Raw genomic sequence first — 57,671 nt, 5'->3', positions numbered from 1 at the left:
TGCTCTTCGGCTACACCAGGCCAAAGCACGAGCGTTCCTGAGATTTTATCTCGTTCCATTACTTCTTTCAGTGCCAAGACTGCCGTAATATTGAGAGCTTGACCAGAATTATGGCCTTCACCATGCCCTGGAGCACCTTCAACGATTGGGTCTTTGTAGGCCACCCCCGGTTTTTGTGATGCCTTCGGAATACAATCAATATCGCTACCAATGGCAATTACAGGCTTACCCGAACCCCATTTAGCAATCCAAGCGGTGGGCATTCCTGCTACACCTCGCTCAACTGTGAAGCCATTTTTTTCGAGCAGATTAGTTAAATACTTTGAAGTTTCGTATTCTTGGAAACCTAACTCGCCAAAGCTAAAAATTTGGTCGTTTACTTCTTGCGTAAACTTTTGTCGGTCATCAATTTTCTTGATAACCTCTTGTTTCAATAATTCGAGTTTGTCAGGAACTGGAGCAGCAACGGCTTTCTTCTTTTGCGAAAAAGCTAAGTTGCTCACAATCAACATGGTAGTGATGAAGATGTAAGTTTTTTTCATGATTTGGTTTAGTTTAGGTAAATTTGGTACTTCAAGAAAAAATTAAGGAAGACTTCGCTTGAGGCGAAGTCTTCCTTATTGATGCGAGTTACTTCGGAAACTTCGATTTATCTAAGCCTGGAATAATTTTTAGGGCGTTTTTGTAGTAAACTTTCTTCAAAACCTCATCCGAAAGTCCCATTCCATACATACGCCAGTAGGCGTGATATTTTTTGTGGTATGGAAAATATTCATCTTCACTTTCTAATACTCTGAAATAAGTTTGGTATTCGTCAGGAACCCACGAATCTTTTCCGAAAAGAATACGGTCTTGGCGTTTTTCAAAGAATTTCTTAGCCATACGTGGTTGGCGTCCTAACTCAGCAATTACCGCCCCGATTTCGGCATACATATTAGGGAACGTATCCATTAGGCTATCGAGTTTCGCCAAATTATTCGGATACCAACCCATGTGGGCATTGATAAACGTTGTTTTTGGATGTTTTCTGAATACATTGTGCTGCTGCTCAATGAGTTGCTCCCACGAATAGTCTTTTCCCGCGGCAGCATCACGCTTACGTCCAGGATGCGTTTTTAGTTCGAGCCAGCGTTCGTTTTGAGCATTGAGTGGGTCCCAGAAAGAAGCAGGGTCGGCGGTATGAATCAAAACAGGAATACCCAATTCGCCAGCTTTTGCCCAAATCGGGTCGATGCGAGCATCATCAACTGGCACGAGTTTTCCGTTGTCTTTTACGCTAAAACCAAGACTTTTATAAATTTTCAAGCCTTTTGCTCCACGTAGTTTTACGTCTTCTTCGAGCGTTTTTACGGCTTTGGCTGTCCAATCTGGTTCGTTAATTTTCGAAAAATCAATATTCGTGAAAACCGCAAAACGAGTGGGATAGTTGGTTTTTACAGCACTAATCATATCAACTAAACCAGCAGTACTTTTGGCTTCATCTTGGTTAAAACCTCGGCCACTCAAGTTTACCATCAATCCCATATTCATTTTGTCCATTTCGGTGATGAGCTTGGTAAGATTTTCTTTCGAGTTCATTTCCCATTGATGATTATGCACATCTATGAATGGAAATTTGGCACGTGTGATGGGTTTTCCAGGAACAACAAGCGTTGATTTTGGCTCGTATTCTTCGAATGTTACTGTGCCAGCATTATCACCAATTTTGATTTGTTGGGCTTGTAGAGAACTGATAGTCAGCATTGCACCGACTGTAAAAGCAAGTTTTTTCATTAAATAATGGTAGATTTTTCACACACATCAGACCTGAGGTGCAGAGGTTTGTGTAAAGATTATATAAATGTTTCATGCAATTTAATGAAAAACCGCTAAACTCATATAGTCAGTCAGGTGTTTTCGACAATCTACTTGAAATTGGCGATGTAATGACAAAAAAGGCGGGCTTTTATATACAAAAAGGAAGTATTCGCTTGAAGTGAATGCCGCCCAGCGAAGACTTCCTTAGAAAACACGTCAGACAAGTGGCACAGACGTTTGTAATTACTTATAAATCAATGCAATAGCATGAGCATCTAAACCTTCTTTTCGGCCAACAAAACCCATTTCTTCGGTGGTTGTGGCTTTGATTGAGATACAGTTTTCAGGTAAGCCCGTCACTTCCGAAATAGCTTTTATCATTTCTGGAATATATTTGCCGATTTTTGGTTCTTGCAAACAAACCGTTGAGTCAATATTTCCGATTTTATAACCTTCTTTTTCAAGCATTTCCACCACGATTTTTAATAAAATCTTACTGTCAATGCCTTTCCAACGTGGGTCAGTATTTTTGAAATGCTTACCAATATCTCCCATGGCTGCTGCCCCCAAAAGTGCATCGCACATGGCATGCAACAGTACATCAGCATCCGAATGCCCAACCGAACCCACTGTGTGCGGAATCTTTACACCACCCAACCATAAATCATAACCTTCACCGAGTTGGTGTACATCATAACCTTGCCCTATTCTTATATTCATAAATTACAGATTTCTTTTAGGCAAAAGTAAGGATAAACTTTTGCTTTCGGAAAGATGTTTTAACTTTGTGATTCGTACATTTTCGTACGAAGAATAAAAATAATCATTTTCATTCTAAATTTTTAATCGTGCTTTGCACTTTGCGTTCTGATGATTAACTACCAACATTTTACTTTAAAAAACGGCTTAGAAGTTTACGTCCACGAAGACCATACAACCCCAATGGCGGCATTTAACATTTTATATAATGTCGGCTCACGTGACGAAGATGAAAATAAAACAGGTTTTGCTCACCTTTTTGAGCATTTAATGTTTGGTGGCTCAAAAAATATCCCGTCTTACGATGAACCCCTGCAAAAAGTAGGTGGCGAAAACAATGCTTTTACCTCGCCCGATATTACTAATTATTATATCACGCTTCCCGCTCAGAATATCGAAACAGCCTTTTGGCTCGAATCTGACCGCATGATGAGCCTTTCGTTCGACCCAAAAGTGCTTGAAGTACAACGAAAAGTAGTAATCGAAGAGTTTAAACAACGCTATCTGAATCAACCTTATGGTGATGTTTGGCTAAAATTACGCCCCTTGATTTACGAAAAACATCCTTACCGTTGGGCAACGATTGGTAAAGAAATCAGCCACATCGAAGAAGCCACCATGGACGATGTGAAACACTTTTTCTATAAATATTATTTACCAAACAACGCTATTTTAGTGGTTGCGGGTGATGTAACAGTTGAGCAAGTAAAAGACTTATGTAAGAAATGGTTTGAACCGATTCCGGCAGGCGAGAAATATGTGCGAAATCTGCCACAGGAAGCTCCACAAACAGCCCCAAAATTCTTAGAAACTTCGGCAAAAGTGCCTTTAAATGCTATTTATAAAGCATATAATATGCCTGGAAGATTCGATGAGGAGTTTTATGATGCTGATTTATTGAGTGATATTTTAGGTCGTGGAAAATCATCGAGACTTTACACAACATTAGTTAAAGAAAAGCAACTGTTCAATAATGTTTCGGGCTATGTAACAGCCTCACTCGACCCAGGCTTATTGATGATTCAAGGAAACCTCAACGAAGGTGTAAATATTGAAGAAGCAGATGCAGCAATTGAAGAAGTTGTTGCCGAATTACGAGATAATACGCTGTCAGAAAACGAATTGAAGAAAGTAAAAAACCAAGCAGAATCGACTTTAGCTTTTGCCGAAGTAGAATTATTGAACCGTGCCATGAATCTGGCTTTTGCAGCAAACGCAGGTAATCCCGATTGGTGTAATGACGATGCCGAAAAGATTGCGAAAGTAAGCCCACAGAGTTTACAAGCAATGGCCAATAGACTATTCAGAAAGGAGAATTGCTCAACGATGTATTATAGAGCTGAAAAGTAATTTTGAATGACGAATTGCTCGAATGACGAGTTACGAATTATATGAACAATTCGTCATTCGAGCAATTCGTCATTTTTTCAATGCCCTTTCACCTCTACACCTTCTTCGTGTTTGTGCTTAAATAAGATAGCGAAAAGTATAGCTACAACTAATGAATAAATAGCAAATGTAAGCCAAATACCAGTCCAAGTTTTTGTACCATCGGCCAATGTGAAATATTTCTGAATCACGAATCCGCTAATCAAACTTCCCGAAACCGCTCCAAAACCATTGACCATCATCATAAATAAACCTTGAGCCGATGAACGGATTTTGGGGTCAGTATAAGTTTCGATAAACAACGAACCCGAAATATTGAAGAAATCGAAGGCCATTCCATAAACAATACACGACATAATAATCATCCAAAGTCCATCACTTGGGTTTCCGTAGGCAAAAAGCCCGAAACGTAATACCCACGCAACCATACTGATAAGCATTACTTGTTTAATTCCGAAACGTTTCAAAAAGAATGGAATCGCCAAGATAAAAAGTGTCTCAGAAATCTGCGAGATTGACATAATAATGGCAGGATATTTTACGGCAATCGAATCTTTGTAAATATCAACATTTGCAAAATCATGCAAGAAAGTATCGCCATAAGCGTTAGTTAATTGCAAAGATGCACCCAAAAACATCGCAAAAATGAAGAAAATCGCAATTTTTGGGTCTTTAAATAACTTGAAAGCATTCAAGCCCAATATCTCAACAAAACTTCTTTTATCAGGAGAACCAGCCAAAGGCGGGCATTTGGGTAAAGTGAGCGAGTAAATTGCCAATACAACCGCCGAAGCGGCTGCAATATAAAATTGATTGGCTGAAGTTTCGTTGTGAGTAAGGCTAATTACCCACAAAGCCACTACAAAACCGACCGTTCCCCAAACCCTAATTGGTGGAAAATCCTTTACGAGGTCAGTTGTATTATTGTTCTTTAGAATCGTGTAAGCAATTGAGTTAGAGAGAGCCAAAGTAGGCATATAGAAAATCACGCAAAGTAAAATTGCCCAAAAGAAATCATTCGGATTATCGACTTGTGGGATATAAACCAATACCAAAGCTCCGAGCAAATGCAAAATAGCATAAAGTCGTTCGGCATTGATGTATTTATCGGCAATAATACCTGCCAAAGTTGGCATAAACAATGAGGCAATTCCCATCGTTGAAAAAATAGCTCCAAATTCAGCCCCTGACCAACCTTTATTTTGAAACCAGTATGCTCCAATCGTAATGAGCCAACACGCCCAAATAAAAAACTGGAGAAAATTCATGACAATTAGTCTGTTCTTGATGCCCATAATCAAAGATTTGGTAATTAGTTTAGGTTATTTTAGTGATGTTAGTGTTATGTTTGGCAGAAAACGCCATTTTTATGCTAAAGTAAATAAAAAATCTGATTTTTATTTCTGTTGAATATCAACAAAGGCATTTAATGATGAAACGGCATTCCCTCTGAAACCACCACGAATCGGATTTATCAACTCTGCTTGTGCCGAAGAAGCCAACGCAATGTAGTGAAAATCGACAATTCGGCCTTCGGTTGGGTCGAAACCTCGCCAACCTGCCCCTGGTAAATAAACTTCTACCCACGCATGAAGTTCATGGGCTTGTAACTCGCTGCCGTAGCAATAGCCACTCACAAACCGAGCTGCCAAACCCATTGCTTTACAAGCTGCAATCATCAAAACGGCGTAATCTCGGCAAGTGCCTTTTCGAGAAATTAACGTCGTTTCGGGCGAGTTGGCAGCACCTTCGAGGCGTTTTTCATAAACAAAATTATATCGAATATATTTTGAAATTCGAGTCAGAAAATCGGTCGTTTTCCAGTTGGCTTCAGCCGCAATTTGTCGGGCAAACTGGTCGATAAGCGTAGTTACTCCCTCATCGGTCAGATATGGTTGTAACAACTCAGATTCCTTCTCTGGATACTTAAAAGGAAGTGTTTCAGCCCCGAATGGAAAATAGATAAAATGAAAAGGATTAACTTCGTTGGAAACAATTTCAACTTTTGCCCGAAAACTCAGTCTATCAGTTGATGTATCAAAAAACGCCACCGATTGAGCATTACCTTCTACATCAATATTTTTATAAAGGATGTTTGGAGTAGGCAAAATTTCAAGCTGAAAAGACACAATTTCCTGATTGGGAGAAGCTTTTGGCGTAAGATAGATTGTGTGAGGCGTAAGCGAAACAGAAGTTGAATAGCTGTAATAAAGGGTATGTTCTACACTTAGAGTCATCGGAGTTGCATTTCATTTTCTTTGAAAATAAATCTACAAAATAGAACGCAGATTATTATGAAAATTTGTATTTTTTGTAACAAAATCCATAATTATCTGCGTTCGTAGTTTATTCAACTTTACCTTAAATTTCAAGCGATTTCGAGAAAATTGGTTCCATCCAATCGGTTGGAAGCTTTTGTACGGAAGCATTCAGTAAGGCATTCCATTGATATGAAATTTGTTCTAAATCGGCTTTTTCGTAACGCTGTTCATTGATTTTAAAGCTATCTTTTTCGCACAAAATCACATCAATCGGAAAATCAACATCATTGGCACTTACACGGGTAGAATCAAATGCCAAAAAGCCGAGTTTCAGCACTTCCTGCAAAGAAGTATTATACTTCAGATTTCGATATAAAATTGGTTTTCCATAATTCGGCTGCCCAATGATGATGAATGGCGACCCCTCGGTTACTTCTATCCAATTTCCTTCGGGATACAGCATATATAATTTGTGTTCTTCGTCTTTTTCGAGTTGTCCACCAATGACGGCCGACAAATTGAACGACAAACCAGCTTCTCGCAGCGATGCTTTGTCTTCGGCAGCTACACGTTTTACCATATCGCCAAAGGCATTTACGGCTTTGTATAGTTTATCGAATTTGGTATCTTGTTCTTCCAAAACTTCTTTGAAATAGGTAATGGCTTTATCACGCACCGAACGCAAGCCAGAAGTCATGATAAACAACGAATGATGCTGCGATTGATGCACAAAAATTTTCTTATTGCTCGAAACTTCGCTTCCCGATGTGATGCGAGTATCGGCAATGGCCACAATTCCTTTAGCTACTTTTACTCCGAGACAAAAAGTCATTCTTTTTTAATTGATAATTGAGAATTAAAAATTGATAATTTCTATTCTCAGTTGTCCTTAATTCTTTTCGATTTTATGCTTCAACAGCCTTTAAGTCGAAATATGTATTGAAAATTTCGGCTGCTGCTGTATTGTTTTTTATCTGAAACTCATCCAAATAAGGGTGAAGACCTTTCTTGAAAACATCTCCGACCTCCGTGAATTCAATTTCGTGACGCAAACGAGTTATTTCTTTTTCAGCTAAATTTGAATATCCGCTGGTTAGTTCTCGACCCGAAATTTGATACAAGGAAAGTTCCGCCTGACGAATACAATAGAAAATCGAACGAGGAAAACTTTTATCCAAAACCAAGAAATCGACAATGTGCGAAGGATTGATTACTCGGTGCTGCTGACGATACATATTAAAGGCACTCACCGATTTAAGTACCGAAGTCCAAATAAGTAATTCTTGCGGCGACCCCATGGCTTGGTCGTCAGGTAGAAGTGTAAAATAACGCACATCCAAGAAACGAGAAGTTTTATCGGCTCGTTCAAGAAGGCGTCCTAAACGGCCAAAATGAAAGCCTTCGTTGCGAGTTACGGTCGAATCAATGATTCCAAAAAACAACTGACAACCTTCTTTGATTTCCTCAAAAAACTGTAATAATTGCTCAATTTCCCAGTTTTTAGCCGATTGAGTTTCGGAGATTTTTAGATAAAAAATATTTATATGCTCCCACATTTCCTTTGTGATGCTCTCACGAATAGTACGGGCATTTTCACGAGCATTGGCCAAACAACTATAAATTGAGTTCGGATTACGTTTATCAAACGTCATATAATCAATTACAGTATCTCGGTCAGCTACCGAATGATGCTCAAAAAAACCATAGTTATCGGCCGTGGCGATGAGAAGCGGCTCCCACTGGGCAGTCATGATTCCAGGGGCATCGAGGGTTAGATTAAGGTTTACGCTTACGAAACGGGCATAATTTTCGGCTCGCTCAATATAGCGATTAATCCAGTAAATGGAATTGGCGACACGACTCAACATAATTATCTTTGGTTTTATTGACGAAAACCAAAGATAATAAACGTAATTGAAAAAACAAGCAAAATATTAATGGGCAACTATTTTTTGATTTTATAGACAATCATAGCATGAAATAATTATACATTGAAAATAAAATTCACTATAAGTAGGTATTTTTTCGGCGAAATTCCTCGCTTACATTTGCTCAAAATAAAATTTAAAGTAAAGGTCTTGGTTTTAAGACACTATTTTTATAGTATAGCAGAATCAAACTAAGCATTATCAACCTAACCTCACGAAGATGTCCCCATCCTACAGGTTTTGTTTCCTCCACACATTTCCACAAGAATTTTACCCAAAATTAAGCATAGCCGAATTATAAACTAATTTATGATTCACCAAACTTTATGATTAGAGTTCTGATTGCCGACGACCATGTGATTGTAGCCGAAAGTCTGAGTATTTTGATTGATACAATGAATGGCATTGAGGTTGTAGGCACAGCCAATAACGGTTGGCAAGTGCTAACTTTTTTGGAAACCAACGACGTAGATATTGTACTGGCCGATTTGCACATGCCACTCATGAATGGCATTGAAACAACCATCAGAGTTCGAGAAAAATATCCAAAAGTACGAGTGATGCTACTCACGATGTCGGAAGAACCAGCGGTAATTAAAGAAGCATTGGTAGCAGGAGTTGATGGTTATATAATGAAGCGAACTGAGCGAAAAGAGCTCGAACTGGCTCTAAAAACAGTAGCGAACGGGCAGCGGTATTTTAGCGAAACGGTAGTAATGCGATTAGCTCAATTGCCCAATCAGAATACACCAAGTGGAAAAGATGAGGTTTCGGAACATATACCACTTACGCCACGAGAGATTGAAGTAATGCAGCTCATCATACAAGACCTAAGTAATGCAGAAATTGCTGAACGAATTTTTGTAGGTATAACTACAGTAGAAACGCATCGTAGAAATTTGATGAAAAAAGTAGGTGTAAACTCGGCACTGGGGCTGATGCGTTGGGCTATGAAAAATGGATTTTTGAAGTGATTATTTAACAATTAAATTTATAACTATTATGGCAACCCAATTACCCCAACTAACAGTCGAACATAAGGAAATAATTCTATCTAAGATGCAAGGAGAATCTGATAGTAATGGCTCTGAAAAGCTGGTTTGTATTTTAGGTGAAATCATCTTAAAAGAAAAGAACTCTCCAGGATGGTGGATAAAAACCTATAAATTTCTTGATAGCCAACCACTCAACCCTAATAAGATTGAAACTGATGGTGGTGAGTTTTTCTTTCTAGAAGATAAAGTGAAAGATATTTTTAAAATACCAAATACTGATTTTGCCTATTTCTTTATTTCATCAGATGACTTCTTGACATCTAATGCAGGAACTCAGACTCCGTGTACTCGCAATAAAATAGAAATAGCTTCGCAAGGTACAAGTCTTTCTTATATTAAAGCAATCGTTTCTCTAAGATAGGAACTTTAACTTCATAATTATATTGATTGATGGAGAAAGTTCCTCCTATCGAATTTACTCTATTTTTTATACTACTTATTCCCTTTCCTTTAATAACAATTGGGCTTGATGCTGAATCAGAATAATCTTCTACAAACTCCAAGAACAATGTCATTTCACTAACTAATAAACTAATAGAAAAATTGCTTGACTTCGAATGTTTGATGGCATTATTTAGTAGTTCTAAACAAATAGAGTAAATTTCAAATTCAATTTTCGGGTTAAATCTAATATTTGATATATTATTATAAAAACGAAACCTTTTTTCTGTGTTATTATTGACATCACCAAGAATTTGTGTAATTGCAAAGGATAAACCATACTTTTCCAAATCAACGGGTATTAAGTTATGGGATATATTTCTTACTTCTTCGTAAGCCAACTGTAAAACTTCATTAACTCTATTTAAAATTTGTGTCTCACCGATTGTCAAAGTTGAGTTTGTAAATCCCATTAAACCAAATCTCATTGCAGATAGATACCCTCCAAGTGTATCATGGAGTTCATCAGCAACTCTTTTTCGCTCTATTTTTTGACCTCTATAAAGAGCCTCTTCTATTTCTCGATTCTTACGTATTAGATTTTCGTTAGCCAGACTTAATTCTTGGGTTCTTTCGAGAATTTTATCTTCCAAGTCGATATTCATTTTCTCTATCGCTTTGTTTAGTTCTAACAATTCTGACCGTTGGTCATTTATTATCCTATTTTGTACAGAAAGTTTCCTATTAGCCTTGATTACCAGCCCAATCACAACCAATAATACAACTACCCCTATTATTAAAAAAAGCAGGTTTCGTTTTTGGCTTTTTATCTCCTTTTCCCTTTCCTTATCAAGTAGCTTTTGCTTTTCGTTTTCATACTTAAGGTTTAAACTTGATATATTTTTTTGTTTCAAGTCTTCATCTATTTTTTTTCTAATTTCATCTGCTTTTATAAAATACTCGTAGGCTTTTTCTGTCTTATTTTCTTGAAAATATAATTCTTTCAATGCAAGGTTAGCATCATAATCAAGATTAAGTAATTTATTTTTCTCAGCAATATTAGTAGCCTTTATGTAATACTTGATAGCTTCCAATTTTCGGTTTACTTTTTCCAATATCCTACCCATATCAATGTAGGATTCTGCCATAAGATATTGGTTGTTGAATTTTTCATAGTAAAAGATTCCCAACAATTGGTTTTCAATAGCTCGCTTATAATCTTTTTGTTTGGCGTAATAATTTCCCAAATTATTAAAAATGACTCCGATACCAAATTCATCTTTAATCTTTTCAAAAATATTCTTTGCTTTATTAAAATAAATCAAACCTAAACTATCTTGGTTTAATCTACCATAACAAAGACCAATATTATTTAGAGCATAACCAGCGAAGGTCATCATATCAGATTTAATAAAAAGCGGAATAGCTTTATTATGATAATATATCCCTTTGTGATTATCGTTTAATTTTCCGTAGCTGGAACCTAAATCATAATATATTCTTGCCGTCAGTGAGTCTTTTTTTATTTTTTCTGCATAGACAAGAGCTTTTAAGTTAGATTCTATTGCCAAATCATACTGCCCTCTGATATTATACGACATACCGATTCGGTGTAAAGCAGCTCCCGTTCCATAATCCCAATCAATATTTTGGGATTTTTGATAAGCATTTTGGGCAAAATAATAGGTAGAATCAGGGTTTTGATAATCAGCAAACTGTATAAATGAACGGTTCAGTAAGTTTTCAATATTCTTTTTTACATCAAGTTTTATATCCTGTCCATGGCAAACCCCAACAATTAATAATAGACAACAAAATATGCTTTTTTGCTTATTGGTTAAGAATAGCATTCTGTTTGTTCTTTAAAGTGTTAATCGGTTTTGGGTAAAATGTAGTCAACGTACTATTATTAGTAGCAACTCCTAATTCTATTGACAAGATCGCAGCGGGGTGAATGATTAATGTATCAGTTGATGATTTTATAAAATGTGTCTTTTCCCAATTGGTTAAAGTAACCAACATTTCTGAAACCTTTCCTTTACTTGAAGGCATATCTATTACGTATTCAGTTTTATTAACTTTAATAATAGGTGCTACATGGTACTTCCATTTGATATCAAGTTTAGAAGAACAAACGCATTTTCCTTCCACTTTTGACATATAAAAAGCTTTTTTAGTTTCTATCCCCTTTTTATCAAAAAATTGATTAATATACTCAGCAATTACTTGGCAACCGTTAGTGCATAAAAAATCAAAATTGTCTTTCCGCATTTGTGTTATGCACTCGTTGATAAGAGACGTAGTTTGTCCGATTGACAAATTGACCTGCTTACCACTATTTTCATGTTTTCTAAAGTCTGGATGACTCTTAATAAAGTGTTCTATTGATGCTGTACACTCTACCATCTTTTTTGGGTCGCAAACATTATCATCAATGGAAGTCGCTCCTGTCAATTTAATCTCTTCGATAAAATGATTGTTTAAATTTACTTTAATTTTAGCAAAATCTTGTGTCTTGATTATAGAATCCAGCAGCATTAAATTAACTTCGTAGTTTTTACTGTTTTTATACAGAAAAAACTTTTTACTATTGTCCTCCTTATCTTGAACATAATAGCCATTTTTCATAGGCTGGCTCAACTCTGGAGTAATTAAGACTTTTGTTTGCTGTGCTAAAATGGTATTACTTGCAGCTAAAAACAAAATTATTAAATGTTTTTTCTTTATTTTATATTTCATATATTAATCCAAGTGAGTATGTTGTTATGTAAAAAAACCATAGATATATATTTAAAAGAGTTAGGTGTAGATAGTGAAGTTTCACGTATTATTCTATTGAATAATTCCCGAAACTTTTGTTTTAAAGTTTACCTAAAACAAAAGGATGGTTTTTTCCTAAAACAAGTAAAGAATAATTCAACAGAGTCAATAAAGTTATTTCAAAGAGAATCCATTTTTTATACTTTCGTTGAAAAAAATAACATAGCCTCAGTAAGACGGCTACTACCAAATTTTTTAGGGTATGATTCTCTATTTAACATTGCTATTTGGGATCTCATCTCTAACGGTATATCCCTTAAGAAATATCTGCTAAAAAAAGAAATAACTTCTTCAATAACAAGCAAAATTGGTAATATTTTAAAAGAATATAGTGAGATTCAATTATCTAAAGAAATGCCATTTGAGCCTCTCTATAATCCCTTCTTTATTGATATTAGCCAATCTCATAATATTTTAAAAGATAATATTTTTATGGACTATATTTTCAATAATGAGATTTTAATTGAGGGTTATGAAAAAGTAAAAAAAATGTGGTGCATCAATAGCATTGTTCACACGGATATTAAGTTTGAAAATTTTCTAATACATCAGAAAACTTCTCATATTTACTTAACTGATTGGGAAGGTGCTTCGTTAGGGGATATTAACTGGGATATTGCATGCTGTCTGCGAAATATTACATTAGAAATATTATCAAAAGAAAAAATTGTGCTAATCAATAGCTACACACCATTGAACCCAATTTTAGATAATAATATTTTGATGAAGTCATTAAAGGCATTTCTTCAAAGCTGTGAGATGGAATTTGACGAAACAAGAAAAACAAAACTTATATGCTTTTTTGCAGTGGCAACTATTGACAAATTATTGGAAGTCGCTGGTGCTGAAAATCATTTAAACAAAAGAGATACTCAACTGATATTATTAGCTGAAAGTTTACTCAAAACACCCAGTCTGTATTTTAAAATATGGGATTAAATTTGAATACTTCATGAATAATTACTACAAACAAATAGCACAAATCGTAAATGAAATAGAAATATCTTCGTTAGGTAAGGTTTTCATTCAATCACTACCCCTTAAACACGATTATATTATTTCAATGTTTGAAATAGATAAAAAACAACAAAGGGAAAAAAAATTGACGGCTGAAATATATAAATATTTCTATTCAAAAGGTTCAGATGGGGATTTATATTTAAATAACCCAAAGGATTATTTAAATATTCTTCGAAAAGCCAATATCAGTAAAAACAAAATAATAAAAGGCTTTAAAGTTATTTCCGTTAATAGTGATGGCAGTATAATTGCTGAAAACAAAAACCTACGTAAGCTTATTCATAGTGGTCATTTCTTAAATATATCGTCAACTAATTCTGAGACAAAGCCAGGGAATATAATACAAATTTATTCACCGAAAGAAGTAATAGACCCAAACGATAGTTTTTACTATGTTTTAGGAAATACTATTAACTACGATTATCCTCAAACCTTGGTAAGATTTTATTTTAACCTTCATGCAATAAGCAGCACTCTTATTATTAGGGAACTTTCAGATAAATTAAATAAACATAAAGTTTTTTTTCACTTTAAATGCCTTAAAAACCCTAATTTATATAATCGACCAGATGCAGGTGTATTGTATTTAAACAAGTATGATTTATCCGTTAGTTGGACAGTAATCAAACCTATTTTCAATACATTGAAAAATAAACTAAAAACCGCAGTCCCATTATTCACCCTAAAACTGTATGATGGTATCGGCTTCGCCGAAAATCCTCCAAACCCCAATGAAAGTTTTGGAATGAGTCGTTGTAGGTTGATTGCGGAGGGAATCGGGCAGGCACACGAAAATAAACTTCCCAAATCAGAATGGGTTAATTATATCATTACCCACATAGAGAGCCAAGGCTATGACCTTGAGAAATTCTACTTAAACCCAAACTCAAGATTTCCTTATGACTTTAATTAAGACATTCTATAGACAAAATCAAACTTTTCTCAACAATCTACTGTCCAGACAGTAGATAAAATCATGGCAAAGCAGTATTGAACGGTAGCGTAACTTAGCGGAGATTTGTATCGTTACTCCGATGCTCAAAACTACTGCTTGCTATGAACCCTAAAGTAAAACTTTTCCTTGCTGATAGCTATCAACTTTTCGCCGAAGGATTGTCGATGATGTTGGCACTATCCGATAATTTTCAAATTGTCGGTATTGCCAATAATAATCGAGATCTGATCAATTCTCTTCAAAAATCTACCTGTGATATTCTTATTATTGACGCTAATTTTTTCTTTCAAGGAGATTTAACACTTCAAAAAAGACTAAAAGATATTTATACTGGTAAAATATTGATTCTGCACGATTCAATAGCGGCTTCTTGTCTAAAAAAAATCTCATTTATTGCCGACTGCTTTGTCTCTAAATGTAGTAATCAACACTACTTACTTGAATGCATCAAAAAGGTCAATAATGGAATGAAGGTCAAACTCGCTAAAGAATCTCTCTTTAGTAGCCTCAGCACTGAATACCAGCACGAACTCGTGGCCCGCTACTCACTCACAACCCGTGAGTTAGAAGTAATTAGGCTCATAGCTCTCGAATTCTTATCAGCCGAAATCGCTGAAAAGCTGTGTGTGAGTGAATTTACGGTTGATACTTATCGAAAAAATATCACTCGAAAACTCAATGCTCGCAATGTTGTGAGTATCGTCAATTTTGCTCATCGCTGGCAACTTGTTTAATTACTCTTCGCTCAAACTCCTAAATATATAGCCTTAATGACTCCTCTCAAAACTCCCGAAAACAACGAGATAACTTATCTCGAAGCAGACATTAATTATACAATTTTCCATCTAAAAAATGGAAAAAAGATGATATCATCCTTTACACTCAAAAAGTACGAAACTGATGTTCAATTAAATGGTTTTTTGCGTGTACATAAATCTTTTTTGTTGAATCCTCAATTTATCAAGCATTTTGACCAAAAAGGGAAAAAAGGCACAATTCAACTTACAAATGGCAAAATCTTAGAGGTCTCACGCAGAAAACTGACTATGGTGAAAAAACAAATACACCTCGACCAAAACAAAAGCTTATGATTTACGTCCTATTCTGATTCATTCATCGTTTTTTCTTAACTTGCTCGCTCAACCCGAGCAAGTTATTTTATGCAAACCATCATCACGAACGCCACCGTTCACACAGGAACGGAAGTACTTCAGAATCACTCAATTATTATCGAAAATGGTAGAATTTCAACGTCTGACCACAGGCGGGTGGCGTTCCACTCTGACGCAAAAACCATAGACTTGGCAGGCGAACATATATCAGCGGGATTTGTTGACACGCACATTAATGGAGGTGAAAAGTTTTATTTTACTCAACACGCCAACGAAGAAACCATAGAAGATATTCATGAGTCAAGCCTCAAACTTGGTACTACGCACGTACTGCCTACGCTCATTACTTCACCACTCGAAAATATCTTGAAAGGAATCGAAGCAACTCGCAGTTTTTTACTCAAAAATTCAACGGGCGGCGAACCGCACTCAGGCGTGCTTGGAATGCACCTCGAAGGTCCATTTCTGAATCTTGCCAAACGTGGAGCTCATTTGGCTCGATATATCAAAAAACCAAGTAATAACGAGTTAGAAGAAATCATAAAATACGGCAAAGGAATTATCAAATTAATGACCATAGCCGCCGAAAACTTTACGCCCGAACAAATTGATATGCTGCTCGAAAGCGGCATAAAAATCTCGCTTGGGCATTCAAACGCTACTTACAAACAAGCAAAACAAGCTTATAATCAAGGAATTACACTTTGTACGCATCTCTACAACGCCATGACACAAATGGGCCACCGTGAACCTGGGGTTGTGGGTGCAACTTTTGATAGCCCAGAAGTTTATGCTCCAATTATCTTAGATGGTTTTCATTGTGATTATGCCGCCGCTCGAATTGCCTATAAAATCAAACAAGATAAACTTTTCTTGATTTCGGATGCTCTTTTTGTAGGTGAAAAGGTAAAACAATTTCAATGGGAAGAGTTTGATGCTTATCTCGAAAACGGACAGTACCGAAACTCAGAAGGGAATCTGGCAGGAGCAGCCGTCTCGATGGCCGATTGTGTCAGAAATGCCGTTGAAAAAGTAGGAATTTCGCTCGAAGAAGCCATCAAAATGGCAACTATTCGCCCTGCAAAAGCTTTGGGTATTGATGCCGAAATCGGACAAATTGCCGAAGGCTTTCCTGCTAAATTTGTTGTTTTTGACGAAAAATTGACTAACTTCACCCCATTGATTTTATAATTCATCTTTTCAAAACTAAATTTCACTACCATGAACAACTTATTTAGAGGATTAATCGCTGGCTACGGAGCAAAAAAACTCGGCGGAGGCTGCTTCGGCACAATCATCGTTTTCGTAATTATTTGGGTAATTTTGGGTCAGTGTAGTTAAAAATAAAGATTTTATGAAAGCCATTTAAGCACTAAATACAGCTTAAATGGCTTTTGTGTTTCCAAAAAATCGTACAACAATTTTCCAAATTGTTTCGCACACATTGACAATTTGGAAAATTGTCGTACAAGCTCTCAAACCATTTCTTCCGAAAAACCGTTATTCAGAAGAAGCTCATTTTTCATTTTCAATTCTACATTATCCATTAAATACATGACATTCGATAAGAATATTTTAAAAATAAAAACACTTGGCGAATTAAAAGCCAGCGGCTACTGCCCAAAATCCATCAAACAAGAACTTCGTGATAATTTAGTTGAGAAACTTAAAAATAAAGAGTCGGTTTTTCCAGGAATTTGGGGATACGAAGACACCGTTATTCCCGATGTTGAAAAAGCGATTCTTTCGATGCACCACATCAACTTACTGGGTTTACGTGGGCAAGCAAAAACTCGTATTGCTCGCCTGATGGTCAATCTTTTAGATGAATATGTGCCAATTGTGGAAGGTTCTGAACTCAACGACGACCCACTCGAACCACTTTCACGATTTGCCAAAGATTTAATTGCCGAAAAAGGTGACGCAACCCCTGTCGCATGGCTGCACCGTGACGAACGTTACAATGAAAAATTGGCAACGCCTGATGTTTCGATTGCCGACTTAATCGGTGATGTTGACCCTATCAAAGCGGCTACATTACGCTTGCCTTATTCTGACGAACGTGTGATTCACTTTGGTATGATTCCACGCTCACACCGCTGTATTTTTGTGATTAACGAATTACCCGACTTACAGGCTCGTATTCAGGTTTCGTTGTTTAATATTTTGCAAGAAGGCGATATTCAGATTCGTGGTTTTAAACTTCGTATGCCGCTTGATATTCAATTTGTATTCACGGCAAACCCCGAAGATTATACCAATCGTGGAAGTATCGTAACGCCACTCAAAGACCGTATTGATAGCCAGATTGTGACTCACTACCCGAAATCTATCGAAATTGGGCGTAAAATTACCGAACAAGAAGCTATCATTAAAGATGGTCAGAAGAAAATCGTTGTGAATGATATTCTGAAGGATTTGGTTGAGCAAATCGCAGTTGAAGCTCGCCAAAGCGAATATGTCGATGCCAAAAGTGGGGTTTCGGCTCGTATGACAATTTCTGCTTATGAAAATTTATTAAGTTCAGCAGAAAGACGTTCATTAATTAACGGTGAGAAAAACGTAAACGCAAGGGTATCAGATATTTACGGAGCAATTGCTGCCATCAACGGAAAAATCGAATTGGTTTATGAAGGAGAAGTAGAAGGCCCAGTTTATGTGGCTCAAAGCCTCATCGGGAAAGCTATGCGAACGGAATTTTTGAAATATTTCCCGAATCCAGAAGCTGTAAAGAAAAAGAAATCGGGTAAAAATCCGTTTCAACAAGTTTCAAATTGGTTTGGCGAAGGCAATATAATTGATTTCACGAATGACCTCACCGACCGAGAATATCGTGCAAGATTGAAAACAATTGAAGGCTTGGAGGAATTGGTAGAAGGCTACCACGAACGTTTGGGCGAAGATGACAAACTTTTTATGATGGAATTTGCTCTTCATGGTTTGGCTGAATACTCTCTTATCAGCAAGCAAAACTTGGACACAGGTCTGCAATTCAAAGATTTATTGGATAGTATGTTCGACCCCAATAAGATGAATTTCGGCGATGACGACGAAGATGATTTTAGATAAGAATCTTGAATAAACGTATAATGAATAAGGGCAAATCTTGATTTAGATTTGCCCTTTTCTATTATGAATTATAAACTTCTTTTCGATGTCCTATCCTTACAATTTCAACAATTTTTATTGTGTCTTCTATTGAATATAAAATACGATAATCACCAACTCTTGTTCGATAACGATTTTCTTCTCCTTTCAATTTTTTACAGTTAGAAGGCCTTGGTTCGGTCGCAAGTGCTTGAATTTCAGGTACTATCCGAGCAATTAATTGATTAGACAACCTTTTTAGCTCTTTAACTGCTGATTTTGTAAAGATAATCTTATACATAGCATTAGCCTTTATACCTGCCTTCTGTTTTTAATTCATCTAAGATAGACTCAAGAGAAACAGTTTCTTCATTTTTTCGTTCTTCAAAAACCAAAAAATCGAAAAAATCTTCTAAGCTTTTTCCATGCTTACGAAGGTTGATAACAACATCAGTCCGCTCTCCTTTATCATCCGTAATATATCTTACTCCTGTCATTGTGGTATTGATTTTTGACAAATATAATCAAATTATTAACCTCACCCCAACTTCGCCAAAGCTTCTTCTAAAGCTTTGATTTTAGTTTCGGCATCGGCTAATTTTTGGCGTTCTTTTTCGATGATTTCTGGTTTTGCATTTTGTACAAAACGCTCATTCGACAATTTCGCTTCAGTCGATTTTTTGAAACCAATGATATAATCTAAATCTTTTTGTAGAGCTGCTTTTTCTTCTTCTACATCCAAATTTTTGCCTAAATCAATCGTTAGTTCATCGCCTTTGATAACGAAACTCATACCATCCGCTTTATCGCTAACGTATTGAATAGCAGAGATATTCGCCATTTTCTTGATTAAGCCCGATAAAGTTTCGTAACGTGCTTGATTCTCGGTTTTAACTGCCAATGGTAACGCTTCTTTTGGTGAAATTTGCTTTGAGTTTCGAGTATTACGAACCGTCGAAACGATTTCATATAATAATTCAAAATCAGCTAAAAGGCTTTCGTTTACTTCGCCACCTTTCGGGAATGCTGCCAAACAAATTGAATCGTTTGTACCTCTTTCCTTAATCGACTGCCACAATTCTTCCGAAATAAATGGCATCCAAGGATGAATCAAACGCATCAATTCATCGAAAATTTCGAGCGTTGCATCATAAGTTTCTTGGTCGATTGGTAAGCCTTTTCCGTCAACGTAAGCTGGCTTAATCATTTCCAAATACAACGAACAGAAATCATCCCAAATGAGGTTGTAAGTACTCATCAAGGCATCCGACATTCTGAATTTATTGTAATGGTCGAGCGTCTCGGCAACTACTTTATTCATTTTAGTTTTAAACCAAGATACTGCCAGTCTATTGCTCGCTGGTGCAACTTCTGAACTTGTCTCCCATCCTTTGATTAAGCGGAAGGCATTCCAGATTTTATTGCTAAAATTACGTCCTTGCTCGCATAGTTTTTCATCAAAAGGCAAATCATTTCCTGCGGGCGAACTAAACAACATTCCTGTACGAACACCATCTGCACCGTATTTTTCAATCAATTCGATTGGGTCAGGTGAGTTACCCAATGATTTCGACATTTTACGGCCTTGTTTGTCTCTTACGATACCCGTCAAATATACATTTTTGAATGGATATGTACCTTTATATTCATATCCCGCAATAATCATACGTGCTACCCAGAAGAACAAAATCTCAGGGGCAGTTACTAAATCATTGGTCGGGTAATAATAGTTAATATCTTCATTATCAGGGTCTTTAAAACCATCAAAAACCGAAATTGGCCATAACCACGAGCTAAACCAAGTATCCAAAACATCTTCGTCTTGCGTAAGGTCGGTTTCGCTCAACGCAAATAATTGATATTTATCACGGGCAATTTTCAAAGCCGCTTTTTTATCTTTTGCTACGATACAAGTGCCATCTGGCATATAAAACGCAGGAATACGATGTCCCCACCAAAGTTGGCGACTGATACACCAATCTCTTACGTTTGCCATCCAATGGTTATAGGTATTCTTGAATTTCGGTGGAATCAACTGAATCGAATCATTCATTACGTTTTCCAAAGCTGGCTCCGAAACTCGTTTCATTTTCAAGAACCATTGCAACGAAATCTTCGGTTCGATAATCGCACCTGTACGCTCAGACGTTCCAACTGTCGATTTGTAATCTTCTTCTTTTACTAAATTGCCCGATTCGGCCAATAATTTAGCAATTTTCTTACGAGCCACAAATCTATCTTCACCTACCAAAATCAAGGCTTTTTCGTTTAATTTGCCTTCGTCGGTCAAAATATCAATGATTTCTAAACCATGTTTTTGTCCGAGAGCGTAGTCGTTTTGGTCGTGAGCAGGTGTTACTTTCAAACAACCCGTTCCGAATTCCATCGTTACGTATTCGTCGGCAATAATCGAAATTTCACGGTTGATTAACGGAATCCTTACTTTTTTACCAATCAAATCTTGGAAACGCTCATCGGCAGGATTTACACAGATTGCAGCATCGGCCATGATGGTTTCGGGGCGAGTTGTGGCAATCGTTACACTTCCCTCCTCTCCATCGTATCTAATATAATACAATTTCTGCTGAACATCTTTCATGATAACCTCTTCGTCCGAAACCGTTGTTTTGGCTTGCGGGTCCCAGTTTACCATGCGGTGTCCACGATAAATATCTCCTTTGTTATATAAATCAACAAAAACATCAATTACGGCATCATACAAACTTGGCTCCATCGTGAAGCGAGTTCTGTCCCAATCGCACGACGCACCGAGTTTACGGAGTTGTTGTAAGATAATGCCACCGTATTTTTCAGTCCATTCCCAGCAATATTTTAAGAATTCTTCACGAGTAAGGTCAGCTTTATTGATTCCTTGCTCTTTCAGCATCGCCACAACCTTGGCTTCGGTAGCGATAGAAGCATGGTCAGTTCCTGGCACCCAACAAGCCTCTTTGCCTTCCATACGTGCTTTGCGAGTCAATACATCTTGAATCGTATTGTTGAGCATGTGGCCCATGTGCAAGACACCCGTGACGTTTGGCGGAGGAATCACGATAGTATAAGGCTCTTTATCGGGATTTGGTTTCGACTTAAAGTATTGATTATCAATCCAATACTTATACCATTTGTCTTCTATCTCTTTCGGATTGTACGTTTTGCTGATTTCTGCCATTATTCTTTGAGTCAACAGTCGATAGACGACGGACGACGGTTTTTGTTTATGATGGTGCAAAAATAGCGAATCTTGGGCATAAAAAAACCTTATAGGTTTGAAAAAACCTATAAGGTCTGTGAACGAATTAAAAATCAATTAGCATCAAAAATCTTTCCTGAACCTGAAATTCGTTGGCTGATGCGTGGATTTCCTCTAAACCATACACTTCCGCTTCCCGAAATAGTTACACCAAGTTTACTCAGTGCGGTGGTTTCACAACGTCCCGAACCACTTATCACGATGTCCGAATTATCAGCGTGCATTCCAAACGACTCAATTTTTCCACTTCCTGACACATCATAAATACCATTATAAGTATCTCCTTCCATGAAAATCAGTCCAGAACCACTCAAATCGGCTACTAAATCATTTTTCACATCTAAGGCTACATCAATCAAGCCGCTGCCCGACAAACGTAGATTCATGTTTTTCGAGAAAATCTTGTTATCGCTGATTACACGGCCACTTCCCGAAACAAAAATAGCGTTGATGTCAGGTACTTGTACATAGATTTTCACGTTGTGGCTGCTACGAAGACGGCCGTTATCATCTAAAATCAAGGTATTTCCGCTTACTCGGCTATAAACTAAATCAATGATATTACTTTCGGCAGTAATTTCAATGTCTTTCGTATTTCCTTGACGAACAATAACTTCGGCAGGAAAATACAATTCGATTTTATTGAAATATGCCATTCGACGGTATTCGGTCTGAACAATGCCACTTCCTTCGATGATGTTGTAGGTATTACAAGATGACAACCCAAATACTCCCAAAAGGATTGTGAAGATTACGATAATTGAACGTTTCATGATGATGATTCTATGTTAGCTTTTTATAAAAATTGTTGTCTTTGATGATAAGATGCTATAAGTTTGTAAGGAGTTGCTCGTTGATTTGTTAATGACAAGTTAACAGCATTTTTCCCTCATAATAATCAACCTTATTTATAAAATGAAGACACTTTGGGGTGTAGATTTAGGCGGTACGAAAATCGAAGGCGTGGTGATGAATGCCGAAAACAATGAAATTTTAGTAAGAAAAAGAATTCCGACCGAAGCCAGCAAAGGTTACGAACATATCATAAGTCAAGTCGTAAGATTGATTGATTCAATCAAAGAAGAAATAAACATCGCTCCAACTGCTATTGGTTTTAGTACACCAGGCACAACCGACCCAACTACGCAGACCATGAAAAACTGCAATACGACGTCGATGAATGGAAAGCCCATGAAAGCCGACCTTGCAAAAGCTCTCGGAGTGCCTGTTGAGTTGGCTAATGATGCCAATTGTTTTGCTCTGGCCGAGGCAACGATGGGAATTGTGAAGGATGTTTTACCCGATGCAAAAGTTGTTTTTGGCGTAATTCTCGGCACTGGTGTTGGTGGTGGCGTTATTGTAAATGGTCAAGTAATCAATGGAAGGCACGGAATTGGTGGAGAATGGGGACATAATTTCTTTGAAGAAGATGGTGTAATGTGCTATTGCGGGAAAACTGGTTGCAACGAAAATGTATTTTCTGGCCCAGCTTTGCAGCAATATTATAAGAAATTGAGCGGAAACGACCTAACAATGAAGGAAATCTACGAACTTCATCAAGCAGGAACTGACCTGCACGCAACTGCTACGCTCAATCATTTGATAAAATCTTTCGGACGTGCCATTTCTTCAATCGTCAATGTACTTGACCCCGATGCTATTGTAATTGGTGGTGGTGTAGGCAATATTGATATGATTTATGAGGCTTTTCCCAAAGAACTCAAAAACTGGATTTTCAATAACCGCAAAGTAGAAACGCTTTTCTTAAAACCAAAACTCGGCGATAGTGCAGGTGTTTTTGGTGCGATTGAGTTGGTTAGGGGGTATTGAGAAGGTTTATATTTACCACAGAGGCACATATTACACGAAGTTTCACGGAGAATAATCTATGAAAGTCTGTGGAATCCGTGCCTCTGTGGTGGCCGACGCTTGGTGGAAATACCTTTCTCACTTCCGCTTCAAAATCAAAGCAACGATTAGTGAAACAACCAAACCTACTGGCAAAATTTCCATATAAGTCAAGAATATTACTCCTAATGGATTTTTGTACATTTCTTTGTACGTTTCCATTTCGGCAGTTTGTGCCTTAATTTCTGCGGTACTTGCTCCATTTGCTTTAGCGGTTTCAATTGCTTGTGAACAAAATTTATCCATAAAATCAGGAATGAAAAAGTAATAGTCCACCAGCCACGTAATTACATACATTGATGAAGCAATAAGAGCAATTAAAAAACCGATTTGAAAGGCTTTACCAAACGAAATTACCCCAGCATTTTCTTTGTCTCTAAAATTTTTCACGCCCACAAAAACAAATGAAAATGCTAAAATCATGGCGGAATAACCCACCACCATACTGCCATTGAAATTGTTGTAAGCATAGCAGTAAGCCATTGAACAAAGCAGAAAAACTGAAATGATAAGCCCCGAAATTAGGCCGTTGGTAAGTATTATTTTTTTCATGTTGTTTGATTTGGTTTATGCCACAAATCTGAAAGTTTTAGCATAATTTCGAGTCATACTTTTGAGTGATTTTTATAAAAATTGGCTTTTTCATACTAAAGTACTAAGTCAATTATGCAATCAGACTCAATCTTTTTGCTTTTTCTACTGCTTGTGTACGGCGTTTTACATCCATTTTTTCAAATACTTTCGAGCTGTGAGTTTTGATAGTATTGAGCGAAACAAAAAGCCTTTCGGCAATTTCTTGATTGCTCAGTCCATCGGCCATTAGTTGCAAAACTTCGAGTTCACGCTTACTTATTCCAAGCTCATTCATCACTTCTTCATTGATGATAAAATCAGTATTTTTCGCCGTAATTTCCTTCTCAACAATCTGAGTTTCTACTTTGGGTTTTGTCAATTTTAGAGCGAGCCATATTCCTAAGCCTGTGAAAAGTAGGGCAATAAGTCCGACGTAGATTTCAAGAGTATGATTAATGATAATAAAGCGTAATTCAATCCATTTCAAAAAGAAAAGTAAGAAGGCAAGCGAGATTCCGTAGAGAATGGTGTCTCTATTTTTATTGATAAAATTCAAAATCATTTTCAGTTAAAAAAGAAATGGCACAAATATCATCGAAAGATAATAAATTGTGCCATAAAGTTGATGTTTGCTTAATCAAAAATAACGACCAATTTTTGGATGGTCAACAATCATTTTCTTAAGCTTTTGATTGTCTATACTTCCCTGAATGCTATAAATTACTTTTCCGTTTGGCTCAACCAAAAGCGTGTAAGGCAAAGCACCATTCCATTTTGGGTCGATGGCTTCGATGAGTTTATAAATATCTTCATCTTTAAAAATATAGTTTTTCACGCCCGAATGTTTTTCTTTTAGAAACTTCAAGGCTTTATCTTTTTTCTCCAATTTATCGGCCGAAACAGACACAAATTCAAAATCTCTTGCTCCGTACATTCTGTGAATATCCAAAAAATCAGGGTATTCCATCACACACGGCCCGCACCAAGTTGCCCATACATTTATCAAGCGAAGTTTATCCGAATCATCGTTTTTTACCAGTTTTTTGATGCCTTCGGTGTCCAATTCTTCGAGCGTAACGGGGCGAGATGTCCAGTTTTTCTCATTTTTTTCGTTGTACTCAGTTTTCCACGCCCATTTTATCGAACATCCGAAAGTTTTGGTTGTAGGTGTTGTCACTTCTTTTCCTGCCAAAACTTCGTCAATTGCTTTGCGTAAATCTTCGGCATTTGCTCCTTTGCTTGGCTTTTCGATGGCATCAAGACGACCATTGTATTTCAAAATACGCTGACTATCAAATACATACGCATGAGGGGTGGCCACTGGGCCATATTTTATCGAAACTGCCTCATTATCGCCATCGTAGAGATACGGAAAATTAAATTGTTTTTCCTTTGCTCTGATTTTCATATTATCAAAATCATCGTTAAGGTCGGTATAACCCAATTCTTCCAACAAAAGCCCATTTGGACTATTGGGCGAAATGGCTACCACCGCTACACCTTTGTTTTTGTAATCATCCACAATTTTCTTGATTCGGTCTTCATAGGCCTGTGCAGTTGGGCAGTGAGTACAAGTAAAAACGATAACGAGAACTTTTGCAGCCGCAAAATCTTTTAGAGAATAAAATTTGCCGTCATAATTTGGAAGTCGAAAATCGGGTGCTTTTGCTCCAATAGCCAATGTTGGCGTTTCTTGAGCAGGAATTGCTTGCGGACGAGCCACAAATTTGCTCTGTGCATGAGCAATCATGCCTATGCAAATCAATAAAAAAGTAAGGAAAGGTTTCATTTTGTAAGGTTGAATAGAGAAGATTAGTTTTATATTGGTAGCCAAATTTATGTAAAATTTCAATAAAATAACGATACTTTTTAAGAAATTATAGTAATCGTTTCGAGAATTAAACTAAATTTGTTATTTAATTATTCAACTCTATAATCAGACACATAATGAACTCAAATTTCTCTCGTCGTGATTTCGTGAAGGCTTCGGCAGCCGCAGTAGGCGGTATCTCGATGGCTTCTTTACCAATCGAAACATTCGCTAATTCTTCAGTTGAAGATACCATAAAAGTTGCCTTAATTGGCTGTGGTGGTCGTGGTACAGGAGCAGCTTTACAAGCACTTTCTGTAAAGCAAAACGTAAAACTTGTAGCAATGGCCGATGCTTTTCGTGACAGAATTGACTCAAGTTACCAAAACCTAACCAAAGGAAAAGTTAAAGACCGTGTAGATGTTTCGGAAGAGCGTAAATTTGTAGGCTTTGATGGCTACAAACAAGCAATCGCATTGGCCGATGTTGTGTTGCTTACAACACCTCCAGGTTTCCGCCCGATTCATTTTGAAGAAGCGGTTCGTCAAGGAAAGCACGTTTTCATGGAAAAACCAGTAGCTACCGATGCCCCAGGTATTCGTAGAGTTTTGGCAGCAGCTGAAGAATCGAAAAAGAAAAACTTGAAAGTAGTTGTGGGTTTACAACGCCATTATCAAAAATCATATCTTGAAACTTATAAAAAAGTAATTGACGAAGGTGCAATCGGCGACATCGTAGCGGCTCGTTGCTACTGGAATAATGATGGTGTTTGGGTAAATGAGCGTAAGCCTAACCAAACAGAAATGGAATACCAAATGCGTAACTGGTATTATTTTGTATGGCTCTGCGGCGACCACATCAATGAGCAACACATTCACAACATAGACGTAATTAACTGGTTTAAAGGTGGTTATCCAACAGAGGCACTCGGAATGGGTGGCCGTCAGGTACGCACAGATAAGAAATATGGTGAAATCTATGACCACCATAATGTAGAGTTTAAATATGCCGACGGTATGATTTTATCAAGTTCGTGTCGCCACCAACCTGGTACGGTTTCTGATGTTTCGGAGCATTTGATAGGAACAAAAGGCCGTGCAACTGAAGGTAGAATTTTTGACTTAAAAGGGAATAATATTTGGCGATATAAAGGTGAAGGCGATGGTGACCCTTATCAAGTTGAACACGATGTATTGTTTGATTGTATCGTAAACAATAAGCCAATCAATGATGCAGAAAGAGGTGCAATGAGTACGATGACCGCTATTATGGGTCGTATGGCTACTTATTCGGGGAAACGTGTGAAGTGGGAAGAGGCTCTAAATTCTGACATCAACCTTATGCCAGACGCTTATACTTGGGATACTTTGCCTAAAACTTTACCAGATAAAGATGGCTATTATCAAATTCCAATGCCAGGCAAAACGAGGGCGGTTTAATTTATAATTGATAATGAAAAATGGAGAATTGATAATGAAAAGTACACATTTTGTGATTACTCATTATTAATTCTCCATTTTCAATTTTACATTATCCATTACTTTACCAGTTCTCCACTCAAACGCATGATTTGTAGTTCAGAGATTTTGATATTATAACGAGCATTTGTAAGGCGATTCAAAGAAGTATTCAAGCTACGCTGTGCCTCGTTCAATTCTAAGATTGTTGAGCCACCCAACTTAAATTTCTCCAACGAAATCTTCAAATTTTCTTCGGCTACTTCGTTGTTTTCTTCTTCAAGTTTCAATAATTCCTTATCTGTTTGGTATTGATTGTATGCACGCATCAAATCTGCTTCCAATTGTACCCAAAGATTTTCTTCCTGCTTACGCAAAATATCTGTGTTGATTTTTGAAGTCTGAATCTGACGACGAACGATTTCACCATTGAAAATATTCCAAGTTGCTCCGAGACCAACGTTTAAACCAACGTTTTGGTTATATAAGAATAAACCCGCATTTGTTTTGCTCAATGAATAACCAAACGACGAATTGAGTGTTACTCTCGGAAGTTTTGCAGCTGCTACTTCTCTTTGAGTAATCAAACTTATATCGGTTGATTTACGTAAAGCTTGTAAACCTTTATTGGCAGCACGAGCTTGACTTTTGAGTTGCTCGGTTGTAGGGTCGAACATAATTCCTACTACTTCCTGCACATCAAAATCTTGGTCGGCAGGTCTAAGTAAAAGGTTGTTAAGCGTCACCTTCGCATTTTTTACCGCATTTTTGGCTTGAACTAATTGCGTATTTTGGGTATTTAACTCAGTTTTTGATTGTAAATAATCTAATTTTGAGCCTTTACCAAATTCCCAACGCTGTTGTGTAATCGTAAGACGTTCTTCGTAATATTTAATGATGGTCTGTAAAAAAGCCACCGTTTGTTTCTGACGCATCACTTCGTAATATGCCTGCATTACGCTCGCAACGGTATTTTCCATCATTTGACGAGTCTGTAATTGGCTTAATTGTCCTTGTCCTTTGAGGCGATCGAGAGTGGCGTACATTCTTTTTCCGTCATAAAGTACCCATGACATCGCCAAGTTTGTGGTTGGAGCAAGGCTTGTACCAAAACGATTGATTTCACTGCCGTTTGAGAGTTTTTGGCTTACTTCGTTGAATGCACTTCCAACGTTGGCATTCAAATCTACTCTTGGAAGCATTCCTGCATTTCCTTTGAAGACTTGCAATTCTGATGCTTCTTGCTGCATTTGGGCTACTTTTATATCGTAGCTTTTTTCAAGAGCAGTTCCAACGGCATTTTCGAGTGTTAATATTTCTTGGGCTTGTAAAACAGCAGGCAATAAAAATATGAACAGAAAGTATTTTTTCATGATTAAGAGTTTCAATCTATACGTAAGGGCGTATCGCATACGCCCTTACAACGAGTATTTGTGCTTGTAGGCGTATGCGATACGCCCTATGTTTTTATGCCATTTCAGCTTCGTGAGCAATTTCTTCGATTTGTTTCATACGCTCGAAATTTTTGTTACGAGATAAGAAAGTATAAATCGCTGGAATTACATATAATGTCAGAACCAATGAGAATAATAAACCACCCATGATTACGATACCCATCGCCATACGGCTTTTTCCTGCTGAGCCGAGAGCAAAGGCAATAGGTGCTGCACCTAAAACTGTGGCAAAACTCGTCATCAAGATTGGGCGGAAACGCATAGCCGCAGCCTCAATGGCTGCTTCTCTGATGCTCATGCCTTTTTCACGCAATTGATTCGCAAACTCTACAATCAAAATACCATTTTTAGTTACCAAGCCGATGAGCATGATCATACCAATTTGACTAAAAATATTGAGTGTTTGGTTGAAATACCATAATGAAAATACCGCTCCAGCAATCGCCAAAGGTACAGTAAGCATGATAATGAATGGGTCAACGAAACTCTCGAATTGTGCAGCCAAAATCAAATATACCAAAACCAAAGCCAATAAGAACATATAGAGAGTATTTGACGAACTTTCTGAGAAATCTCTTGAAGAACCTGCCAGAGCTGTTCGGATAACTTCATCGCCCATTTTATCTCTGATTTTGTCCATTGCCTTGATACCATCGCCAATCGTTTTTCCAGGTGCTAAACCAGCAGAAACTGTGGCACTCATGTAACGATTGAAGTGGTATAATTGTGGTGGACTACTTTCTTCGTTAATTTTTACAATATTGTCGAGTTGGATAATTTCGCCACGATTGTTTTTTACGTAAGTATTTTTCAAATCAAGAGGTTCGTCACGGTTTGCACGGTCAAATTGTCCGATAACTTGATATTGACGACCATTCATCGTAAAATATCCGAAACGCTGGCCAGCAAAAGCCAATTGCATCGACTGAGCTACGTCCGTTACTGAAACGCCCATACTTTTAGCTTTTTCACGGTCAATACTTACTTCGAGTTCGGGTTTATTAAACTTCAAGTTCAAATCCGATACCATGAAGGTTGGGTCTTTAGCCACTTCTTCCATAAACTTCGGTACATATTGACGAAGTTTCTCAAAATCAGGTGCTTGAATAACGTATTGTACTGGTAAACCTCCTCTTTTATCCAAAGAGATTGTTTCTTGTTGAAGCACAAACGCTCTTGCATCAGGCATTCTTTTGGTGATTTTACCTACTTGATCAGCAATTTGTTGCTGTGTGCGTTTTCTGTCCTGCGGGTCGTTAAGCACTAACCTCGTAAAACCTGTATTAGCTGCACCCGAACCCGAAAATCCTGGGGCTGTCATCGTTACAATTACATTTGCTTCTGGAACTGAATCACGGATTGTTTTTCCAAGTTTTTGAATATAGCTATCAGTAAACTCAAAAGAAGAACCTTCAGGAGCAGTGATTTGCAAACGCATGGCACTACGGTCATCGAGTGGAGCTAATTCTTGTTGAAGGTCTTTTCCGAAATACCAAGTCATACCAAAAGTGAGTAAAATCAACGGAATAGCAGCCCAACGGATATTCATAAAGCTCGTCAGACGAGTTCTATATCCTTCGATTACTCTTTCAAAGAATGGCTCGGTCATTTCGTAGAAACGACTATGTTTTTGATTTTTTCTTACTAAATAAGCATTCAACATTGGCGTAAGTGTCAATGAAACGAATGCAGAAATCAATACGGCAGTGGCCAATACGATACCGAATTCACGGAAAAGACGACCAACAAAACCTTCCATAAATATAACTGGTAAGAATACCGAAGCAAGCGTAATTGAAGTAGAAAGTACGGCAAACATGATTTCGTTTGCTCCTTTGATTGCCGCTTCAATCGGCTTCATGCCTTCTTCAATCTTTTTGTAGATATTTTCGGTAACTACAATACCATCATCAACAACCAAACCTGTTGCCAAAACAATAGCAAGAAGCGTAAGAACATTGACCGAGAAACCAAAAATATACATGAAGAAAAACGTACCAACAAGTGATACAGGAATATCAATCAATGGGCGAACAGCGATAATCCAGTCACGGAAGAACAAGAAAATAATGATAACAACCAAGCCGATGGCAATCAAGAGTGTCTCGCCTACTTCTTCAACAGATTTTTTAATGAAAGTAGTATTATCCGACATCAACTCCATTCGGTAATCTTTCGGAAGTTCTTTTTTGATTTCGTCTAAACGTTTTGTTACCTGTGCCGAAATATCCAAATAGTTTGCACCTGGTTGTGGCACGATTGCCAAACCAATCGAAGGAATACCATTGATACGCATCAACGTTTCTTCGTTTTCTGCTCCGAGTTCGGCATTACCAATATCTTTAAAACGAATGATTTTTTCGCCTACTGTCTTGACAATCAAGTTATTAAAATCTTCTTCGCCCTTGAATCGACCAATGGTTTTTACGGTTAATTCAGTATTATCACCCGCTAATTTCCCGCTTGGAAGCTCTACGTTTTCACGGTCAAGGGCTTGTTTTACATCTTGTGTTGTCACGCCCTGTGCCGCCAATTTATTTGGGTCCATCCACAGACGCATTGAGAATTTTTTCTGTCCCCAAATCATTACTTGACTAATGCCCTGAATGGTTTGTAGGCGTTGAGCAACTACGTTTTCAGCATAATCGCTGATTTCCATGTGGCTTCTGATGTCCGACTGCAAAAGCATACTCATGATTGGGTCAGAGTTGGCATCTGCTTTTGAAACCGTTGGCGGGCCGTCAATGTCTTGTGGAAGCTGACGCACTGCACTCGAAACTTTATCACGCACGTCGTTGGCGGCAGTTTCCATATCTACACCGATTTCAAATTCGATGGTAATTTGGCTCGAACCATTGTTCGAAGACGAGTTAATGGATTTTATACCCTCAATGGCATTTAATGCCTTTTCGAGAGGTTCGGTAATCTGCGACTCAATAATATCGGAGTTAGCACCAACGTAATTGGTACGCACCGAAACAACAGGCGGGTCGATGGATGGATACTCACGTACACCCAAGAAAGTATAGCCAATTGCTCCAAACAAAATGATGAGTAGGTTCATCACGATGGCTAATACTGGACGTTTGATAGAGATGGTTGAGATTGACATGTTTGTCGATGGTCAATGGTCAAAAGACCGTAATTTTATTCGGTTTTGGCAATCTATTGAATAGTTATTGGTTATCTGTCATTGGAAATTTTGTTTAGTGAACTTAAAATTGCCCCTAACAAATAACCAGCAACCAATAAACTATTTATTTGCTCCTTTAACTTTCACTGGGGCATCTTTTTTCAATGCCATAATACCTGAAACAATGAGTGAATCGCCCGTTCTTAGTCCGCTCGTAACCTGAATTTTCTTGTCGTTACGCACGCCCGTTTCAATCATTACTTCGTCAGCTTTTCCATTACGAACTACATACACTTTTTTACCTTTCAAAACTGGCACAACAGCTTCAGTCGGAATCATAATTGCTTGAGCAATATCTAAATCTACCGAAACTCTCACGAACATACCAGGCACGAGTCTATCGGCTGGATTTTTAGCTAAAGCTCTGAGTTTTAAAGTACGAAGATTTGGGTCGATTTTTGGGTCGATAGCCACTACATTAGCATAGTGTGCTTCTGGTTGCCCTTCAACTTCAAACTTTACGTTTCTGCCTACTCTGATGAGCGTAGAATATTTTTCTGGAATTGAAAAATCAACTTTTACAGGGTTTGTCTGTACGAGTGTTGCCAAACTTGTAGTTGGCGTCACATACGCACCTTGACTGACGTTTTTCAAACCAATTTTTCCAGCAAATGGAGCTTTCAAAACTGTTTTTTCGAGATTTGCCTCAATGAGCTCTTTGTCGGCGTTGAGGGTATTAATTTTATTAGCCGTAATCTCGTATTCTTCTTTGCTAATAGCGTTGATGTCCAATAATTTCTTCTGACGAGCTTCGGTTTGTTTGGCCAATTCTATCTCGAAATTGAGTTTTTTCAACTGTGCTTGAAGGTCAGTATCTTTAATTTTTGCAATTACTTGTCCTGCTGCCACTCGACTACCTTCTTTGATATTAAGTGTAAGAATACGGCCCGAAGCCTCAGCTCTCAACTCAATTTCTTCGTTCGGAAAAATCGTACCTGACGAAGTAATCACATTATCAAGGCTTTCGGTATTGACCACAAAAACATTTACGGCTACGGCAGGGCCGCCACCTTTCATGTCTTTACCTTTTTCGCCACCTTTTGCCCCCGACGGTGCTGCACCTGCTCCGCCTCCTGGACCTTTTTCGCCTAAATCAGGCTTTTTAAAGAAGAAAATTTTGCCAAGTACCAAGACCGCAACAACAGCAACAATAGTCAGAATCGTACGCATATTAAACTAATGATTAGAGGAGTATCTGTTTAGAAATTTAGATAAGTAATATAAAATAAACGCAAAAATATACTGAACTGTTACGATAATAAAAGTTTTTGTATTATTCCTATTAAATAATCGACATAAGGGGTGTTTTTAACGACTGTTAGCGTAGAAACAGGCAATTTGGGTGAGTTTTTGGAAACTAAAATTTCTGAGTCTAACTTTGTGGCTTTCAATAAAATACAACTTTATTTAGATGAAACAACTCTCCACTCTTCTGCTTTTTATTTTCATTTCAATTCGTGCTTTTGGGCAGCAGGCTACGATGCCTACACAATGTACTAATCCTGGCAATGGGATTTTGATTGGCGGAGGATTTAGTACTAACATAGAATACGGATGTACAGACGCACAAAATCCTGATGCAACTTTTCGTGTATTTAATGCAATATCCCCAAATGGAGATGAATTGATAAATCCTGTTTATATTTATGATTTAAAAGATGGGCAGGATATAACGAGATTTCCTCCACCACAAACTTCAATGACAGTATCAAAATCTGGTACTTATTGGATATTACAAGCTGGAAATTATAAAGGACAAGTTTATATCGCTTGTAAAGCTGTTGAAGTTATTCAACCGGAACAGCCTGATGTAAAGGTTTCTTCATGCGGTGATAAAAGCGTAACTGTCACATTTCTGAATACGCCTAAAAACCAGAAACATGGCAAGTATAGAATTTTATGGGGTGATGGTTTTCAGGAGATTATTTCAAAACCAAGTTTTCCATTTGATAATACTCATTCTTATTTAAATCCTCCTGTGGCAGCCCCCGCAATTGTTGCAATTTATACAAGAGGGAATAAAAATGAAATAGAAGTTTGCAATAGTAACCCTTACTGGATTAATTCAGTTGCAAAACCAATTATCAATGAATTAGAAGGTTTAAATGGTGGCGAAAGTGTTAAATTAACAGTATCATCAGGTTTAGATGGGCAAGAATATACTATTCAAAAAAAGACAGGTAAAGGTAATTGGACTGATACAGGTAAGAAAATTATAAGAAATAGTGGAATTTCATCTGCAACCCAAACAATTGAGGGTTTGAATAAAGACAGCCTTTATTGCTTTCGTTTGCAGCTCAAAGATGACTGTAATAGCGAGGTGCTATCAGATGAAATCTGTACAATGAAACTGAATGCGACATTTTTATCAGCAAATGAAACAAAATTAGAATGGAATATTCCCTCTGCAAATCTAAACCGTTATTTGATAAGCTATTTTAGTACTGGAGAGAAGCCAAACACTATTTCTACAACATCAACATCTCAAATACTTGATTTTTTAGATTGTAAAAAGAAATATAATTTTCAAGTAACTACTTTTAATGGTTCATCTCTTGCATCTTCTCAAGTAAGGGTAAAATCACCTCAAATTATAATAGACCCTTCTGCTATTAAAGAGTACCCTGCACCTGATAATATTTCGATAGTTTCAGTTGATGACTCAAGCAGAATAAGATTTAATATTTTAGAAATTCCGGTAATTAAAAGAAGCAAATACCTTTTTTACCGCTCGGTTAATGGCAATAATTTTGAAAAAATAGCAGAATCTTTTTCTAATTTTTACATGGATAAAGATGTTGATTTAGATAAAAATCAATATTGTTATGCCTTTAAGTATGAAAATGAATGTGGGATTCAATCGGCACTATCACTCAATAAGTCCTGTAATATTAAACTAAGTCTTGAAAATACGACCTTGAAATGGACTCCATTTAAATTGAATAATAATTCTTCAAATAAATCCGAATATTATGTGGAATCAATAGAAGAAGATTTTTATTTAGCAATTAACAAGACCGAAGATACTACAATTAATGTAAAAGCAAATATTGATTTAATTCTATTTAATAAGCCTAATTTAAAACCAAAATTTAGAGTTATAGGGGGAATAACGCAAAATTACTTGTTTAATGGTAATTTAATATCCTTTCCTATTCAAGTCTTCTCCAACACCGTAACCTACAACCCAGTCCTCAGCACCTCAAAAGAAGCCGATAGTTTTAAGATTTACCCCAATCCAAGCGAGGATTTTGTGCAGTTAAACTCAACTTTGCAACTAAAAACCGTCGAAATTGTAGATTTACAAGGTAAAGTTATCGAAAATCAAACCATTGAAAACGGTCAAATTTCGGTAAAACACTTACCCAAAGGCAAGTATATTTTGAGATTATACGGAAACGATAAAAAGCTGATTAGCAGCAAAACAATCATTAAAATGTGAGGTATCACAAAAAATACCTCACCCCAAATTCATAACCTTTTACGCCCAAGCCCGTAATCATGCCTTTGCATACACGAGTCAGATACGAATGATGGCGGAAAGCCTCACGGGTATGAATATTCGAGATGTGTACCTCAACGGCAGGTGTCTTTACGGCCGAAAGTGCATCAGCAATTGCCACCGAAGTATGCGTATATGCCCCCGCATTGATGACAATTCCTGCAAATTCGGTATCGCCATAGCCCACTTCGTGGATTTTATCAATGATTGCTCCCTCGTGGTTCGACTGAAAATAATGTAGTGTTACGTCAGGAAATATCGCCTTCAATTCTTCAAAATAAGCTTCAAAAGTCAGACTTCCATAAATATGTGGTTCACGTTTTCCAAGAAGATTAAGGTTTGGGCCGTTGATTATGATGATATTTTTCGACATAGTTTTTTGGTTAAAATCTTTGTTTCAAAATTGTTAGTTATTGTTGTAGATTGTTCAGAAACTATGCTCGACCTAACAACTTTGCAACTAAAACAACATTTAAAACTATTTTTACGAGATAAAAGACTTATTTTGCCGTAAAATTAACAGAATATCTTTTGAATTGGCCAATCTACATACAGCACTTTAAAAATTACTTACGCTTGGAGCGTTCGATGTCCGAGAACTCCATCGAAGCGTATGTGCGTGATGTGGAAAAACTCAGTCAATTTGCCGAAATCTCGAAGCACCAACCTAAGCCCGAAACCATCACCGAGCGTGATATTATGGATTTTCTGGAATACCTCAATGATTTCGGTCTTTCGGCTACTTCACAGGCACGTATTCTATCTGGCGTTAAGTCTTTTTACAAATACATGGCCATCGAAAACCTGATTCAGACCGACCCCACACATTTGATTGAATCGCCAAAAGTTGGCCGAAAACTGCCCGATACGCTGTCTTTTCCCGAAATCGAGCAGATGCTCGAAATGATTGATGTTTCAACGCCCGAAGGGACTCGTAACCGAGCCATTTTAGAGGTTTTGTATAGTTGCGGTATGCGGGTTTCGGAACTAATTGATTTAAAACTAACGAATTGCTATTTCGATATTGGTTTTGTACGAGTTTTCGGAAAAGGGCGAAAAGTAAGGTTGATTCCAATCGGCACGGATGCCATTAAATACACAAAAATATATCTTGAAAGTATTAGAAATCACCAAGATATTAAAGAAGAAGCCGAAGACATTGTTTTCTTGAATCGTCGAGGAAAACAACTTTCGAGAGTAATGATTTTCTTGATAATCAAAGACTTAGCCGAGCGAGCAGGGATTCAGAAAAACATTTCGCCGCATACATTTCGTCATTCATTTGCTACACATCTCATTGAGGGTGGAGCTGATTTACGAGCTGTTCAAGAAATGCTCGGACATGAGTCAATTACGACAACAGAGATTTACACACACCTCGATAGAGTATTTTTAGAAGAAACCATGCGAAGTTTTCATCCGAGAGAAAATAGAAAGTCAACAGTTAACAATTATCAGTCAGCAGGTTCTAAATAAAGCTAATGGGAAATAAAAAGAAGATTCCAATGAAAAAGATTATCTTTAGTCTGAATCTTTTCATTCATCAATCGTAATTCGTAAATCTACATTATGTCAAATAAAATAATCACACTCACAGTCAATCCAGCGGTTGATAAAAGTACAAAGTTTTCGGGCTTAGTGGCCGAACAGAAAATTCGTTGCGAAAACCCTCATTTTGATGCTGGTGGTGGCGGAATCAATGTATCAAAAGCTATTGCACGTTTGGGCGGACAATCAAAAGCAGTTTTCACGGCAGGTGGTCCTACGGGCGATTTGTTACAAGATTTACTGAAGAAAGAAAATATTGATTTTCAGACAATTGCAACTAAAAACTGGACTCGTGAAAACTTTATTGCGGTCGATGTGCTGACCAATGCACAGTATCGTTTCGGAATGCCTGGGGCAGAAATTCTGCCCGAAGAAGCAAACGAAATTTTGAAACAAATTGAGGACCTAAAACCTGATTTCTTGGTAGCCAGCGGAAGCCTTTCGGCAGGTTTGGGCGACGATTTCTACGAAAAAGTAGCGGCAGTTTCTCGAAAAATTGGTTCAAAACTCGTCATTGATACTTCGGGCGAACCTCTCAAACAAGCGATTGATGAAGGTGTCTATTTACTAAAACCAAACGTTGGCGAACTGGCAAAACTGGTAGGCGTTGAAACCTTAGAAATCGATCAAGTTGATGAAGCTGCTCGTGAAATAATTGCCAAAGGTGGCTGCGAAATCGTAGTAGTTTCACTTGGGCCACAGGGGGCTGTTTTAGTAACTAAAGATATCCACGAGCACATTCCTGCTCCACCAGTTCAGAAAAAAAGCACCGTCGGTGCGGGCGACAGTATGGTTGGTGGCATGGTTTGGGCATTGTCAGAGGGTAAAAGTGTGCAAGAAATGCTCCGTTGGGGTGTGGCTTGTGGCTCGGCAGCAACCATGAACGAAGGCACGCAACTTTTCAAAACCGAAGATGCCAAAAGGCTTTTTGCTTGGCTGCAAAAATACAAGTAGAGCAAGTTTCCGAACCTGCTTAAATCAATATCAACCTTTTAAATATGAAAAAACTTTTTTTATTTTCAGCTATACTTTTAGTTATAAGTAGCAATATTTCAGCCCAAATCATTCACTCTCACAATGATTATGAACAGAAACAGCCATTTTTTGCGGCCTACGAATTGGGGTTTGATTCGATAGAAGCCGATTTATATCTAAAAGATGGCGAATTGTGCGTAGCTCACGACCTAAAAGATGTATCAACCGAGCGAACGCTCCGAAAATTGTATATTGAACCACTCTTTGCTAAAATTCAAGAAAATGGCGGTTATCCTTATCCTAATAAAAAGCCATTGCATTTACTGCTCGATTTGAAAAAGCAAGGCAAAGAAATCATGCAAGTGCTTGATTCACAGCTAAAACCTTACAAAAAAGAACTTCGCCACGTGAAAATATCTATCAGTGGTGATATGCCAAAGCCTGAGGAGTTTCAGAATTACGATAAGATGTTTTCGTTTGATGGTCGAAAAAGTTTGATTTATTCAAAGAAAGCATCCAAAAGAATATACATTGTCAGTGCGAGTTTTACCGACTTCGGGAAATATTGGGCAGGAAAAGAAGCTCTTTCGCAAGATACTGCCGATAAAATCAGTGTTTTTGTAAACGAAATGCACGCCAAAAACAAAAAAGTAAGGCTTTGGGGAACACCCAACACGAAGCTGGGATTTGAAACCCTCAAAGCCTTACAAGTCGATGTAATCGGCACTGATGATTTACCTTTACTCCGCAATTTTATTGATAGCTCAAAATAAGTCTCTATCAAGGAATATCTTTCGGTGGACGAGCAAAATAAGCTTCAATTTCTTCTTTTGATGGCTGTTTTACTGGTCGAACTACTCTAAAACCCAAAAATGGAGCATCTGTCAACCACCAATCAGACTTCGGAATTTGTGGGTCACGTTGTTTTAATTCGGGTGTTGAAGTTCGGCGAGAAGCACTACGCAATTTATCAGCATCATCGTCCCAATGCCCGCCACGAATAACGTGCGGATAATGATTGGTTGGTTTGATATAAGGATTGTTTGCCGCTTCAGGTTTACCATAAAAATCAGCAACATAAAGGTCAGAAGTCCATTCGGCTACATTTCCATACATATCATAAAGTCCCCAAGCATTGGGTTTTAGTTGCCCTGATTTTTTATATGCTCCATCGGAATTTTCAAAATACCACGCATATTCTTTCATTTTCGAGGCATCATCACCAAAATAAAACGTAGTTTTTGAACCAGCACGAGCGGCATATTCCCACTCAGCTTCGGTTGGGAGTCTATAAAAATGCCCCGTTTTTGCGTACAACCATTTACAGAATGAGCGAGCAGCAAACTGTGTGACATTACAAACAGGAAAACCACTTTCTTTGCCTTGCCCAAACGACATTTCGACGTAAGGCTGGGTCGGTCGTGCAACGGTACTGACACGAGTAGCTACTTCAGCAGTATTTTTTTCGTCTTTTACTTCGAGTTCTTTATTAAAATAGGCCTCGTACATTTCCCATGAAATTTCGTATTTTGCCATCCAAAAAGCATCAATTTTTACTTTGTGTTGCGGGCCTTCATCGGGTTTTCGGTCTTTTTCAGACTCTGGACTTCCCATCATAAATTCGCCTGCGGGAATCGGCTGCATATCCAAACCGTGTTGTAGGCCAGGAATATGCTCAGTGTAAGGTTTAAAGTCTTCGCTGCGAAAAGCTACGCAAGCAAAGAAAAGAAGGGAGATTGTGAGTTTTTTCAAGGTTGAATGAGTTTTTTTTACAAATATAGTTTAAGAATAGGCTAAGAGTAAAATGATTTCGTAGAAATTTCAATCCATTTGATAAATCAAGAATCGCAAAGTTTTTTATATCTTTATTCAAAATTTATCCCCAAATTGGAAACAGCCATCAGCATCTATCTTGAATCTTACAAGCAAGTTTGTAATCAAATTACTGACGAAGAACTTGCCTATATCAGTAAAGGTTTAACAATATCAGAGTTTAAGACTAAGCAATTTTACTTGAAAGCTGGGCAAATTCAAACCGCCATCGGCTATGTTGTAACTGGACTTATGCGATCGTTTTATATTGATGATAAGGGCAATGAAATTACGATTGGATTCATTAAGGAAAATGAATATTCAACCGATTATGGGGCTTTTATTAGACAAAAACCAAGCAAATACTATTTTCAATGCCTCGAACCGAGCGTAGTGGTCAATTTACCCTACACTGTGATGCAAGAGGGCTATCATTTATATAAGAATATCGAACGTTATGGGCGTTTAGTGACCGAAGAAGTTTTGGTGCAACAACAAAGCCGTTTGGAAAGTTTTTTATTTGAAAAAGCCGACGAACGTTACCTCAACTTTATTAAACGTCGTCCAGATGTTTTCAATCGCATTTCGCTTACTTATCTTTCTTCATATCTCGGAATCGAACGCCAATCGCTTAGTAGAATACGAAAAATGCTTAGTCAAAAATAAATTTCCTGACATTTTGTAACAAATGTGACAGCTAAATAAGTTTTAGATTTCAGTATTTTGCACAAGAAACATCAAACAATCAAAATTATGAAATCAATTCTTTTGCTCACATCCCTCCTTTTCTTTGGTTTTGCTGAAAGCCACGCACAAACATTCTACTTAAAAATTTCTAACATAAAAAGTACTGCTATTCTCAGAATTGCTTTTTATAAAAAAGAAAACAAATTCCCCGACGAAGGTAAATTTGCCTTTGCCAAAGAAGTGAAACCCAGCAAAACTGGTGAAGTTACACTCACGTTTACCGATATTCCAGTGGGTGAATATGCTTTAGCACTTTACCAAGATTCAAATGGTAATAAAAAACTGGATACTAATATCGTAGGCTATCCGAAAGAACCTTTTGGTTTTTCACAAAACATCAAACCAAAATTTGCAGCTCCTGCCTACGAAGAATGTAAGATTACATTCAATGCCAACAATACAACATTTTCAATCAAACTAATCGACTAACATGAACGCTTCTTCAATTTTTCAATTTGGTAATTCTTTTATCATTTTTGGTTGGCTATTGCTAATAATTGCTCCAAACTGGAAACATACCCAAAATATTATTCTGAATGGTTTTATTTTATTGTTTTCGGTCATTTATACTTTTTTAATTCTGAAAGACATCAGTGATTTCAAAGCCGATAGTTTTAGCTCGCTTGCCAATGTAAAAGCACTTTTTCAAAATGATAATGCCGTGGCGGCGGGTTGGTTTCACTACTTAGCTTTCGACTTATTTGTGGGAGCATACATCGTTCGTGCAGCCAAGAAACTTAATATTTCTCGTTGGTGGGCAACGCTTGCACTGCCCTTTACTTTTATGTTTGGCCCGATGGGGTATCTTATTTTCTTTATTATAAAAACCATCAAAACCACCTCAAACCATGAATCTAATCAATGAAATTTATCGCCGAAATAAATTATTGGCACATTTAGGAACAGCCAATATTATAGCCACCATCGTTTTAGGAATTTATGCTTTTTTCAACGAAACAACTGTTTTAGGCATTAATTCGATGATAAAACCTATAAAATTCACATTAAGCATTTGGATTTATAGCTGGACAATGGCATTATTACTTTACTACGTGAATGACCAAAAACAAGTAAGAAAATATTCGAGAATTGCGATAATCATTTATGCTTTTGAAGAATTAGCAATTACCTCTCAGGCTTTCAGAGGGCAGCTTTCTCACTTCAATCGAACTGATTTATATAGTGGAGTATTATATGCTTTAATGGGTGTTTTTATTTTTACTATTACGATTCTGACACTTCGCATTGCGTGGATATTTATTCGCCAAAAGACATACACTATTTCTGTTCCTTTAGCTTTAAGTATTAAAATTGGACTTGTACTTTTTGTAGTTTTTAGCCTTTTTGGGGGTTACGTTAGTCAACTAAATGGCCATACCGTTGGAGCAAAAGATGGGGGTGTCGGCTTGCCATTATTGAACTGGAGTACGGTTTATGGCGATTTACGTGTATCTCATTTCTTTGGTATTCATGCCTTGCAAATCATTCCGATTTTTGGGTATTGGGTTTCGAGCAAATACAAAGCACCAACTGCAAACACAGCCATTTGGGGATTTTCTTTCATATATTTTGCCTATGTCTGCTTCACCATGATCCAGGCTTTGATGGGAATGCCGTTTTTAAGGGTTTCTTAAACATAAAAATATAGAACGCAGATTTTTAAGATTAGTATGATATTTTGTGATATCTTTTAGACATCATTTCTATCATAAAAATTATAATTATCAGCGTTCTATTTTCTTACCTCACTTCACCGAAATTACATTTTCTAAATCAGTCTTTTGTTTGGTAGCGTTTCCTGCTTTTTGAAGTGGAAATTTCTTTAAAATTCTTTTTACTTTCTTACGGAAAATCTCGGTAGCATAAGCAGGATTATCTATGATTTCCCCCGCAGTTCCACGCCAAACTAATTGTCCTGTTTGAGCATCTACGATATCAATGATTAAGGTTCCGTCATCATAGTTCACTATTTCGGGGCTTTCGCAATAAGTATGTTGGCTCAAATCGGGTAAATATCGCTCGCCTCTGTAAAAACCTGCTCCACACACCAAATTCTGAAATTTTTGTTCTTCTACATAAATATGAAAATCAACCAGAAAATCGGGTGTGGCGATATTTCTACGAAAACCTTTTTTAGCTAAGTTTTTATCAATTTCTCGCATCAAGGTTTGATTCAACTCAACCGAACTGTAAAGCGGATGTGAGGCTTTGGTAGCTTCGAGTTTATTCCAACCATAAGTTCGATACTGCTCAATAGCAATGTTTGGCTCTCGTTCGATGTGCAGATTTCGGGTACAGCTAAAGCTCAATGTGGCTAAAAATATTACAACTACAGTTCGTTTCATGTCTTTCTGATTTTTTTCAAAACTACCCTCAATCTATCAATTATTTTATGTCAAACGGCACATAAAAGTATGATAGCAATCAGTATTCTGTGCATTAGACAAAAAGTATATTCTTAGAAAAATCTTATTTCTTGCAATATTTTCTTGCTAAATGGTGTTTATAAAAGTATGGTCTATAAACTATAATTATTATGTTTACGAGTTTTCATTTTCTATACTTCTTGCTTAATCTTTGTGTAGTCAAACCACAAGAAAATACAGTTTCAAAAAACCAAATTGCTTGCCAAACTGATACGATTCACCAGCTATACAATGAGTGTAGCTTAGCTGGAAAAGTAAAATTCGAGGCTTTCAAGGAATCTTTACAAGGTTTTCAGAAGTTTCATCCTGCCAAACCTATCATCACTATTGTGGATTTTTCTCTACCATCGAGCGTGGAACGATTATTTGTAATTGATATTTCACAGAAAAAATTGTTAATTTCATCTTTAGTGGCTCATGGTCAGAAATCAGGCGAAAACATAGCTTGTTCGTTCTCTAATAAAATGGAATCGCACCAAAGCAGTTTGGGTTTTTATATGGTCGGAAGTCCGATTAAAAGTCCGAAACATGGCGATGCTCTTTTATTGGAAGGCTTACAAAAAGGCATTAATGATAATGCCCGTCGTCGAGAAATTATTATTCATGGAGCTGCTTATGTTAGTCAATCATTTATTCATCAATTTGGCAGACTTGGCCGCAGTTATGGCTGTCCAGCCGTGCCAAACGAACTAATTCCGCAGGTAGTTCCTGTACTCGCTAATGGCAGTTTACTCTATATACACGCTTAAAAAGTCAGTCTTTTTTCGAGGTATTTCCTCGCTTATGATTGCTTTGTTTTTAATCAATGCCCTTACAGGCTGCAAGGACAAATCTAAAAAGAAAGTAGTTTTGGCCGATGAAAGTGTCTATTCGACCGAAAACTTCACCGATTTGAAGGTCGATAGCCTCGAAATCTCCAGTTTCTTCAAAACTTATAACAGTACAGATTCGATAAGAAATGAGGTTTCAGCATTTTATTCTCGCCGAAATTTTCAGTTTGCATGGCTCAATAAAAATGGGCTTTCGCACGCAGCACCCGACTTTTATAGTCAACTTCAAAATTATAGCAATGATTTTGCCGATAGCACCCTCAATAATCATGTTTTAGATAGTTTATTGGCCGATGCCCAAGATAACGAGAAGGAGTTTTTGAAGCACAAAGATCGCATGCACAATCTGGAACTATTGCTCACAACTACCTTTTTTAAGTTTGCTCACCGTGCCTACGGTGGCACAACCAAAGACCCGATTGACCTCGAATGGTTTATTCCTCGCAAAAAGAAAAACTATCAGACCTTACTCGACTCGTTGGTGTCAAGCAAACAGGCAAATAGAATACAAGAACCTGTTAATCAGTACTATATCGCACTCAAAGAAAAACTTCGCCAGTACCGAGAGATTCAGAAAAAAGGTGGTTTCCCGAAAATCATTACTTCTAAAAAGGTGCTTGCTTTGAGCGATAAAGATTCTGCGATTTTAAGTCTAAAAAACTATTTCTTGATTACAGGTGACTGGAAAGAAAAAGATACCACGATGCTCTTTACCGATTCGCTGGCCAGTGCTGTGAAACGTTTTCAGAAACGTATGGGCTTGACCGAAAACGGTAAAGTCAGTACAGCAACCTTGGCTGCTTTGAATGTGCCAATCGAAGCTCGAATCAGACAAATGATGATAAATATAGAACGGCTCCGCTGGGCACCTGTTGAGTTAGAAAATGATTATTTGATGGTAAATATTCCTGAATTTAGGTTACATGTTTTTGAAAACAAAAAACTTGCGTGGGATATGAATGTGGTGGTTGGAAAAGAGGCATCGAAGACGAGTATTTTCAGAGGCGATTTATCAATGGTTATACTGAATCCGTATTGGAATATTCCTACGAGTATTATTCGCAATGAAATCATGCCCAAACTTCAAAGAGGAACTTCATACCTGAGCAGAAATAACATGGAAGTACTATCGGGCAATAAAGTAATCGACCCTTCGAGTGTTAACTGGTCGAAATACGTCAATAGTATTCCGCCATACAATTTCCGACAAAAACCTGGCAATAAAAACTCTTTAGGGAAAATGAAGTTTTTGTTTCCGAATAGTTACAGCATTTATTTGCATGATACCCCATCAAAAGGCTTATTCAACGAATCGGCTCGTGCGTTTAGTCATGGTTGTATCAGACTTTCTGAACCTCGAAAACTGGCTCTTTATTTACTCCGAAACAATACAAATTGGAACAGCGAAAAAGTAGATGAAGTACTCAAAACCGACAAAGAAAATATCATTAAAGTTAAGCCAACGATTCCAGTTTATATCGTCTATTTTACAACTTGGGTGAGTAGCTCAGGTCAGTTAAATTTCAGAAAAGATATTTACGCCTTGGATGAGAAATTATCAGAAGAGATCTTCGGGCAATCGGGTGGAACGAAACCTCTGTAACTGACTTATAATAAAGCAAAAAGAGTAGCTTTAAAAGCTACTCTTTTTGCTTTAGGCTATTTTATTCAGCAACAATCAGTGTCGAATCTGCTTTATTTATTTTCTTATAACGCACATCACGGCCATTTCTCGTCAAAAGGTTTTTTTGCTTATAGTTCGAGTGGCTATCGTTATTATTGACAGCTACTACAACTGTTTTTGACTGTGTTTCGGCAGTGCCTTGTGCCTTATAATTACGATGATTAGCCAATGGGTTTGTCGAATAATCGTTATTCAACTGCACTTGAGCAGGAGCTGAAGCCGTTTGTTTACGTCCCAAAAGCTGATTTTGCTGCTTATAATTAGCCGAATTTGGAGCTTTAGTCTGTGCAAAGCTCGTAGTGGTTATCGCCAAAGCCGATAACACCACTAAGGCGTTAAATTTATTTTTCATTTTTTTCGAATAATATTTGTTAATGTCCTCTTTCGATGACATTTCAAAATTATAATCGAAATAAATATAAAACAAAAAACCAAGAGACAATTTGAGTAAAAATACTCAATTCTAATTTCGTTCTAATCTCGTTTGGCTTTTTTCTCACGCTTTTCTTCTTTTTTCTCTTTGGCTGTTTTCAAAGGCTCTTTTTTTACAGCTTTCTTCGCATCTTGGCTTTTTGCCATATCATTTGGTGGAGTTTAGCGATGATATTCTAAAATCGGGTAAATGTAGTGTTTATTATTTTCTTAAAGTGTATTTATAGAATAAAAAGTGGTTTATCATTCTATTGATTATCAAATCAATAAAGATTTTTGATGTAGTAAAATTATTATTTTACTTTTGTGAAGCTGTTATTTCACAAACATCAAAAACACACTTAACTGTGCTAAAAAAGACCAAATTAATTTGCTTAATTTTACTTGTATCAACAACTATTTACGCACAAGATAAGATTTCATTCGGAGCTTCATTGATGTACAATTTCCCGCTGAATACTATTGGTGTAGGCATTCGTTCACAAATTCCAATTACTAACAGAATCACTCTTACGCCAGACGTAAAATATGCTCCCCAATTCAATGAGATTCATGAACTTTATGCTGGCCTCAATGTGCATTTTTTATTGATTACTTCTACCAAAAATATCTCTTATCAGAGAAGTAGAGTTGAGCCACAAAAGCCAAATTTATACATAACCGCAGGGGCTGAATATAACCAATGGTTCAATCATATCAATAGTATCAATAGCCAAGCCAAAGAAAAAAACATATTACCCAAAATAGGACTCGGCACTTCATTTGGTTCGCACATTACAAGGTTTTTTGCTGAAATAAAATATAATATCCTCTGGGACGAAGCTTATGCCGAAGCAGGCTTATTGATTTACCCAGGTTTTATTAAATTAAAAAAGAAAAATAGCTGTCCAGTTATCCACTAATATCGACCTACAAACCTTATGAAATCACACTTATTTTTGAAAATATTTATACTCGGAATCTTTGCGATTTCGATGTATTCATGCTCAAAGGACCGACTTATTCCTGTGGAGGTTGAAGCTGTAACCGAGGAAATAAACCCTTTTAAAGATAAGGTTTTTGAAAACACTCGAAACCTTCCCTTACTTTCAAAACTTGCCAGTAAAGCCGAAAAAATTAGAGTGAATAATATCAATGAGTTGCCAATTATCACAAAAAAAGGCACAAAAATATGGCTTTATGAATGGAATGTGCGAAGTCAGCAAAATGGTGCGGTTACATACCCTTTCGATATTGAAATTATTGAATTATATACCCTAAAAGATATGCTTTTGCACCAAAAACCAACGGTTTCTTTTAATAGAATGTTGGTTACAGGCGGAGCAATCTACTTGAATGTAAGTAAAAACGGAGTAAATCTTAATATAATCCCTCTAAATCCTCCGAACATCTCGGTTCCAGCTAAGGAGCCTGATGAAAATATGTGGTTGTTTTATGAAGCAATTAACAACCAAGAAAATTTCACTTGGGCCGAAGCACCAAGAGATACAATAAGAAATGATACGATTAAAAAAGTTCAGCCAATCTTTGCAGGAAGAGGTACATATGAATTATTTCCTCAACGTTTTGGCTGGATTAACTGTGATAAGTTTTATGATTACGCTGGAGAAAAAACCAATGTAAATTTTGTTTCGCCCAAATTGGGTTTGGAAAACATGATAATATTTATGCTTTTTCCTAATATAAATTCAGTTATTCAAGTCTATCAAGGAAAATCGCTTGAAGTACCAGTAGGTGAAGAAGTAAAAATTGTGGCATTGGCACAAACCAAAGATGGTGAGATATTCGCTTACTTTAAGGATATAAAAGTTGAAAAACAACAAACAGTTGAAATTGATTTGAAGTCTTATACCGAAAAAGATGTTCTGGCAGCTCTGGATAAACTCTAAATAGATAGAAAAAATTGGCACACTTTATTGAGGTATGCCAATTTCTTTTTTTTATTCTTTATAAAAAACTCGCTTTACACGCTCGCTTACGCCTGTCAGGATTTCATAGGAAATTGTGTCAATCGAAGCAGCTAAATCTTTGATAGATAAGTCTTTACCGAATATTATCACTTCATCGCCCTCTTTGCAGTTGGCTTCGCTTACATCAATCATCGTCATATCCATACACACATTCCCTACCACAGGACAAACCACGCCATTGACTAACACTCTGCCTACACCTTTACTGAAACCACGGTCAAAACCATCGGCGTAGCCAATAGCAATCGTTGCAATTTTTGAGTCTTTTTCTAAAACACCTTTTCGACTATAACCAATTGTTTCACCCGATTTTAGGTGTTTTATCTGAGAAATTACAGTTTTCAATGTCCCGACGGTTTGCAATTCTTTTTGCTCAGTGCCTGTTACTTCCACGCCGTAAAGACCGATTCCGAGACGAACCATATCGAATTTTGCTTCAGGAAAACGAATAATTCCTGCTGAGTTACAGATGTGTCGCAAAGGTTTTTGCCCATCTAAAACATCAATAATTTGTTGCGACATTTGCTCAAATCGCTCTATTTGAGTTTTAGAAAAAGCATTGTGCTCGCTTTCATCAGCCCCAACCAAATGGCTAAAAATTGAAGCAACTTTAACTTTTGTATTTTGCTTCAATAACTCAATCAGTCGATCAATGTCTTGTGCCTCAAAACCCAGTCGATGCATTCCTGTATCAAGTTTGAGGTGAACTTTAAAGATCTTATTTTCAAAAGATTTGATAAAACTTAAGAACTGTTCAAAAACCTTAAAACTATAGATTTCTGGTTCTAAATTATACTCAATTAACTTTGCAAACGATTCAGGTTGCGGATTGAGTACCATAATTGGAAGTTTTATTCCATTTTGGCGGAGCACAACACCTTCGTCAGTATAAGCAACTCCCAGATAATCCACTCGGTGATATTCCAGCAAACTGGCTACCTCAGCACTACCACTTCCGTAAGCAAATGCTTTTACCATTACCATTATTTTTGTACCCGAACCAATTTTATTTCTGTAAAAATTCAGGTTATTAGTCAAAGCATCGAGATTTACTTCAAAGACAGTTCCGTGAACCTTCAGCGTTAGTCGATTGATAATTTTCTCGAACTCAAATTTTCTGGCTCCTTTCACCAATATCAATGAACTTTGAAGTTGGTTAATAGGATATTTTTCCAAAAACTCTTCAGTGGATTGATAAAAAACCATTGGTGCAATATTGCTTTTTTTATCACTAATCGCCGACGTATAGAAAGATTTTTGATTACGAGAAATTACTTCTCCGATGCCAATCACTCTATCAATTTGCTTACCCTTGATAAGTTCGGCTATGCTTTCATACAAATCAGCTTCTTCTAAACCAGACTGTAACACATCACTGATAATCAACACTTTATCTCTCTTTGTATGTTGCTGAGTCATGAAATCAAGAGCAACCGAAAGGCCTGCGTAGTCGTTGTTATAAGTATCATCAATTAGATAACAATCATTGATTCCCTGCTTCAATTCCAAACGCATTGCTATCGGTTTGAGCATATCCAAACGGCTTTGAATTTCAGTCGTATTGATGCCTTGATACAGCATCAAGAAAATACAATGCGTAGCATTTTCGATGGAAGCATCATCGGCAAATGGAATCTTAAAATCATAGATTTGGCTATTCCACAAAATCTGTAAAGTGAAGTAGGTATTATGTTTGGTGGCATTAACAAAGATTTTACTACCCGCTTTTCTTGACCAACCAATCAGCTCAATGCTTGGGTTGACAGCTTTTAGTAAAATTCTGATTTCATCATCAATATCTTCGTAGTCTTTGCAGTATATGAGGGTTTTACTTCGCTGAAACAAGCGAAGTTTTTCGGTAGCTTTTTGTTTTCTACTTCTGAAACCTTCGTCGTGAGCAGAACCAAGATTTGTAAAAATGCCGATGGTCGGTCGAATGACTGGTTCGAGAAATTCCATTTCGCCCGATTTTGAGATACCAGCCTCAAAAACACCGAAATCATGGTGTTCGTTTATTTCCCAAACCGATAACGGCACGCCAATTTGTGAATTATAGCTTCGTGGACTTTTTACTAAATTATAATCTTTAGCCAGTAATACGCTCAACCATTCTTTTACAATCGTTTTGCCATTACTACCTGTGACACCAACTACTGGAATATCAAATGCTTGACGGTGTTTCGCAACCAAATGCTGTAAAGCACGAATAGCATTTTCGACCACAAAAAATTGAGCGTCTGATAAGTTTTCGAATTGAGATTTTAGGGTCTCATTGAGTGCTTTTTTCTCAATCACAAACTCACGCACACCTTTTTCGTAAAGGTCTTTGATGAAGGCATGACCATCATGACGCTCGCCTTTGATGGCAAAAAATATGCTATGCTCAGGTTGAGACACAAAACGGCTATCGGTTAGCAGCACCGTAGCCTGAGAAATAATAGGTTCGGAAAGGAAATTCACTTACGAAAGATTTAGCACCCTCCTATTGGGTCGGACCACCGATAAGGAGGGTTGGGTGTGGCTATAATGCGGGAATAAACTCCATATTTACGAATTGTCCAGCACTAATCATTTTGTTGTTTTCGGCCTGTAGAACCATCTTAGTCTTCGATATTTCGACTACTCTAAATTGCCCTTTAAAACCCAAAATATCAATATCTAAAACTTGATTATCTTGAATCAGATACCAAGTTCCTGCATTCAAGATTTGTTTTGTAATGCGGTCTTTTGCACGGGTTACATTATCATCACGAAATTCATAATCTAAACCAAAAAGTGCTTGTGCTTGCGAATTTAATTGATTTTGACTCAAGGTTTTACCATCTGTATCAGCAAAGCGGTCAAGTTTCCAGAAATTGGCCGAAAGAACTTTTATTGGTTCATTAGTTGTTACTTCTGATTTTTTGCAACTAAAGGCAAATAATACTAAAACTAAAAAAAGGATATTTTTCATAATATTTGATGGTTTATAAAATCTTAATCCAAATCATAAGGCAAAAAATCATCTACTTTTGCCCCATATTTGTGTAACTCACGAACGATTGTAGAACTGATTGGGGCAAGTTCTGGGGAGGTGATTAAGAAAACGGTTTCAAGCCCGCCAACCAAGTGTCGGTTTACTTGCGAAATAGTATTTTCATATTCAAAATCAGTTGTATTTCTTAAACCTCTTAACAAAAAATTTGCTCCATTTGCTACCGCCGCATTCGCTGTTAAGTCGTCGTAGGAGATAATTTTTACACTTTTATTATCTTTAAAAGTCTCTCTAATTTTTTCGGTCATCATTTCGAGTGAGAAATAACGTTTTTTAGCCGAATTTGTACCGATACCGATAATTACTTCATCAAAAAGTTTTAATCCACGCATCACAATATCAGCATGCCCTTTGGTGAAGGGGTCGAACGAACCTGGGAAAAGGGCAACTTTTTTCATGTTATTTTATTTTTTTACTTGTAGAAACGTCCAAACTGGACGTTCTTATCAATTCATCCAAATATCAATACAAATAAAACGAACTAAACAATGTATAATAACGATGTTCGGGTAAATCATCAAAGTATTGACTAAAACGAATTTTTGTTGGATTTAGTGCAAACTTTACATCACTGAGCGACTGCGTAAGCTGAATGTATCTTTCCGAAAACGAGGTAATTTCACCATAAAACATCGTTGGAGTATCGACAGGTAAACCAAGTTCGTTCATCACAAATAATACATGATAGACCATATCTTGTGATGTTCGGAAATGAAAACGATTACAAAAATGCAATTTAGCGTCTTTAAAATAAATAATCGTAATATAATAGTCTTCAAAATAAAGATGTAAACCATCGTTATTTTTATCCTGCACAATACCCTCAATCAACGAGCCTATTACAGGTACTGGATCAATTTTGCGGGCTGGGTACATCTCCTTAAACCAGGCAAAAGTATCTTTTTCGATGCCAAAAATGCAAACTGCTCCAAAACGACTTTGTTTAAAATCAAAGATTTGCTCTCGTTCCGATACGTTTTTTCCAGCTGCAAAATTTAAATACTTGGCTATTTCATCGGCTTCGTAGTATTCGTCAGGAATAAGCGTAAAATGATTGGCATTGACCGATAATCGAATCGTTTTCCAGTAATTAGCCGCCAAAAACTGGTGTTCTTGATAAACTGTTTTGAGTGTTTTTAATAACTGATTTTCGTTCAACAATGAAAAAACATGATAATCTTCCAGCCACATAATTACATCGTGGAGGGTATTATAAACAGTAAATCTAAAGCGGTCACGGCTTACTTCAATCAACAGATGGCAGTCGGCTATCTGGTTGGTATCGAAGCGGTCGTCTTTTATTTCAAAACTCGGTGATATATTTAAAACAGGATTCTCCAATGATTTTAATCAATTTAGATTATTAGCAAAAGTAAAATCAGACTTAGTTAAAAGTTGTTATTTTTGTTTCAAGTGGTTACATGATTGTTAAGCCTTTGAAGAATATATTCTACAACACAACAATTTGCAACAAATTAAACAATCTGTAACAATATTTAAACAAGTTTTTACGCAATTATCTCATCAAAACTTCCAAACTTTTGCCAAAATTGGTGTTTTTCGCTCAAATTTAATCTTTTTATTTCATCTAACGACAACCATTCTATTTTTTGAATCAGTTGTTCATCCAAATTCATTTCAGGGTCGTGCCCCAAAGCCAACTCTCCTCCTACTCTTTTCACTATAAAAAACAGCTCGATTCCGTGCAAAGGCAGTTTCACGAACTCATTCATTATCAATAGTTTACCAACTTCTATTTCAAGCCCAGTTTCTTCCAAAAACTCTCTTCTCAAGGCGTCTTCGGCCATTTCGCCAACTTCTACACCTCCACCTGGTGGACTCCAAAAAGTATTTTCGCCCAAAATTGCCCGATGCCCAATCATCAGCACTCGGTCGTTTTCGATACAAATTCCACACGCACGCACCCTAATTCTGTTTCCATAAAGTTGTTGGGCGTTTATTTGAACTTCCGATTGTGACATTTAGTTTAGCTATTTCGGCACAAAGATAATGAATCAGCCACGAGGGATTTCATGAATCTTGAATGTTTTTAAAATTTAAAGGTTTATTTTGCACTTGGATTAGAGATTATGAGTGTGTATCATCAGAAAAACTACATTCTTCATTCTACATTCTTAATTATACATTTAGACAATGGCACTCGACGAAAATATAAAACCTTCTACCAGATTTCTAAGTAAATTTCCGTTTACTCCTACTTTCGGACAAGCGAAGCTTTTTAAATTGATGGACGAATTTATTCTGGATGAAGAACGATTCCGTGATACATTCATACTAAAAGGTTATGCCGGAACTGGTAAAACAACTTTTGTGAGTACGCTCATTAAGGTTTTGAAAGAATTTGGCTATAAAGCAGTGCTTCTCGCACCAACGGGTCGAGCTGCCAAAGTGATGTCGAGCTACTCGAAGCGAATGGCTTTGACGATTCACAAAAAAATTTATCGGCAAGTAGAAAATACCTACACAGGTGCGTTGGTTTTTGAACGCATGAAAAATACACAAGAAGGCACAGTTTACATTGTCGATGAAGCCTCGATGATTTCGGACGACCGAGAATTTGGCACTAATAGTTTGTTGCATGATTTACTCGATTTTGTTTTTGAGCAAGAAACCAACAAACTCATTCTGATTGGCGATGAAGCCCAACTTCCACCAGTGGGAATGCAAGTCAGCCCTGCTTTGAGTGCCGACCATTTGGCAGGAAGATACCACGCCACCGTGACCGAACACGTACTGACCGAAGTAATGCGTCAGGGAGAAGGCTCAGGGATTTTGACAAATGCTACCGATTTACGAAAACAATTGCAAGAAGAAACGCCCAGTATTCAGTTAATTACAAGCAAATACAAGGACTTTTACAGAATGACGGGCGAGCGTCTGGAAGATGGAATCAGATACGCCTACGATAAATACGGACGAGAAAATACAACGATCATCACTCGCTCAAATAAAACGGCGGTGCAGTATAATCGGTATATCCGAACTGCTATTAATTACTCCGAAAATGAGCTTGATTCGGGTGATATGCTGATGGTTGTCAGAAATAATTATACAGTTTTGGGCGAAGAATCAAAAGCTGGATTTATTGCAAACGGTGATTTTGTGGAAGTCATCAAGATTCGTCGAGAAGAAGAAATGCACGGTTTGCGTTTTGCCAATGTAACGCTAAAACTCGTCGATTATCCCGATGAAGAAGAATTTGATTGTAAGATTATTCTGAATACGCTTTATTCAAATTCGCCAACACTAACGGCCGAAGAGAATAAAATGCTCTACGAAAATGTATTGAAAGATTATTTTTGGGTAAAATCTAAGAAAGAACGTCAAGATTTATTGCGTAAAGATTCCTACTTAAATGCTCTTCAAGTAAAATTTGCCTATGCTCTGACTTGCCACAAATCACAAGGTGGCCAATGGGATGCAGTCTTTGTTGACCAAGGCTATTTGCCGCCCGATGCCGAAGTAGATAGCGATTTTATTCGCTGGCTTTATACGGCCATTACTCGTGGTGTGAAAGAGGTTTTTTTGCTTAATTTTAATAAACAGTTTTTGGAAGGGTGAGAAGAAAAATTTCTAAATTGCATAAAAATCAAGCTTAAAAATGGGAGATTCGGCATTAAAAAAGGAGCTCAGTATAAAAGAATACATCGAATTGGAAGAAAAATCTCTCCAAAAAAATGAATATTTTGGTGGAGAGATATACGCAATGGCAGGCGGAAAACCTTCGCACGCCCTAATTTCCAATAACATAGCTGCCGAACTACGAAACAGTCTCAAAGGAAAACCATGCTTAGCTTATAATAGTGACTTGGCAATCGCCACCGCCGAAGATGAATTTGTCTATGCAGATGCTTCGGTTGTTTGTGGTGAAATAGAAAGTTATGCTGAACACCCAAATGCGGCAAAAAATCCAATATTAATTGTAGAGGTTCTTTCTGATTCGAGTGAAAAATATGACCGAGGAGAAAAATTTAGAAAATACCAACAGATAGAGTCTTTGAGAGAATATTTATTGATTGCCCAAGACAGAGTTCGAGTTGAAGTTTATTCAAAGCATGACAATATTATTTTCTGGCAGTATCGTTCTTATGAATCGTTGAACGATACAATTGATTTTAAGTCAATCAACTGTAATATCGCTTTGAGTGATATTTATTTAGGTTGGAAAAAAGAAGCATAGCAATGTCTAAACGCCACAAAAAATATAAGAAATACGTTCAAACAAAGGTTTTCACTTCGCCTGGTACGTTGGAATATGTGGGCAAAGATGTGCCGATTGATACTATCGTAAAATTAGTCGAATTCAACGATGAAATATATCAACAAAAGATAGTAAAATCAATTATTGACTGTAAGCCTTCACCCAACGAATCGCACGTAAACTGGCTCGATGTCGATGGCGTACATGAAGTGCATATTGTTGAAGAAATCGGCAAACATTATCATCTGCACCCACTTTTGCTCGAAGATGTTCTCAACACCGAGCAGAAACCTAAATTGGAGCATTTTGGAGAACAAAATATATTTGTGATAATGAAAATGCTGCAATTCAACGATACTCTCAATGAAGTTGAAACCGAACACGTAGCACTCGTTTTGGGCAAGAACTACGTAGTTTCGTTTCAAGAAATGCACAAATCTGATGTTTTTGCTCCAATTTTTGCCCGACTAAAAGCCTCAGTTGGCAAAACCCGTAAAGGCAAAGCCGATTATTTATTTTATTCGCTCTGTGATTTAGTGGTTGATAATTATTTTGTGATTCTCGAAAAATTTAGCGAAAAACTGGAAGATTTAGAAATAAAAATCATCGAAAATCCACACAAAGACGACCAAACTGCACTCTACGAACTTCGCCGTGAATTGATGCAAATTCGTAAAGCAGTTTTGCCACTCAGAGATATTTTCGGCTCGCTTACTCGTGATAATTCAGATTTGATTCAAGCAAGCACAAACATCTATCTGAGAGACGTTTACGACCACATTCTACAAACACTCGAAACGATTGAATCTTACCGAGAAATGATTGAAAACATTCAGAATATTTATCTCACCAGTTTGAGTAATAAGATGAATTCGGTCATGAAAACGCTCACAGTCTTTACTGCTATTTTCATGCCTTTGACCTTCATTGCTGGCATTTATGGCATGAATTTCGACAATATGCCTGAGCTACGTCACCCAAATGGTTATTTTTATACAATCGGCAGCATGGTTGCCATATCTATAGTGCTTTGGATTTATTTTAAATGGAAAAAATATGTTTAACGTGGTGAGAACCGAGCAAGCTAACCTTTCAATTTGTCTTCTTTAAAGTTTAACAAAGTCATTTTCTGAAAATTATTCAACTTTTGCCCCATTAAACTCCCTTTTTGTCGCTGAAAAAAGGTATAGAATATTCAGTGTAGGTCAGTATAACAAGATATTAGTTATCTTTGAAAAATGTAGTCTTCATTAACACAAACTCATTTCTAAAAATGCAGAAACAACTATCAATCTTTTTATTGATTATAACAATTTCTTTTGGAGCATTTGCCCAAAACAAAAAGAAAACTAAAACTACTCCAACCCCTACGACAACGGTTGTGGCTTTACCAAAACCAACGAAAATCGACTACGATAGTACTTTTAAAGCCATCAAATGGCGAAACATTGGCCCATTCCGTGGCGGGCGTTCGGTGGCAGTTTCGGGCGTAATTGGTAATCCACAAGTATATTACATGGGTACTACTGGCGGTGGACTCTGGAAAACAACCGACGCTGGACTTACGTGGGCAAATGTCTCAGATGGTTATTTCAAAACTGGTTCGGTGGGAGCTGTTTCAGTGGCCGAATCTGACCCAAACGTAGTGTACGTGGGCATGGGTGAACACGCTCCTCGTGGTGTAATGACTTCTTATGGTGATGGCGTTTATAAATCGACTGATGCAGGAAAAACTTGGACAAAGTTAGGTCTTGACCTTACTCGTCATATTTCTCGTATCAGTATTCATCCACAAAATCCTGATGTTGTTTATGTAGCTGCACAAGGTGCATTGCACGGTGCGGGCGAAGAAAGAGGCGTTTATAAATCAATTGATGGTGGGAAAACGTGGAAAAAGACGCTTTTTGTTGATAATAATACAGGTTGCTCAGATCTGAGCATGGATATGACAAATCCAAGAATTATGTACGCTGCCATGTGGGATCATCGTCGTTTACCGTGGCAAATAGTAAGCGGTGGCAAAGGCAGTGGTTTGTATAAATCGGTTGATGCTGGCGAAACTTGGACAAAACTCGATAAAGGTTTGCCAAAAGAACTGGGTAAAATGGGAATTGTGGTTTCGAGAGCAAATCCGAGCCGAGTTTTTGCGGTCATTGAATCAGATACCGAAAAAGAACAAGGTGGCGTTTTCCGCTCTGACGATGCAGGTAAATCATGGACTCGTGTAAGCAAAGACCACCGAACGGTTCAACGTGCGTGGTATTATATTGAAATCTT

At 37.2% G+C, this 57,671-nt stretch carries 55 protein-coding genes (2 of these 55 only partly in view); 27 read left to right on the top strand and 28 right to left on the bottom strand.

The annotated features are described in order from the left end of the window. From ABR854_RS12310 to ispF, 3 genes are all read right to left on the bottom strand, one after another. Nucleotides 1–542 carry the 5' end (the start) of an amidohydrolase gene (locus ABR854_RS12310; protein ID WP_350265701.1) on the bottom strand. Its footprint begins 1,072 nt before the window's first position, so 542 of the gene's 1,614 nt are visible here — the first part of the coding sequence; the start codon lies at nucleotides 540–542; its stop codon lies off the left edge, out of view. A gap of 88 nt (nucleotides 543–630) precedes the next feature. Continuing rightward, nucleotides 631–1,773 carry an amidohydrolase family protein gene (locus ABR854_RS12305; RefSeq protein WP_502881206.1) on the bottom strand — a complete coding sequence of 381 codons (1,143 nt, stop codon included), beginning with the start codon at nucleotides 1,771–1,773 and terminating at the stop codon, nucleotides 631–633. Between the two features lie 267 nt (nucleotides 1,774–2,040). Continuing rightward, entirely contained in the window at nucleotides 2,041–2,517 is a 477-nt protein-coding gene (ispF, locus tag ABR854_RS12300) for a 2-C-methyl-D-erythritol 2,4-cyclodiphosphate synthase (protein ID WP_188767680.1), read from the bottom strand. A gap of 150 nt (nucleotides 2,518–2,667) precedes the next feature. Here ispF and ABR854_RS12295 point away from each other — a divergent pair, with 150 nt between their 5' ends. Further along, nucleotides 2,668–3,906, top strand: a complete 1,239-nt coding sequence (locus ABR854_RS12295) for a M16 family metallopeptidase (protein WP_350265700.1) — start codon at nucleotides 2,668–2,670, stop codon at nucleotides 3,904–3,906. 77 nt (nucleotides 3,907–3,983) lie between these two features. Here the strand turns inward: ABR854_RS12295 and ABR854_RS12290 are convergent, their stop codons facing one another. The 4 genes from ABR854_RS12290 to ABR854_RS12275 all read right to left on the bottom strand — a co-directional run bounded on the left by ABR854_RS12290 (nucleotide 3,984) and on the right by ABR854_RS12275 (nucleotide 8,074). Further along, nucleotides 3,984–5,240, bottom strand: coding sequence for a nucleoside permease (locus tag ABR854_RS12290; protein WP_350265699.1), 1,257 nt, complete (start codon nucleotides 5,238–5,240; stop codon nucleotides 3,984–3,986). Nucleotides 5,241–5,342: 102 nt separating this feature from the next. Beyond that, complete coding sequence (locus ABR854_RS12285) at nucleotides 5,343–6,182, bottom strand: transglutaminase family protein (RefSeq protein WP_350265698.1); 840 nt, start codon at nucleotides 6,180–6,182, stop codon at nucleotides 5,343–5,345. 124 nt (nucleotides 6,183–6,306) lie between these two features. Further along, nucleotides 6,307–7,038 (bottom strand): proteasome-type protease, encoded by a 732-nt coding sequence (locus ABR854_RS12280; protein WP_350265697.1) that lies wholly within the window; start codon nucleotides 7,036–7,038, stop codon nucleotides 6,307–6,309. Nucleotides 7,039–7,111: 73 nt separating this feature from the next. Then, nucleotides 7,112–8,074 carry an alpha-E domain-containing protein gene (locus tag ABR854_RS12275; RefSeq protein ID WP_350265696.1) on the bottom strand — a complete coding sequence of 321 codons (963 nt, stop codon included), beginning with the start codon at nucleotides 8,072–8,074 and terminating at the stop codon, nucleotides 7,112–7,114. A 386-nt stretch (nucleotides 8,075–8,460) separates the two neighbouring features. Between ABR854_RS12275 and ABR854_RS12270 the strand changes: the two genes are divergently transcribed. Together ABR854_RS12270 and ABR854_RS12265 are read left to right on the top strand one after the other, a co-directional pair. After that, the gene (locus ABR854_RS12270) at nucleotides 8,461–9,108 is read left to right on the top strand and encodes a response regulator (RefSeq protein WP_350265695.1); all 648 of its coding nucleotides are present in this window, start codon (nucleotides 8,461–8,463) and stop codon (nucleotides 9,106–9,108) included. Between the two features lie 28 nt (nucleotides 9,109–9,136). Then, a complete protein-coding gene (locus ABR854_RS12265; protein WP_350265694.1) occupies nucleotides 9,137–9,550 on the top strand; it encodes a hypothetical protein in 414 nt (137 codons plus the stop codon). On the opposite strand, the gene ABR854_RS12260 is transcribed toward ABR854_RS12265, so the two are convergent. Continuing rightward, nucleotides 9,525–11,420 carry a tetratricopeptide repeat-containing sensor histidine kinase gene (locus ABR854_RS12260; RefSeq protein WP_350265693.1) on the bottom strand — a complete coding sequence of 632 codons (1,896 nt, stop codon included), beginning with the start codon at nucleotides 11,418–11,420 and terminating at the stop codon, nucleotides 9,525–9,527. The genes ABR854_RS12265 and ABR854_RS12260 overlap by 26 nt on opposite strands. After that, entirely contained in the window at nucleotides 11,401–12,309 is a 909-nt protein-coding gene (locus ABR854_RS12255) for a protein-glutamine glutaminase family protein (protein WP_350265692.1), read from the bottom strand. The genes ABR854_RS12260 and ABR854_RS12255 overlap by 20 nt, the downstream gene beginning before the upstream one ends. Here ABR854_RS12255 and ABR854_RS12250 point away from each other — a divergent pair. From ABR854_RS12250 to ABR854_RS12225, 6 genes are all read left to right on the top strand, one after another. Continuing rightward, complete coding sequence (locus ABR854_RS12250; protein WP_350265691.1) at nucleotides 12,283–13,329, top strand: phosphotransferase; 1,047 nt, start codon at nucleotides 12,283–12,285, stop codon at nucleotides 13,327–13,329. The two genes, ABR854_RS12255 and ABR854_RS12250, sit on opposite strands and share 27 nt — an antisense overlap. A gap of 13 nt (nucleotides 13,330–13,342) precedes the next feature. After that, a complete protein-coding gene (locus ABR854_RS12245) occupies nucleotides 13,343–14,323 on the top strand; it encodes a T3SS effector HopA1 family protein (protein WP_350265690.1) in 981 nt (326 codons plus the stop codon). A 143-nt stretch (nucleotides 14,324–14,466) separates the two neighbouring features. Further along, nucleotides 14,467–15,099 (top strand): response regulator transcription factor, encoded by a 633-nt coding sequence (locus tag ABR854_RS12240; RefSeq protein ID WP_350265689.1) that lies wholly within the window; start codon nucleotides 14,467–14,469, stop codon nucleotides 15,097–15,099. Between the two features lie 36 nt (nucleotides 15,100–15,135). Further along, on the top strand, nucleotides 15,136–15,456 hold the full coding sequence (locus ABR854_RS12235; protein ID WP_350265688.1) for a LytR/AlgR family response regulator transcription factor: 321 nt from the start codon (nucleotides 15,136–15,138) through the stop codon (nucleotides 15,454–15,456). 69 nt (nucleotides 15,457–15,525) lie between these two features. Then, entirely contained in the window at nucleotides 15,526–16,668 is a 1,143-nt protein-coding gene (gene nagA / locus ABR854_RS12230; protein ID WP_350265687.1) for an N-acetylglucosamine-6-phosphate deacetylase, read from the top strand. A gap of 363 nt (nucleotides 16,669–17,031) precedes the next feature. Next, nucleotides 17,032–18,546, top strand: coding sequence for a P-loop NTPase family protein (locus ABR854_RS12225; RefSeq protein ID WP_350265686.1), 1,515 nt, complete (start codon nucleotides 17,032–17,034; stop codon nucleotides 18,544–18,546). A 61-nt stretch (nucleotides 18,547–18,607) separates the two neighbouring features. On the opposite strand, the gene ABR854_RS12220 is transcribed toward ABR854_RS12225, so the two are convergent. The 4 genes from ABR854_RS12220 to ABR854_RS12205 all read right to left on the bottom strand — a co-directional run bounded on the left by ABR854_RS12220 (nucleotide 18,608) and on the right by ABR854_RS12205 (nucleotide 22,590). Next, the gene (locus ABR854_RS12220) at nucleotides 18,608–18,865 is read right to left on the bottom strand and encodes a type II toxin-antitoxin system RelE family toxin (protein ID WP_350265685.1); all 258 of its coding nucleotides are present in this window, start codon (nucleotides 18,863–18,865) and stop codon (nucleotides 18,608–18,610) included. A 4-nt stretch (nucleotides 18,866–18,869) separates the two neighbouring features. After that, the gene (locus ABR854_RS12215) at nucleotides 18,870–19,061 is read right to left on the bottom strand and encodes a hypothetical protein (protein ID WP_350265684.1); all 192 of its coding nucleotides are present in this window, start codon (nucleotides 19,059–19,061) and stop codon (nucleotides 18,870–18,872) included. 41 nt (nucleotides 19,062–19,102) lie between these two features. Continuing rightward, nucleotides 19,103–21,736, bottom strand: coding sequence for a valine--tRNA ligase (locus ABR854_RS12210; protein WP_350265683.1), 2,634 nt, complete (start codon nucleotides 21,734–21,736; stop codon nucleotides 19,103–19,105). 134 nt (nucleotides 21,737–21,870) lie between these two features. Further along, nucleotides 21,871–22,590, bottom strand: coding sequence for a head GIN domain-containing protein (locus tag ABR854_RS12205; RefSeq protein ID WP_350265682.1), 720 nt, complete (start codon nucleotides 22,588–22,590; stop codon nucleotides 21,871–21,873). A 142-nt stretch (nucleotides 22,591–22,732) separates the two neighbouring features. Between ABR854_RS12205 and ABR854_RS12200 the strand changes: the two genes are divergently transcribed. After that, nucleotides 22,733–23,647, top strand: coding sequence for an ROK family protein (locus ABR854_RS12200; protein WP_350265681.1), 915 nt, complete (start codon nucleotides 22,733–22,735; stop codon nucleotides 23,645–23,647). A gap of 117 nt (nucleotides 23,648–23,764) precedes the next feature. Here ABR854_RS12200 and ABR854_RS12195 read toward each other — a convergent pair whose 3' ends face one another. The 3 genes from ABR854_RS12195 to ABR854_RS12185 all read right to left on the bottom strand — a co-directional run bounded on the left by ABR854_RS12195 (nucleotide 23,765) and on the right by ABR854_RS12185 (nucleotide 26,087). Then, a complete protein-coding gene (locus tag ABR854_RS12195) occupies nucleotides 23,765–24,277 on the bottom strand; it encodes a DUF4199 domain-containing protein (RefSeq protein WP_350265680.1) in 513 nt (170 codons plus the stop codon). Between the two features lie 112 nt (nucleotides 24,278–24,389). Then, nucleotides 24,390–24,860: a response regulator transcription factor gene (locus ABR854_RS12190; RefSeq protein ID WP_350265679.1), complete on the bottom strand. Its 471-nt coding sequence runs from the start codon at nucleotides 24,858–24,860 to the stop codon at nucleotides 24,390–24,392. A gap of 75 nt (nucleotides 24,861–24,935) precedes the next feature. After that, nucleotides 24,936–26,087 (bottom strand): redoxin domain-containing protein, encoded by a 1,152-nt coding sequence (locus ABR854_RS12185; RefSeq protein ID WP_350265678.1) that lies wholly within the window; start codon nucleotides 26,085–26,087, stop codon nucleotides 24,936–24,938. Between the two features lie 158 nt (nucleotides 26,088–26,245). Here ABR854_RS12185 and ABR854_RS12180 point away from each other — a divergent pair, with 158 nt between their 5' ends. Further along, nucleotides 26,246–27,547, top strand: a complete 1,302-nt coding sequence (locus ABR854_RS12180) for a Gfo/Idh/MocA family oxidoreductase (protein ID WP_350265677.1) — start codon at nucleotides 26,246–26,248, stop codon at nucleotides 27,545–27,547. Between the two features lie 98 nt (nucleotides 27,548–27,645). Here ABR854_RS12180 and ABR854_RS12175 read toward each other — a convergent pair whose 3' ends face one another. The 3 genes from ABR854_RS12175 to ABR854_RS12165 all read right to left on the bottom strand — a co-directional run bounded on the left by ABR854_RS12175 (nucleotide 27,646) and on the right by ABR854_RS12165 (nucleotide 33,382). Beyond that, complete coding sequence (locus ABR854_RS12175) at nucleotides 27,646–28,938, bottom strand: TolC family protein (RefSeq protein WP_350265676.1); 1,293 nt, start codon at nucleotides 28,936–28,938, stop codon at nucleotides 27,646–27,648. A 94-nt stretch (nucleotides 28,939–29,032) separates the two neighbouring features. Beyond that, a complete protein-coding gene (locus ABR854_RS12170) occupies nucleotides 29,033–32,131 on the bottom strand; it encodes an efflux RND transporter permease subunit (RefSeq protein WP_350265675.1) in 3,099 nt (1,032 codons plus the stop codon). A 141-nt stretch (nucleotides 32,132–32,272) separates the two neighbouring features. Beyond that, nucleotides 32,273–33,382 (bottom strand): efflux RND transporter periplasmic adaptor subunit, encoded by a 1,110-nt coding sequence (locus tag ABR854_RS12165; protein ID WP_350265674.1) that lies wholly within the window; start codon nucleotides 33,380–33,382, stop codon nucleotides 32,273–32,275. A gap of 241 nt (nucleotides 33,383–33,623) precedes the next feature. Between ABR854_RS12165 and ABR854_RS12160 the strand changes: the two genes are divergently transcribed. Next, a complete protein-coding gene (locus ABR854_RS12160) occupies nucleotides 33,624–35,654 on the top strand; it encodes a T9SS type A sorting domain-containing protein (RefSeq protein WP_350265673.1) in 2,031 nt (676 codons plus the stop codon). 4 nt (nucleotides 35,655–35,658) lie between these two features. On the opposite strand, the gene aroQ is transcribed toward ABR854_RS12160, so the two are convergent. Continuing rightward, the gene (gene aroQ / locus ABR854_RS12155) at nucleotides 35,659–36,087 is read right to left on the bottom strand and encodes a type II 3-dehydroquinate dehydratase (RefSeq protein WP_350265672.1); all 429 of its coding nucleotides are present in this window, start codon (nucleotides 36,085–36,087) and stop codon (nucleotides 35,659–35,661) included. Between the two features lie 158 nt (nucleotides 36,088–36,245). On the opposite strand from aroQ, the gene xerD reads away from it, so the two are divergent. From xerD to ABR854_RS12140, 3 genes are all read left to right on the top strand, one after another. After that, nucleotides 36,246–37,190: a site-specific tyrosine recombinase XerD gene (gene xerD / locus ABR854_RS12150; protein ID WP_350265671.1), complete on the top strand. Its 945-nt coding sequence runs from the start codon at nucleotides 36,246–36,248 to the stop codon at nucleotides 37,188–37,190. Between the two features lie 93 nt (nucleotides 37,191–37,283). Beyond that, on the top strand, nucleotides 37,284–38,216 hold the full coding sequence (locus ABR854_RS12145) for a 1-phosphofructokinase family hexose kinase (protein WP_350265670.1): 933 nt from the start codon (nucleotides 37,284–37,286) through the stop codon (nucleotides 38,214–38,216). A 44-nt stretch (nucleotides 38,217–38,260) separates the two neighbouring features. Then, on the top strand, nucleotides 38,261–39,010 hold the full coding sequence (locus tag ABR854_RS12140; RefSeq protein ID WP_350265669.1) for a glycerophosphodiester phosphodiesterase family protein: 750 nt from the start codon (nucleotides 38,261–38,263) through the stop codon (nucleotides 39,008–39,010). A 7-nt stretch (nucleotides 39,011–39,017) separates the two neighbouring features. Here the strand turns inward: ABR854_RS12140 and ABR854_RS12135 are convergent, their stop codons facing one another. Then, complete coding sequence (locus ABR854_RS12135) at nucleotides 39,018–39,989, bottom strand: formylglycine-generating enzyme family protein (RefSeq protein WP_350265668.1); 972 nt, start codon at nucleotides 39,987–39,989, stop codon at nucleotides 39,018–39,020. 135 nt (nucleotides 39,990–40,124) lie between these two features. Here ABR854_RS12135 and ABR854_RS12130 point away from each other — a divergent pair, with 135 nt between their 5' ends. From ABR854_RS12130 to ABR854_RS12115, 4 genes are all read left to right on the top strand, one after another. After that, nucleotides 40,125–40,715, top strand: coding sequence for a Crp/Fnr family transcriptional regulator (locus ABR854_RS12130; protein WP_350265667.1), 591 nt, complete (start codon nucleotides 40,125–40,127; stop codon nucleotides 40,713–40,715). 87 nt (nucleotides 40,716–40,802) lie between these two features. Beyond that, nucleotides 40,803–41,225 (top strand): DUF2141 domain-containing protein, encoded by a 423-nt coding sequence (locus tag ABR854_RS12125; RefSeq protein WP_350265666.1) that lies wholly within the window; start codon nucleotides 40,803–40,805, stop codon nucleotides 41,223–41,225. Between the two features lies 1 nt (nucleotide 41,226). After that, nucleotides 41,227–41,661 (top strand): ABA4-like family protein, encoded by a 435-nt coding sequence (locus ABR854_RS12120; protein WP_350265665.1) that lies wholly within the window; start codon nucleotides 41,227–41,229, stop codon nucleotides 41,659–41,661. Beyond that, nucleotides 41,645–42,430, top strand: coding sequence for a hypothetical protein (locus ABR854_RS12115; protein WP_350265664.1), 786 nt, complete (start codon nucleotides 41,645–41,647; stop codon nucleotides 42,428–42,430). Before ABR854_RS12120 ends, ABR854_RS12115 begins: the two co-directional genes overlap by 17 nt. Before the next feature lie 111 nt (nucleotides 42,431–42,541). On the opposite strand, the gene ABR854_RS12110 is transcribed toward ABR854_RS12115, so the two are convergent. Continuing rightward, nucleotides 42,542–43,141, bottom strand: a complete 600-nt coding sequence (locus tag ABR854_RS12110) for a DUF4136 domain-containing protein (RefSeq protein ID WP_350265663.1) — start codon at nucleotides 43,139–43,141, stop codon at nucleotides 42,542–42,544. Between the two features lie 191 nt (nucleotides 43,142–43,332). Between ABR854_RS12110 and ABR854_RS12105 the strand changes: the two genes are divergently transcribed. Further along, the gene (locus ABR854_RS12105) at nucleotides 43,333–43,971 is read left to right on the top strand and encodes a murein L,D-transpeptidase catalytic domain family protein (protein WP_350265662.1); all 639 of its coding nucleotides are present in this window, start codon (nucleotides 43,333–43,335) and stop codon (nucleotides 43,969–43,971) included. A 34-nt stretch (nucleotides 43,972–44,005) separates the two neighbouring features. After that, nucleotides 44,006–45,655, top strand: a complete 1,650-nt coding sequence (locus tag ABR854_RS12100) for a L,D-transpeptidase family protein (RefSeq protein ID WP_350265661.1) — start codon at nucleotides 44,006–44,008, stop codon at nucleotides 45,653–45,655. 61 nt (nucleotides 45,656–45,716) lie between these two features. On the opposite strand, the gene ABR854_RS12095 is transcribed toward ABR854_RS12100, so the two are convergent. Then, nucleotides 45,717–46,088 carry a hypothetical protein gene (locus tag ABR854_RS12095; protein WP_350265660.1) on the bottom strand — a complete coding sequence of 124 codons (372 nt, stop codon included), beginning with the start codon at nucleotides 46,086–46,088 and terminating at the stop codon, nucleotides 45,717–45,719. A gap of 427 nt (nucleotides 46,089–46,515) precedes the next feature. On the opposite strand from ABR854_RS12095, the gene ABR854_RS12090 reads away from it, so the two are divergent. Next, nucleotides 46,516–47,070, top strand: coding sequence for a hypothetical protein (locus tag ABR854_RS12090; protein WP_350265659.1), 555 nt, complete (start codon nucleotides 46,516–46,518; stop codon nucleotides 47,068–47,070). 18 nt (nucleotides 47,071–47,088) lie between these two features. Further along, nucleotides 47,089–48,057: a hypothetical protein gene (locus tag ABR854_RS12085; RefSeq protein ID WP_350265658.1), complete on the top strand. Its 969-nt coding sequence runs from the start codon at nucleotides 47,089–47,091 to the stop codon at nucleotides 48,055–48,057. Between the two features lie 51 nt (nucleotides 48,058–48,108). Here ABR854_RS12085 and ABR854_RS12080 read toward each other — a convergent pair whose 3' ends face one another. From ABR854_RS12080 to ABR854_RS12060, 5 genes are all read right to left on the bottom strand, one after another. Further along, nucleotides 48,109–50,598 (bottom strand): bifunctional UDP-N-acetylmuramoyl-tripeptide:D-alanyl-D-alanine ligase/alanine racemase, encoded by a 2,490-nt coding sequence (locus ABR854_RS12080; RefSeq protein WP_350265657.1) that lies wholly within the window; start codon nucleotides 50,596–50,598, stop codon nucleotides 48,109–48,111. Nucleotides 50,599–50,659: 61 nt separating this feature from the next. Next, entirely contained in the window at nucleotides 50,660–51,091 is a 432-nt protein-coding gene (locus ABR854_RS12075) for a hypothetical protein (protein WP_350265656.1), read from the bottom strand. Between the two features lie 23 nt (nucleotides 51,092–51,114). Continuing rightward, nucleotides 51,115–51,570: a pantetheine-phosphate adenylyltransferase gene (gene coaD, locus ABR854_RS12070; protein ID WP_350265655.1), complete on the bottom strand. Its 456-nt coding sequence runs from the start codon at nucleotides 51,568–51,570 to the stop codon at nucleotides 51,115–51,117. Between the two features lie 64 nt (nucleotides 51,571–51,634). Next, the gene (locus tag ABR854_RS12065; RefSeq protein WP_350265654.1) at nucleotides 51,635–52,513 is read right to left on the bottom strand and encodes a DUF3822 family protein; all 879 of its coding nucleotides are present in this window, start codon (nucleotides 52,511–52,513) and stop codon (nucleotides 51,635–51,637) included. Nucleotides 52,514–52,680: 167 nt separating this feature from the next. Further along, the gene (locus tag ABR854_RS12060; RefSeq protein WP_350265653.1) at nucleotides 52,681–53,154 is read right to left on the bottom strand and encodes an NUDIX domain-containing protein; all 474 of its coding nucleotides are present in this window, start codon (nucleotides 53,152–53,154) and stop codon (nucleotides 52,681–52,683) included. 172 nt (nucleotides 53,155–53,326) lie between these two features. Between ABR854_RS12060 and ABR854_RS12055 the strand changes: the two genes are divergently transcribed. The 4 genes from ABR854_RS12055 to ABR854_RS12040 form a co-directional block, all read left to right on the top strand. Next, complete coding sequence (locus ABR854_RS12055; RefSeq protein WP_350265652.1) at nucleotides 53,327–54,754, top strand: ATP-dependent DNA helicase; 1,428 nt, start codon at nucleotides 53,327–53,329, stop codon at nucleotides 54,752–54,754. A gap of 40 nt (nucleotides 54,755–54,794) precedes the next feature. Beyond that, nucleotides 54,795–55,373, top strand: coding sequence for a Uma2 family endonuclease (locus ABR854_RS12050; protein WP_350265651.1), 579 nt, complete (start codon nucleotides 54,795–54,797; stop codon nucleotides 55,371–55,373). A gap of 2 nt (nucleotides 55,374–55,375) precedes the next feature. Further along, nucleotides 55,376–56,458, top strand: coding sequence for a magnesium/cobalt transporter CorA (gene corA, locus ABR854_RS12045; protein WP_350265650.1), 1,083 nt, complete (start codon nucleotides 55,376–55,378; stop codon nucleotides 56,456–56,458). A gap of 209 nt (nucleotides 56,459–56,667) precedes the next feature. After that, nucleotides 56,668–57,671, top strand: partial view of a WD40/YVTN/BNR-like repeat-containing protein gene (locus ABR854_RS12040; RefSeq protein WP_350265649.1) — the start only. It continues 2,218 nt past the right edge of the window; 1,004 of the gene's 3,222 nt are visible here — the first part of the coding sequence; it begins with the start codon at nucleotides 56,668–56,670; the stop codon falls past the right edge of the window.

The sequence above is a fragment of the Emticicia sp. W12TSBA100-4 genome, from assembly GCF_040253585.1.
Lineage (GTDB): Bacteria > Bacteroidota > Bacteroidia > Cytophagales > Spirosomataceae > Emticicia.
Note: the sequence above shows the minus strand (reverse complement) of the source record. Positions and strands in the feature narration are given on the sequence as shown.

Bases quoted from the DNA above. Each gene is read 5' to 3' on its own strand.
- ABR854_RS12195 (WP_350265680.1), bottom strand. From the start codon at position 24,277: ATGAAAAAAATAATACTTACCAACGGCCTAATTTCGGGGCTTATCATT.
- ABR854_RS12125 (WP_350265666.1), top strand. From the start codon at position 40,803: ATGAAATCAATTCTTTTGCTCACATCCCTCCTTTTCTTTGGTTTTGCT.
- ABR854_RS12285 (WP_350265698.1), bottom strand. From the start codon at position 6,182: ATGACTCTAAGTGTAGAACATACCCTTTATTACAGCTATTCAACTTCT.
- ABR854_RS12075 (WP_350265656.1), bottom strand. From the start codon at position 51,091: ATGAAAAATATCCTTTTTTTAGTTTTAGTATTATTTGCCTTTAGTTGC.
- ABR854_RS12205 (WP_350265682.1), bottom strand. From the start codon at position 22,590: ATGAAACGTTCAATTATCGTAATCTTCACAATCCTTTTGGGAGTATTT.
- ABR854_RS12220 (WP_350265685.1), bottom strand. From the start codon at position 18,865: ATGTATAAGATTATCTTTACAAAATCAGCAGTTAAAGAGCTAAAAAGG.
- ABR854_RS12095 (WP_350265660.1), bottom strand. From the start codon at position 46,088: ATGAAAAATAAATTTAACGCCTTAGTGGTGTTATCGGCTTTGGCGATA.
- ABR854_RS12160 (WP_350265673.1), top strand. From the start codon at position 33,624: ATGAAACAACTCTCCACTCTTCTGCTTTTTATTTTCATTTCAATTCGT.
- ABR854_RS12085 (WP_350265658.1), top strand. From the start codon at position 47,089: ATGAAATCACACTTATTTTTGAAAATATTTATACTCGGAATCTTTGCG.
- ABR854_RS12115 (WP_350265664.1), top strand. From the start codon at position 41,645: ATGAATCTAATCAATGAAATTTATCGCCGAAATAAATTATTGGCACAT.
- corA (WP_350265650.1), top strand. From the start codon at position 55,376: ATGTCTAAACGCCACAAAAAATATAAGAAATACGTTCAAACAAAGGTT.
- ABR854_RS12215 (WP_350265684.1), bottom strand. From the start codon at position 19,061: ATGACAGGAGTAAGATATATTACGGATGATAAAGGAGAGCGGACTGAT.
- ABR854_RS12140 (WP_350265669.1), top strand. From the start codon at position 38,261: ATGAAAAAACTTTTTTTATTTTCAGCTATACTTTTAGTTATAAGTAGC.
- ABR854_RS12270 (WP_350265695.1), top strand. From the start codon at position 8,461: ATGATTAGAGTTCTGATTGCCGACGACCATGTGATTGTAGCCGAAAGT.
- ABR854_RS12175 (WP_350265676.1), bottom strand. From the start codon at position 28,938: ATGAAAAAATACTTTCTGTTCATATTTTTATTGCCTGCTGTTTTACAA.
- ABR854_RS12185 (WP_350265678.1), bottom strand. From the start codon at position 26,087: ATGAAACCTTTCCTTACTTTTTTATTGATTTGCATAGGCATGATTGCT.
- ABR854_RS12305 (WP_502881206.1), bottom strand. From the start codon at position 1,773: ATGAAAAAACTTGCTTTTACAGTCGGTGCAATGCTGACTATCAGTTCT.
- ABR854_RS12290 (WP_350265699.1), bottom strand. From the start codon at position 5,240: ATGGGCATCAAGAACAGACTAATTGTCATGAATTTTCTCCAGTTTTTT.
- ispF (WP_188767680.1), bottom strand. From the start codon at position 2,517: ATGAATATAAGAATAGGGCAAGGTTATGATGTACACCAACTCGGTGAA.
- ABR854_RS12260 (WP_350265693.1), bottom strand. From the start codon at position 11,420: ATGCTATTCTTAACCAATAAGCAAAAAAGCATATTTTGTTGTCTATTA.
- ABR854_RS12255 (WP_350265692.1), bottom strand. From the start codon at position 12,309: ATGAAATATAAAATAAAGAAAAAACATTTAATAATTTTGTTTTTAGCT.
- ABR854_RS12265 (WP_350265694.1), top strand. From the start codon at position 9,137: ATGGCAACCCAATTACCCCAACTAACAGTCGAACATAAGGAAATAATT.
- ABR854_RS12235 (WP_350265688.1), top strand. From the start codon at position 15,136: ATGACTCCTCTCAAAACTCCCGAAAACAACGAGATAACTTATCTCGAA.
- ABR854_RS12180 (WP_350265677.1), top strand. From the start codon at position 26,246: ATGAACTCAAATTTCTCTCGTCGTGATTTCGTGAAGGCTTCGGCAGCC.
- ABR854_RS12240 (WP_350265689.1), top strand. From the start codon at position 14,467: ATGAACCCTAAAGTAAAACTTTTCCTTGCTGATAGCTATCAACTTTTC.
- ABR854_RS12100 (WP_350265661.1), top strand. From the start codon at position 44,006: ATGATTGCTTTGTTTTTAATCAATGCCCTTACAGGCTGCAAGGACAAA.
- ABR854_RS12200 (WP_350265681.1), top strand. From the start codon at position 22,733: ATGAAGACACTTTGGGGTGTAGATTTAGGCGGTACGAAAATCGAAGGC.
- ABR854_RS12110 (WP_350265663.1), bottom strand. From the start codon at position 43,141: ATGAAACGAACTGTAGTTGTAATATTTTTAGCCACATTGAGCTTTAGC.
- ABR854_RS12060 (WP_350265653.1), bottom strand. From the start codon at position 53,154: ATGTCACAATCGGAAGTTCAAATAAACGCCCAACAACTTTATGGAAAC.
- nagA (WP_350265687.1), top strand. From the start codon at position 15,526: ATGCAAACCATCATCACGAACGCCACCGTTCACACAGGAACGGAAGTA.
- aroQ (WP_350265672.1), bottom strand. From the start codon at position 36,087: ATGTCGAAAAATATCATCATAATCAACGGCCCAAACCTTAATCTTCTT.
- ABR854_RS12210 (WP_350265683.1), bottom strand. From the start codon at position 21,736: ATGGCAGAAATCAGCAAAACGTACAATCCGAAAGAGATAGAAGACAAA.
- ABR854_RS12190 (WP_350265679.1), bottom strand. From the start codon at position 24,860: ATGATTTTGAATTTTATCAATAAAAATAGAGACACCATTCTCTACGGA.
- ABR854_RS12250 (WP_350265691.1), top strand. From the start codon at position 12,283: ATGTTTTTTCTTTATTTTATATTTCATATATTAATCCAAGTGAGTATG.
- ABR854_RS12055 (WP_350265652.1), top strand. From the start codon at position 53,327: ATGGCACTCGACGAAAATATAAAACCTTCTACCAGATTTCTAAGTAAA.
- ABR854_RS12225 (WP_350265686.1), top strand. From the start codon at position 17,032: ATGACATTCGATAAGAATATTTTAAAAATAAAAACACTTGGCGAATTA.
- ABR854_RS12295 (WP_350265700.1), top strand. From the start codon at position 2,668: ATGATTAACTACCAACATTTTACTTTAAAAAACGGCTTAGAAGTTTAC.
- ABR854_RS12245 (WP_350265690.1), top strand. From the start codon at position 13,343: ATGAATAATTACTACAAACAAATAGCACAAATCGTAAATGAAATAGAA.
- coaD (WP_350265655.1), bottom strand. From the start codon at position 51,570: ATGAAAAAAGTTGCCCTTTTCCCAGGTTCGTTCGACCCCTTCACCAAA.
- ABR854_RS12050 (WP_350265651.1), top strand. From the start codon at position 54,795: ATGGGAGATTCGGCATTAAAAAAGGAGCTCAGTATAAAAGAATACATC.
- ABR854_RS12170 (WP_350265675.1), bottom strand. From the start codon at position 32,131: ATGTCAATCTCAACCATCTCTATCAAACGTCCAGTATTAGCCATCGTG.
- ABR854_RS12275 (WP_350265696.1), bottom strand. From the start codon at position 8,074: ATGTTGAGTCGTGTCGCCAATTCCATTTACTGGATTAATCGCTATATT.
- ABR854_RS12120 (WP_350265665.1), top strand. From the start codon at position 41,227: ATGAACGCTTCTTCAATTTTTCAATTTGGTAATTCTTTTATCATTTTT.
- ABR854_RS12145 (WP_350265670.1), top strand. From the start codon at position 37,284: ATGTCAAATAAAATAATCACACTCACAGTCAATCCAGCGGTTGATAAA.
- ABR854_RS12165 (WP_350265674.1), bottom strand. From the start codon at position 33,382: ATGCGTACGATTCTGACTATTGTTGCTGTTGTTGCGGTCTTGGTACTT.
- ABR854_RS12280 (WP_350265697.1), bottom strand. From the start codon at position 7,038: ATGACTTTTTGTCTCGGAGTAAAAGTAGCTAAAGGAATTGTGGCCATT.
- ABR854_RS12105 (WP_350265662.1), top strand. From the start codon at position 43,333: ATGTTTACGAGTTTTCATTTTCTATACTTCTTGCTTAATCTTTGTGTA.